Origin of the sequence: Acinetobacter sp. Colony158, assembly GCF_019264745.1 — a bacterium.
Taxonomy (GTDB): domain Bacteria; phylum Pseudomonadota; class Gammaproteobacteria; order Pseudomonadales; family Moraxellaceae; genus Acinetobacter; species Acinetobacter ursingii.
Window position 1 is genome coordinate 3,244,398 of record NZ_CP078523.1, and the last position, 57,671, is coordinate 3,302,068.

The window sequence follows — 57,671 nt, forward strand, 5'->3', positions numbered from 1 at the left end:
AAAAAAGATCTTTTTCAACCATTGGTAAAATAAAAAATCGTTATACAATATACCACTCCCCCAATATACGCTTTTATTACCATGATCATGTCACAGCTTGATGTCAATCTGTTGGTTTTACTCGTTTTACTGGCTTGTGGTATTTTCAGTCAAAATGCGGCAGTCACGATTGCTGCGGGTGTTCTAATCTTCTTTAAGCTTACACCATTAAGTCAATTTTTCCCTTATTTACAACAACATGGATTAAATATTGGCGTTATTATCTTAACCATCGGTGTGCTTACGCCTATCGCCAGCGGCAAATTAAGTGGTGATACGATTCTTAAATCATTCCTGAGTTACAAATCCATTTTAGCCATTGCAGTCGGTCTATTAGTGGCGTGGTTGGGCGGTCGCGGTGTTAAACTCATGACCAATCAGCCAGATGTTGTTGCAGGTTTATTGATTGGCACAGTGGCAGGTGTCGCTGTACTTCGAGGAGTTCCTGTCGGCCCACTGATTGCAGCAGGAATTTTGTCTTTACTGATTAGCTATCAATAATCAATTGATTAAAACCACTTAAGTCTTCAGGCTGTTTCTTTGATCGTTTTGATAAATACATTTGCTGATCTGCATATTCAAGTAATTGTTCAACGCTATCTGCATGGGTTGGATAAATTGCAACACCTGTGCTGGCTCGAATACTCAAGTTTTTATTTTCAAAGATAAATTCTTGATCACAAACAACATTGATTCGATCAACCACGTTCAAACTTAGTTTTGGATCAGCTAATTGAGTAAGAATAATGGCAAACTCATCTCCTCCAATACGAGCCAGATGATCTTGAACACGAATCACCATTTTTAATCTTTGAGCAAATTCTTTTAAAGCAGCATCACCAACCCGATGTCCATACTGATCATTAATTTGTTTCAAACCATCCATATCAATCATTAACAAAGCAAAATAATTCTGAGTAGATTGAGTTGAAGCAAGACATCTTCTGAAATGATCTAAAAACTGACTTCGATTGGAAAGCTCGGTGAGCACATCCTGAGTCGCCATACGATAGAGTTCTTGTGTACCAAATCGTGTCGCATGATACATGGCGGCCGCAATCAGTTCAGACATTAGCTCGAGTAGTCTTAAGTCTCCTTCTGCAAAAGCGGCTACTTTTTTTGAATATATTTTTAAAACGCCTAAAGGTTCTTCACAATGAATAAGTGGAACCACCGCCATTGAACGAAGTCCTACATAACGACAGGCAAATACATCCACTCTTGGATCTGTCTCAGTATCTGGACTATATAAGATTTCTCTTTTTTCAATACAAAGCCCCGAAAGAGTATTTTTAACTTTTATGCGATGACCTAGTAGATTTAAATTATGATCAGATACTGAATGAACCACCATTTCATTGGTTTCTAAGAGTTCAATAATTGCTCCATCAGCTTCAATAATATTCTTTGACTGTTGGGCAACCACGGTCATCACTGAGTCTAAATCTAGCCCCAATTTTACAATTTCAGTCTGCGTCTGGATCACAGAAAGTAATTGTTCGACTGTCGGTTGAAATTTACCTGACATTCTAAGCCCTAACCCGTATTAAAAATGATGACTTTTTGACTATTAAAATAATAAAGAAGTGATGGGAGGGAATTTTACGACTAATTATGCAAAATGCATAGAAAATAAACAGACTTATGCGCTCAAAAAGGGCATTTTTAATCAATCTGCCGAATGACCTACAATTTAAATAATGTCCAAGTGTCTTTCTTAGAAAGAATATAGACTTCTTTCATAAGTCCCTTTTATTTCTCTCTATTGAAGAAAAATAAAGAAGGTTTAAACAATGATGAAAGAAGTCTTATAATTAGGCTGAATAATAATTTATTCTTTTCTGAGAAAATTTTTCCAACTGTTTCAAGAAACCTTCAAAATAGCTTTTTTCTTTCTCATCAGTCCGATAACCCGCATATAAAGTACGGCGCAAGCCTTGTGGTGCAACACAACTCAAACGACGACTTGTCACCCAGCCTTTTTGTTCATATTCATTTACCACCCAATCAGGCAAAGCTGAAATACCACGCCCACTGGCCACCAGTTGAATGAGCATCTGAGTTAAATCGGTGGTACGGATGGCTTTAGGCTGGATATTTGCAGGAAGAAATAGATGCGCCATAATATCCAGACGATGTTTATCAACAGGATATGTGATCAACGTTTCTTCAGCTAAATTTTGTACCGTGATATTTTCGCTACGCACCAAAGGATGCGTATTGGATAAGACCAAACGTGATTCATATTCAAAAATCGGAAAATATTCAATCCCTTTAAGCGCGATCGGATCTGCGGTAATGAGTAAATCGAATTCACCTGTTTGTAAAAGTTCATGTGGATTGGCTTCAAAACCCGAAGCAAAGTCCAGATCGACATCAGGATACTGTTGGCGATATTGATTTAATAATGGCATTAACCAGTCAAAACAACTGTGGCATTCAGACGAAAAAATAATACGTCCCGTCTGCCCATGTACAATACGCGTGATATCACTTTGTGCAATTTGAATTTGTGGTAACACATCATCGGCAAGTTTTAATAAGCGTTGCCCCACATTTGAAAAGGTTACAGGTCGACTACGACGATTGACGACTTCGACCCCATACCAATGATCAAGTTCTTTCAGTTGATGTGAAATTGCTGAAGGGGTTAGACACAAATCATTTGCAGCAGCGACCAGTGAACCATGCTCACGTAAAGCCAGAAGCGTTTTAAGATGGCGAATTTCAAGCATAAAGTCGAATCAAAACAAAAGAGTGAATATTATTCATTATATCATGAAATTTATTAGCTTGTTTCAACTTAAATTTTATTTCATTATTCTTTTACTACATGAATATAGCTCAACTTATATGACTTTAAAACACAATCATCTTCTAGTTCCATTTTGTCAGATCAAATAATTTGGATGCTAAATTCTTACTAAGATATTGAAAATAAAAAATTTATAAATTTTAAAATAATAAATATAAAAAACTATAATCAAAAACTCCAGACACTCTAGGTCAACGTTGACCTAGAGCTTTTTTTATCAGAACGATTGGTCTATCAAATTCATCATGGAGTTATTGTGCAACATCATTAACTTGAGTTTGTGATTGAGCAACCATTGAAAGTAACTGATGACTTGCAACATTATCGTTTTGATCAAATATCACCTGATAAGAAAGTTTCTTTCCATCAAAATATGATTCCGCAGGCGTTCCAATAACTTCCCACAAACCAATTGAAGCGACATCTGCTAAGCCATGCCAAATCACACGACTGGTTTTATTTGCTTTAGAATAACCTTGTTGGAAAGTATAAATTTCTACACGTTGACCATCTTTATATTCACTTGCAACAGGTGCACCAAACTCAGCAATCACGTGATTACGTGAAATACCTGTATTTAAAACACTTAGATTTTTCTTACTGGGCTGATTACTTGCCATGACTACAGCACAACCACTACTGGTCAATACAGATACTAGCAACCCCACAGCCATACATTTTTTTAACATCTTCATACTCATTATTCTGATTAACTCCATCACCGCATTAAACCCCGTAATGCAGCGTGCAAATATATATTGTATATAACTTTTTTCAATCATTATTTATCGCTGTAAAGATGTTAAAAATCTTGAATTCCGAGTGAATTAGTTAACTATTACAATCTCTTTCCACTATAATTATTTCTTGATTATTCTCCCATTTCTCTCAATTTTTTATGTCAGCTAAATCAAATACATCGATTGCTTCGGGTTCACCCCGACAATATTCATTATTTTGGGTCATTTTAGCATTAGCGATTGGTGGCTTTTGTATCGGAACAACTGAATTTGTTGCAATGGGATTGATTCAGGAAATTGCCAAAGATCTACATATTAGTGTTCCAGATGCAGGTCATTTTATCAGTGCTTATGCACTTGGCGTAGTGATTGGTGCGCCAGTTATTGCTATTTTAGCTGCACGCATTCCACGCAAGTCGTTATTACTGGGTTTGATGTTGTTTTACGGCATTGCCAATGCTCTGACCGCTTTGGCTCATACACCTGAAACTGTTTTACTTTCACGTTTTATCGCGGGTTTTCCACACGGCGCTTATTTTGGTGTAAGCGCATTGGTTGCCGCAGAACTGGCTGGTCCCAAAAAACGAGCTTCCGCTGTTGCTCAAATGATGATGGGACTAACCATTGCGACAGTTTTCGGTGTTCCATTGGCAACATGGCTAGGTCAACAATTTGGTTGGCGTTCAGGCTTTGAATTTTCCTCAATTATTGCTTTTGTTACCTTAGTTGCCATTGCCATTTTTGTACCCCAAATACCAGTACATTCAACAGCCAGTGTTAAAACCGAGTTGGCAGGGCTGAAAAATATCCATATGTGGCTCACGCTTGCTGTGGGTGCAATTGGGTTTGGCGGCATGTTTTCGGTCTATAGTTATGTCTCACCTATTTTGACTGAATATACCCAAGTCAGTATCGATATTGTTCCCATTGCTTTAGCCATCTGGGGTGTTGGTATGGTGATTGGAGGATTACTGGCAGGTTGGCTGGCCGATCGGAATTTAAATAAAACCATTGTAGCCGTGCTTATTAGTTCGGCACTTGCTTTTGTTTTAGCCAGTTTCATGATGAGCCAGCTTTATACTGCGATTTTTGCCTTGTTTTTGATTGGACTCACAGTCATGGGTTTAGGCGGAACTTTACAAATGCGCTTAATGGATGTTGCTGGTGAAGCCCAAGGTTTGGCGGCATCTCTCAACCATTCAGCCTTTAATTTGGCAAATGCATTAGGTGCTTTTTTAGGTGGTTGGGTCTTGAGTCATCAGATGGGTTGGATCGCACCTATCTGGGTGGGTTTTGTTCTAAGTCTTGGCGGATTAGTGATTTTGTTGATCGCCTTTGCTGTAGAAAAATATAAGAAATAAAATCTTTGGCATGAGATCAATTTCAGTGAACTCATGCCTCTGGCAACTTTTCACCGCAATGAGGACAATATTTAAAGGCTTTCTTTTGTTGTTCCTGCTCTTCCAAATCTTTCTCACGGATCAATTGCATAATCACTTCATTGGTTTGCTCTTTGCTTAAGCCTATCCGTTTACGGATTTTTTCGATTTCCTTTGTTTCATTTAGATAGTCTATCTGATTTGAAATCAGTAAATTTCTAAACTCCTGAGCAAGTTTTTGATTACGTAAACTTAATTCATTCGCAAGACCTGTCGCCAAAATACCTGCTGGCAATGCAGCCAAACCAACACCTAAAATTGTAATCACAGCGCCCAATAATTTGCCAATATTGGTGACTGGAGTCACATCACCATAGCCGACTGTAGTCAGCGTAACAACTGCCCACCACATTGCCTCTGGAATAGAGCTAAATACTCCGGGCTGTGCTTTATTTTCAACCACATAGATACCACCCGCAGCCATAACAATCATGATGAGTAAAATAAATACAACTGCCTGAAATGAACCTTTTTCACGCTCGATAACCGCAAGTAAAATCTGGAGTGAAACGAAATAACGGGTCAACTTTAACAGACGCAGTAATCTTAAAATTCTCAAGAACCGTAAGTCAATTGGTACTATAAAGTTAAGGTATGCGGGTAAAATCGCCAATAAATCAATAATCGCACCGCCACTACTAAACCATTGCAATCGTGTTTTCCATGCAGGTTGATCTGGGTGCTCTTCTGCAACACACCATAAGCGCAATAAATATTCAATCGTAAATAGAGCGATAGAAACTGTTTCAAATAGATCGAAGAGTTTTTTGTGCGCAAAATAAATGGAATCAATCGACTCCAACATAACGGCTAAAACATTGGCAATAATCAAAAATATCAAAAAGAAATTCAGGAGACGACTTAAGTGACTTTCATAATCATGATTCTGTAAATTATTAAAAACAAAACGACGTAAATGACGTAAGGAAAATTTAGTCATCATAAATAAAAACTTATAATTATGCTCAATACTCGGCACAATTTAACATGCTCACAGTATTTGTGTCAGCTTTTAGCTTAATCCTAGTGAGAATGCAGTAACAGACAGGCAACAATTCTTCATTTGGTAATAGAGCAAGACTCTTTCATAATAAAATCATAAACTCAAATGCGTTTGCATGCAGTTTAACAATACTAACTATATAAATTATAACGTTAATCTATTCATAATAAGGCGGTTTTTATGGGCTTTAAACCAATTCCAGCTGCAATATCCTGTGCATTAACACTTATCATCTGGTTTATTATCCCAGTCCCTCAAGGAGTAACGCCTGAAGCTTGGCATTTATTGGCCATGTTTGTAGGGGTAATTGCTGCCATTATCGGGAAAGCCCTTCCGATTGGAGCAATTGCGATGATTGCCATTACGCTAGTTGCCGTTACGGGCGTCACCAACCCCAAACCCAGTGAAGCCATTAAGGACGCTTTAAGTAGTTTTGCCAATCCCCTTATCTGGCTAATTGGGGTGTCGATCATGATCTCCAAAGGGCTTCAAAAAACAGGGCTTGGAGCACGTTTAGGTTATCTATTTATTGCCGTATGGGGTAAACGAACCATTGGTATCGGTTATAGCATGGTGTTGTCGGAACTCATACTTGCTCCTGTTACGCCAAGTAATACGGCACGTGGCGGTGGAATTATCCATCCGATTGTTCGCGCTATTGCGACCAGTTATGATTCAGACCCAGCCAAAGGCACTGAAGGTCGTATGGGGAAATATCTGGCTTTGGTGAATTATCATGCCAATCCGATTACTTCTGCCATGTTTGTTACTGCGACAGCACCTAATCCACTGGTGGTAGATCTGGTCGCAAAAGCGACCAATACCCAGATTTACCTCAGTTGGACAACATGGGCAATTGCCATGATCCTTCCAGGAATCATAGCGCTCATTGTTATGCCGATTATCATCTATCTCATGTATCCACCTGAAATTAAACGAACGCCAAATTCAGCACAATTTGCAAAAGAACGCCTGAAAGAAATGGGGAAAGTGACTCTACCTGAGCTCATCATGTTAGGTGTCTTTGGCATCATGCTATTACTTTGGGCTGGTATTCCTGCCATGATCTTGGGTGATGCGTGGTCAGTGGATGCGACGACGACCGCATTTATTGGTTTAAGCCTCTTACTTTTAACAGGGGTTTTGACTTGGGAAGATATCCTGACTCAAAAAAGTGCATGGGATACCATCACATGGTTTGCTGCTTTAGTGATGATGGCAACCTACTTAAATAAGTTAGGTCTTATTACATGGTTCTCTGGAGTTCTTGAAGCCCAGATTGCACATCTTGGACTCAACTGGGTACTGGCAAGTTTATTGCTCTTACTGACGTATATGTATGCGCATTATATGTTTGCAAGTACTACAGCACACATTACCGCAATGTTTGCTGCCTTTTACACAGCAGGTATTGCACTTGGTGCTCCCCCAATGCTGTTTGCACTGATCATGGCGGCTGCATCCAGTATTATGATGACACTTACGCACTATGCAACAGGTACCTCACCGATTATCTATGGGTCTGGCTATACCACTTTGGGAGAATGGTGGAAGGCAGGCTTTGTCATGAGTGTGGTCAATATTGTGATTTTTATCCTCATTGGTGGCATCTGGTGGAAATTTCTGGGCTACTGGTAAATTTGCAGCTCTATCCCCCATTAAAAAGCCTGTCATAAAAAATCATGACAGGCTTTTTTGCAATATTATGCAGGAATGACCACCAATTTCTTTTGTACAAATTCATTAAAACCTAGCTCAGAAAGTTCATGACCATAACCTGAACGTTTTACGCCACCGAAAGGTAACTCTGGTGCAGTTTGAGTCAAACTATTAATCCAGATCATGCCTGTTTCAACACGTGACGCTAGTTTTTTTGCTCGCTCAATATCTTTAGAGTGGATTGCACCGCCTAAGCCATAATGTGATTGATTGGCAATTTTTACAATCTCATCGTCGTCTTTAGCGACATAAAGTTGAGACACTGGGCCAAAAAATTCTTCATACCAAGCAGGATTACTTTCTTCAATATTTTCTAAAATGGTTGCTTCAAAAAAGTTACCTGCTCCGTCAATAGGCTTACCACCCAATACTAATGTGGCTCCAGCATCAACAGCCTTGACTACCTGTTTATGTAAGTTTTCTGCTGCCGAAGCCGATGATAGAGGCCCCAGACTTGTCGACTCATCCAATGGATCGCCTGTTTTTAAGTTTTTAAATGCTTCGATCATGCCTTGCTTAAATTGCTCAGCAATTTTTTCATGCAAAATAAAACGCTTGGCTGCGGTACAAACTTGACCTGCATTATTAATACGTGCCTGACAACCGACCTTAATCGCACGTTGCAAATCAGCATCATCCAATACGATAAAAACGTCATTTCCACCCAATTCTAGCGTCGACTTCTTAACATATTTTCCCGCTTGTTCGGCAACACTACTTCCCGCACCTTCTGAACCGGTCAAGGCAACACCCTGTACACGCGGATCTTTAATAATCTCAGCAACCTGATCGGTTGAAATAAATAAATTGGTCCATACGCCTGCTGGTGCACCTGAATCATGAATAATCTTTTCAAAGGCTTCTGCACATTGCGGGACAATACTGGCATGTTTAGCTAGGACAGGATTACCAATCGCGCAGTTCGGCGCAAATACCCGCATGAGTTGATAAAAAGGAAAATTCCACGGTTCGACTGCCATAATCACACCCAGTGGATGATGTTCAACCCACGCTTCACCTATTTCAGTCGGATACTTTTGTGGACTTAAAAACTTCTCTGCATTTTGTGCATAATAATCTGCAATATTGGCACATAACTCCACTTCACCAAGGCTCTGTTTGATCAACTTACCCATTTCTGTAGACATAAGTTGTGCCAGTTTTTCTTTATTTGCTCTTAACTGACTTGCTACTTTTTTGAGTAACGCAAGACGTTTTTCTAGGTCTTTTTTAGACCAATCTGATTTTAATAGCTTTTCAGCATGATCCAGACTTTCATCAATTTTAGCTTGATCATGAAAGTCATAAGTTTTAAGAATTTGACCGTTAAAAGGATTTACCGACTGATAACTCATGGCTATCTCCAATCATTATGTTTATCTTAAGTGAAATTTGAATGGTTCAAACATTTCAAAATGCGTTGGTCGAGCAACATTGTGTGGCGTTATTTTGTTTGCATATCTGTTAATCAGATGAGTCACCAAAACACGGCACTATTTGTACACCCACCCACATTAAAGAGAGTTAAAGACATTGAATAGGCTTTGCAGCAAAACGCCTTCAAAGCCTCACTTATTGATACAAAATCTTGGTTTAGATAGCGTTTGAGTAAGTAAACCCATTCTTTTTGTATGTAGAAAATCATCCATAAGAAATAAAAAAACCTGATTTGATTGATCAAATCAGGTTTCTGAAAATTGCATCTAGTTTAAGTTATATGCCGCGCCAATCTACACGTGCATTACGTTCAGTTTCATAAATTCGTTGTACATATTGCCCCAAAGGTAAACTGAGCAAATAGTCTTTATATTGACGTAATTCAGGTGAACTGACTTCATTATTTTCCCGTTCCCACGGTGTTCCTGACAGCTCCAAAATCGGCGCAAGCATTGCACAAACGGCAATATCGGCGAGCCCTAAACGATCCCCAACCAAATAACGTCCAAAATTATCAATAAGGCGTTCATTCAAGACCAATACCAATTCATCCATACGCAGTTTAGATTGGGCAATCTTTTCTTCCTGAAGCTCATAGCTTTTGGTCACTAAAGTTTTCAAAATCGGTTTTGAAAATTTTTCAAATTGACGCAAATAGCCCTGCTCACCCATCATGATTTCAAGCGCTTCATCACCATGCGTCAGTGCATGCCCCAAACTCCAGCGACGTACATGAACGCCTAGTTCGTCAGCAATTTTATCGATCTCAATAGCCAGCTCACGTAAATGCGGATCTCGACGTAATAATGAATGTTCGGGGTAGTGATCATCCAGATACAACGCAATTTGAGTTGATTCAGCAATCCATCTTTTATCATCTTTTAAAATCGGAAGTTTATTTTGACCGGTTTTTAACTGGGCAAAAGCACGATGGAAACCAGGAATCAAGTTATGCGCAACATAATCCAATTCCTTATGATCAAGTAACCAGCGAGCTTTTTCACAATAATGGGACAAAGGAAACTGGTATAAAACCCGCATAAAAACTCCAATTTATTTTTTTAATCAAACAATTTTAAAAAACAATATCTTGTTTTGCTTACTTTAAAAGTAAGCCATAATGAAAACAATGTACTTTTTGTGCCAAACATTGGGCGAAATCGTCTATTGGCACAATCTGCAATCCGATTTGGATACCTATAATTTATATGTTTTTCCGCGCTAGATATCTTTAAAACAAATAAATACGATATAAAAAACCAAAATTCAAATTATCAAAAATAAATATATCATTGATTTTTATCAATTTCATGTTATTCAAAAAACAACTTAATTTAGATCAAAAATGATTAAGCACTTTTCTTCATAAACTACGCGCAATACTTCGTTTAACCATTAGGTATATTTTTTCTAAGGTACCCCTATCTATAGTAGGTATCATTATGTCTGAGTTAAATTTCTATCCTACCCGATCGGTTCAAGTCATTCAAAACGATCAACAGGCAATTAATGCAGCTTATCAAGTTGCAGATTTTGCACTGGAAGGTCGTAATCAACGTGATCTAAAGCGGATTTTGCCCTTTGAAGAAATCGATCAATTTAGTCTAAAAGGTTTAGGCGGCATTCGTATTCCTAAGCGTTATGGTGGCGCTTTCGTGTCCAATAAAACACTGGCTCAGGTGTTTAGGATCTTAAATAAGGCAGATTCAAGTGTTGGGCAAATTCCTCAAAATCAAATTAGCTTACTGAATTTAATTGATCTGATGGGAACAGAATCACAAAAACAATTTATTTTTAAAGAAATTCTGTCGGGTAAACGCCTTGCCAATGGCGGCCCTGAACGTCATACCAAAGATTCAAAAACACTACAGACCACCCTCACACTTAAAAATGGCAAATATTATCTGGATGGTGAAAAATTTTACTCCACAGGCAGTATTTTTGCGCACTGGCTTGCGATTAAAGCCATTCATCCAGAGGGTCATGTGGTTTTAGTGATTGTAGACCGACACAGTGACGGGATTGAAATCATCAATAACTGGAATGGCTTTGGACAAAGGACCACGGCAAGTGGCACGGTAAAATTGCATCAGGTCATCGTTGATCCAGACTTGATTTTTGATGAGCGTGTTTTAACTCAGGCACCCACCTATCGTGGCGCGTATTCACAATTATTACAGGTCGCCATTGATGTCGGAATCGCTGAGGCGGCTTTTGCAGATCTTATTTCAGCCGTAAAAAAAGCCCGTCCTATTCTCGATGCACAAGTGGAAAAGGCCAGTCTGGAACCTTATACCCTGCAAGAAACGGGCAAGCTGGATATTCTCCTCAATGCTGCGATTTTACTTCTGGATGAAGCAGCTGAGTATCTGGATGAACTGGATCAGCTTGATCAAGTCACAGAACAACAAGCAGCCAAAGCGTCGATTTTAGTGGCAGAAGCCAAAGTCTATGCCAATGATGCAGCCTTACAGATTTCAGAAAAATTACTGGAACTGGGCGGTAGTCGTGCCAGCTTGAGCCAATTTAATCTCGATCAACACTGGCGTAATGCACGCGTGCATACCTTGCACGATCCCGTGCGCTGGAAAATACACGCCATTGGCAACTATTACCTGAACGGTACTTTGCCTGCTCGTCATGCATGGATCTAAGGAGATAATAAAATGACCTCTTATCAAGCCATCCATCAAGCGGAAAATGATCTTGTTAATCATCCCAGTACCCAGCATTATTCTGCGGTACGTGTGATTCAAAATGATGCTGAAGCACTTGACGTCGCACAGCAACTTGCCGAGCAATTTAAAACTCAAAGTATCGAACGTGATGCACAGCGTATCTTACCTTTTGCTGAAATTGAGGCTTTTAGTCAATCTGGACTCTGGGCAATTACAGTCCCCAAACGTTATGGTGGTGCAGAAGTATCTAGCCTCACGGTTGCCAAAATTATTGCGTTATTGAGTGGCGTTGATGGATCAATTGGTCAGATTCCGCAAAACCATTTTTATGCGCTGGAAGTGTTAAGAAATACAGGAACCGAAGCACAAAAACAACGGTTATATCAGGAAGTTCTCGATGGCGCCCGTTTTGGCAATGCATTGGCAGAATTTAAACCGAAAAATGCCAGTTTAAAACAAACAGCGCTGATCCCTGTTAAAGAGGGTTATCTGATTAATGGTGAAAAATTTTACTGCACGGGGAGTTTATTTGCGCATCGTATTCCGACCTTAGTGGTGGATGCCGAAGGTCGTGAATATCTAGCTTTTGTGCAACGTCAAAGTGAAGGGCTGAGTTTAATTGATAACTGGACCGGTTTTGGTCAACGTGTCACAGGCAGTGGAAGTGTCAAGTTTCATCAAGTCTTTGTTGCTGCCGAAGATGTCATTCCATTCGATACAGCTTTTCAGCAACCGACTCTGGTGGGGCCATTTGCACAAATTATGCATGCAGCGATTGAAGTGGGGATCGCCCGCGCTGCTTTTGAGGAAACTCTAAAACGGGTACATCAGGCACGTCCGTGGATCGATTCCAATGTTGAAAGTGCCGCAGAAGATCCACTCACGATTTATGAACTTGGCCGTGTTGCCACCGATGTTCGTGCCAGTGAGGTTTTACTGAAACAGGCGGCACACTCCATTGATGCAGCAAAATTACAAACCAATGCTGAAACAATTGCCAAAGCGTCAATCGATGTGGCAAAAGTTCGCGCGCATAGTAGTAAGACAGCTCTGAAAGCTTCATCAAAGTTGATTGAACTGGCAGGCAGTCGTGGTAGTCAGGCTGAGGATGGTTTAGATCGCTTCTGGCGTAATGCGCGCGTTCATACCTTGCATGACGCCGCGCGTTGGAAATATTACTTTATTGGAAATTATATTTTAAATGGCATTCTGCCTCCACGCAGAGGCACATTGTAATGACAAAAAAATTACCAAAGAAAATTCTATTGAATGCCTTTGATATGAACAGTGTCGGTCATATCAATCATGGTTTATGGACGCATCCGCGTGATCAGTCGCATCGTTTTAACGAGTTAAGTTATTGGACTGATCTGGCAAAAACTCTGGAAGCTGGACTATTTGATGGCTTATTCATCGCGGACATTACAGGGGTCTATGATGTCTATCAAAACAATATTGATCTGACTTTACGAGAATCAATTCAACTGCCGAGTCATGATCCTAGTACCTTGGTTTCTGCAATGGCAGCGGTCACCCAGCACTTGGGTTTTGGGATTACTGTGAATTTAAGTTATGAAACGCCTTACCAATTTGCACGGCGTTTTGCCTCTCTGGATCATCTGACACAAGGTCGTATTGGCTGGAATATTGTCACGGGCTATCTGGACAGCGCAGAACGTCTCATTGGTCATTCAGGCTTAAAAGATCATGATTTGCGTTATGAACAGGCCGAAGAGTTTTTACAGCTTTGCTATCAATATTGGGAAGGTTCATGGGAAGATGATGCGATTCAAAAAGATAAAATCCATCGTATTTTCACTGATCCCAGCAAAGTTCACGAAATTCAGCATCAAGGACGTTTTTACCAAAGTCAGGGCGTGTTTCAGGTTGCACCCTCAATACAACGTACCCCTGTTTTATTTCAGGCAGGCGCTTCCCCGCGTGGATTAGCATTTGCGACAGCCCATGCCGAATGTATTTTTATTGGTGGCGATCAACCTAAAAAAATTCGTCAGCAAGTTCTTAAAATTCGAGAGCAAGCCGTACAGCAAGGTCGCCAAGCCAGTGACATTAAAATTTTTCTGGGCATTACCGTCGTAACTGGAGAAACAGAACAAATTGCTCAGGAGAAACTGGCAGAGTATCGTCAATATGCCAGCCCAGAAGCAGGACTTGCGCATTATGCCTCCTCAGTTGGCATGGATTTATCCAAATTTGCAGATGATGAAGTGATTCCTTATCAAAAAAGTAACAGTATCGCGTCTGTGAATGAAAAATTCAAAACTCAGCAAATCACGAAAAATGATCTAAAAAATCAGCATGTTTTGGGTGGACGTTATCCATTGATTGTCGGGAGTGGCAGCCATGTCGCAGAGCAACTGATTGACTTGATGGATGACACAGGCATTGACGGTTTTAATTTGACTCGTACTGTAGCACCCGAATCACATCAGGATTTTATCCGTTTCGTGGTTCCTGAATTACAACAACGCGGACGTTATAAAACGGAATATCAAGCGGGTTCTTTACGACACAAACTGCATCAACAAGGTGATCGTCTTGCTGCATCGCACCCTGCCGATGCCTTCCGATGTCGACCTTTAAAACAAGAAAAATCTTCTCACCTTTCACAACATATTAGCGCTTAAATTTTGGAGTATCAGATGACTCAATCATCTTTCACATCACGTTCATCGAACAAAAAACTGATTATATTCGGGGCAATTTTTGTCATTTTAATTATTGGTTTATTCATCTGGAATAAACAACGCCAAACGCAGAATGAAGAGTTGGTGATTGGCATTAGCCCACCCTTTGCGCATCCCTTACAGGCTGCGGCTAAAGAAGCTGAGAAACAAGGCATTCATGTTAAGCTGGTTGAATTTTCTGACTGGAATACGCCCAATATTACCTTGAATAATGGTGATATTGATGCCAATTTTTTCCAACATCAACCTTTTTTAAACAATGCCATTAAAGAAACAGGCTATAAGCTTAAAGCGTTTGGTGTAGGTGCGGCTTCGCATGTCGGACTGTATTCCAAAAAATATAAAAGTCTGGATGCTTTGCCACAAAATGCGCGTGTGGTCATTCCAAACGATCCTGTCAATCAAGGACGCGCGTTATTGCTGTTACAACAAGCCAAACTGATTCAACTGAAAGACCCAACTAATTATTTATCCAAGTTAAGCGATATCTCATCGAATCCTAAAAACTTACAATTTATTGAAGTAGAAGGCCCACAAACGGCACGTGCTATTGATGATGTCGATTTAGCCTTTGGCTATCCACATTATTTACGTTTGGCCAAAACCGCTGATCCTGAAAGTGCCTTAGTGCTGGACGATACTACCAATAAACGTTATGCGATTTTATTCGTGGTGCGTGATGATTATCAGGACAAAGGCGATAAATTGAAAAAATTTGTCGAAATTTATCAAACTTCGCCTGCGGTTAAAGCAGCGCTGAATGAAGATTTGGGGCCAAAACTTTGGTTCCCAGGTTGGGTATAACTTACATTCATGGAGTTAAGTCATGGTCAGTTTCGGCGCTCAAGTGAGTTTTGCAGTTCCACATATTCAAATTCGCTCACTCAATAAAACCTATGATACTCAAGGTCAACAGGTTGAAGCATTAAAAGAGATTAATCTGGATATTCCAGAAGGTAAAATTGTTGGGATCATTGGAAAAAGCGGTGCGGGTAAATCCTCTTTATTGCGTACCCTGAATGGACTTGAGCAACCGAGTTCAGGCTCAATCAAGATTCATCAAGATGAACTGACCACACTGGATCACTCACGTTTGATCAAGTTACGTCAACGCATTGGCATGATTTTTCAGCATTTTAATTTAATGTCGGCCAAAACGGTATGGGAAAATGTGGCACTCCCACTCAAAGTTTCTGGCTATGCCAAATCCGACATCAAAAATCGCGTCGATGAAGTTTTAGCTTTGGTAGGGCTCAGCCATAAAGCTGAGCAATACCCTTCTCAGCTTTCAGGTGGACAAAAGCAGCGTGTCGGCATTGCCCGAGCACTGGTTCATCATCCAGAAATTTTACTCTGTGATGAAGCAACCTCAGCGTTAGACCCTGAAAGCACTGCTGTCATTTTGTCTTTACTGAAAAAAATTAATCAGGAACTTGGCATTACCATTGTCTTGATTACTCATGAAATGCAAGTGATACGTGAAATTTGTGATCAAGTGGTGGTGATTGAACAAGGTCAAATCGTCGAATCAGGACAAGTGTGGTCGGTCTTTTCCAATCCTGTACAGCCGATTACTCAAGAACTGTTAAATCTGGAACAACTGGATTTACCATTTCAAGTGCATTCATACCTTCAAGCAGACTCCACCCATACGATTCTTAAACTGAAATATCAAAGCGATGCCCAACATGCGCCTGATCTGACGCAACTTCTAGCGAGCTTTGATACCCCTGTGTATTTGTACCAAAGTCATGTAGATAACATTCAACAACATTTGATTGGATCGTGGGTGGTCGGCATACCACGACTCAATCTTGATCTAAATCATTTAAAACAACAGCTTACATCGCTGATTCAACATATCGAGGTGATCGGTTATGCACGACCAACTCATTGATTTATTACTGACAGGAACGCTCGACACCTTGATCATGGTCGGGGTTTCCGCTTTATTGGCATTTCTCATCGGGTTACCACTCGCTGTAATTTTAGTCAGTGCCTCAGAAAATGGTATTTATCCTTCTCAGGCCATCAATCAACCGATTGGCTGGATTATTAATATTACCCGCTCTATTCCCTTTTTGATCCTGATGGTCGCCCTGATTCCCATCACCCGCTGGATTGTCGGAACCAGTTATGGCGTTTGGGCTGCGGTGGTTCCACTGACCCTTGCCGCGATTCCTTTTTTTGCTCGCATTGCAGAAGTTAGTTTACGTGAAGTGGATCAAGGACTGATCGAAGCCGCACAAGCGATCGGCTGTAATCGTCAGCAGATTATCTGGCATGTGCTATTGCCGGAAGCATTACCGGGCATTGTGGCAGGTTTTACCGTGACCATCGTCACCATGATTAACTCTTCCGCTATCGCAGGTGCGATTGGTGCAGGCGGTCTGGGGGATATTGCTTATCGATATGGCTATCAACGTTTTGATTTAACTGTGATGTTTGCGGTGATTGTAGTGCTGATTGTATTGGTGATGTTGATTCAAGCCACAGGAGATACGCTTTCTCAACAGTTAGACAAACGTAAAATTTAAACTTGTGATGATTTGCACTTAGCCATGACCTGACTTTGTCATGGCTTTCATGTAAAATCAGCGCCAGTTTTTAATTTATATTTTTGTGAGTCCTCTCATGGGTTTTAATTGTGGTATTGTCGGCCTGCCAAATGTTGGTAAATCAACACTTTTTAATGCACTCACCAAGGCTGCGATTGCCGCAGAAAACTTTCCGTTCTGTACCATTGAACCCAATACTGGCATCGTACCAGTACCTGATGCACGTCTTGATAAACTTGCAGCGATTGTAAAACCACAGCGCATTCTACCAACCACGATGGAATTTGTAGATATTGCAGGTCTAGTCGCAGGTGCATCTAAAGGTGAAGGTCTGGGGAATCAGTTTTTAGCCAATATTCGTGAAACCGATGCGATTGCACATGTGGTACGCTGTTTTGAAGATGAGAATGTCATTCATGTGAATGGTAAAATCGATCCACTCGATGATATTGCTACGATTAATACAGAACTAGCATTGGCCGATCTTGAAACTGTAGCTAAAGCATTATTGCGTCTGACCAAATCTGCAAAAGGCGGCGATAAAGATGCCATTGCGACCAAAGCCGTATTAGAAAAAATCCAGCCTTTACTGGATGAAGGTAAACCTGCCCGTGCGGCGGATTTAAGTGATGATGAACGTAAACTTGTTCGTGGTTTTGGTTTAATGACTTTAAAACCAACCATGTATATTGCCAATGTTGCTGAAGATGGTTTTGAAAACAACCCGCACTTGGATGCGGTTAAACAACTGGCAGCAGAAGAAAACGCCATTGTGGTGCCTTTATGCAACCAGATTGAAGCAGAAATTTCGTTGCTTGAAGATGAAGATCGCGCAGAATTTCTTGAAGCAATGGGTATGCAAGAACCAGGTCTCAATGTCGTGATCCGTGCAGGTTATGCCCTCTTGGGTTTACAAACTTACTTCACCGCAGGTGTACAGGAAGTTCGTGCATGGACAGTTAAAGTGGGTGCTACAGCGCCACAGGCGGCTGGTGTCATTCACACTGACTTTGAAAAAGGCTTTATTCGCGCAGAATGTGTCGCCTATGATGACTTTGTCCAATACAACGGCGAAGCGGGTGCCAAAGAAGCGGGTAAATGGCGCCTTGAAGGTAAAACCTATGTGGTACAGGATGGTGATGTATTGCACTTCCGTTTTAACGTGTAATCACGACTTGATTTAATCAATTATAAAAAAACCAGCACTGCTGGTTTTTTTATTGCTTATATGAATTTATAAACAATAAATACAATGATAATGATTATCAATATATTTACATAAAAACCAATATCCCCTAAACTAAATCTGATTAAAACACTTTGATTTTACGAATTGATTTAAAAAGGATCATTTTCATGGCGTACACCCTACCCGCGTTACCTTATGCATACGATGCACTTGAACCCAATATCGATGCTAAAACGATGGAAATTCATCATACCAAACATCATCAAACGTATATCAATAATATCAATGCAGCGATTGAAGGCACTGCATGGGAAAAACTAGCAGTCGAAGAACTGGTATCAAAGGTCAATGAAGTGCCTGCCGATATCAAAAATGTAGTGATTAACAATGGCGGTGGTCATGCCAACCATTCTTTGTTCTGAACAGTCATGAGTCCTCAAGGAGGTGGAAATCCAACAGGTGCAGTTGCAACAGCCATTGAACAAGAGCTTGGTGGTTTTGATGCATTTAAAGAGGCCTTTACCAAAGCAGCGATTAGCCGTTTTGGGAGTGGTTGGGCATGGCTCAGCGTCACCCCTGAGAAAAAACTCGTAGTAGAAAGTAGTGGAAATCAGGATTCTCCACTCATGAATGGCAATACTCCAATTTTAGGTCTGGATGTTTGGGAACATGCCTACTATTTGAAATATCAAAACCGTCGTCCTGAATATATTGCTGCATTTTACAATGTGGTGGACTGGAATGAAGTCAATCGTCGTTATCAAGCAGCAATCCAATAAGAGGTTCAGCTATTTTGCATACAGGTTCTTATGACATGTCCTTTCCTGCACTATTGCGTTATACGATCGGTATTTTAATTTTGTGCGGAGGATTCATGGTGTTTTTTCGCCATTTTTTTCAAATTTAAACCCCACATGATTGTATATTTGTCAAAATAGCGACCTAAGCTCTATTGTTTTGTTTACAATAGGGCTTGCTTTTATTTGCTTGCTCAATTGTCGATTAAATACATCAAACTTAAATCTGAATTAAAAATAAAATCATTACTATAAATCTTAATGTTTTTAAGTAAATACAACACAAAACTACTCTTTTTGCTCAGTATGTGATCTTCTATTTTTTAATCAGGTACTAATGCCTTATATTCATCAGAACACTATGAAAAAAATTTCTGTCATCATCTTAAGCAGCACCTTAGCATTCATGAGTGCAACTGCATTTGCATGCCCAAAAGGAACCTCACTACAAGGCGGAACTGGTCCAAATCATAAAGGCGGTAAATGTGTGGCTGTATCGGGTGCTAAAGCAAAACAAACTAAAGCTGAAGCGAAAAAAACCACGCAAACAGTAAAAACTACAGAAGTGAAAACAACCAAACCAGAAAAAGCTAAAGCCGCTTCGACTACCACGACCACCTCAACAACAACCAGTCACCAAAACCATTAATCTGCTTTTTACAAAAATTGAGTCATAAAAAAGCGAGATTCTTTTGAATCTCGCTTTTTTACATAATCATTTAATTAGCGTTTGGGATCAGTATTACCTAAAGCAGGGTTAGCAATGGCGTCCTTACATTGCGATTTATCCCGTTCGTAATCTGCTTGTTTCTGGGTCACGGTGGCACTGTTGTCTTTTGTTTCCCTTGCCCATGTATCAAGCGAAGTTAACGCCTTACGACATAAAGCATATTTACCTTCAGTGACTGAATCTGTCATTTTGACATTAATTCGCCAGTCTGTACTGAGTTGGCGTAGTGGTTTTCTGACTTGCTCATCAATTTGATCTACTTTTTTTGTATATACAATCGGATCTATTTGATTAATCAAATCCCATGCTTTGTGTGCATAGGTGGTTGCATCATTGGTTAGTGTGGGAGCAGCTTTAATTTCAACCTTGTCGGTCTGCTTCTGCTCATTTTGATTACAGCCAGAAAGCATAGCCAAAGTTAAAAATACGGGAGTAAAAATCAAAAATTTGGGTGTTGAAGTGATCATCAACGATTACCTGTCTCAACATTTCGCCACTATGCTAGTGAATTCCAAGACAATACTCAATCTTTATGAATTTGTTTTTTGAAACCTAAGAATTGTTGATGTTACATTGCTATTTTATGAGTTTGACCTAAACGTGATCATTAAATGTCTCAAATCAAAATTTACGCAAACCAAAATACCATTCAAACATCGAATGACCCTATCAAATGCAATTCACCAAGCTTTGGTAATGACTCTTCAATACCCAGAAGATAAACGTTTCCATCGATTCATTGCACTAGCTCCAGAAGACTTTATTTATCCTGTGGACAGAAGTGAAGCTTATACCATCATTGAGATTTCAATGTTTTCAAGACGGCAGGCAGAAACCAAAAAACGACTAATTCAACAGATTTTTAGCAACATTCAGGCGCAATGTGGAATCAGTCCACAAGATGTAGAAATAACAATCTTTGAAACCCCTAAAGAAAACTGGGGTATTCGTGGACAAAATGCCGATGAATTACAGCTAAATTATAAAATAAACATCTAATTTTTATTCAGATTTAAACTTTTATTCATTTTTCCTTTATTGTCGAACAAAACTATATATTTTTATGTGAATCAAGGCTTAATTCATGATCGAGTTCTGCTATGCTTAATACCCAACTTTTGCACGGATGATTCGCATGAGCGTGACTATTGGTACTCCCCTTCAATCTTCTGCCTTTAAAGTCCTGTTATTGGGTTCAGGAGAACTCGGTAAAGAAGTGGTTATTTCTTTGCAGCGTTTAGGAGTCGAAGTTCATGCCGCAGATCGCTATGATCATGCTCCCGCAATGCAAGTTGCACATTATTCTTATACGCTCAATATGGCGGATGCAAATGAGTTGCATCGACTCATTGAAAAAGTAAAACCAAATCTGATCATCCCTGAAATTGAAGCGATTGCAACTGAAGTGTTGGTTGAAATTGAAAATAAGGCCATTGCAACGGTTATTCCTTCTGCCAAAGCAGTTAATCTCACCATGAACCGCGAAGGCATTCGTCGTTTGGCGGCCGAAGAGCTAGGTTTGCCAACCTCAGCTTATCGCTTTGCAGACTCGCTAGAAAGTTTCCGTGCTGCCTGCGACGATATTGCTTATCCGAACTTTGTAAAGCCCGTGATGTCTTCATCGGGTAAAGGTCAGTCGCGTGTTAAAAGCTTTGAAGAAGTCGATGCCGCTTGGGAATATGCTCAAACAGGTGGTCGAGTAAATCAAGGCAAAGTCATTGTTGAATCTCAAATTGATTTTGACTTTGAAATTACCTTACTAACTGTTCGTGCTAAAAATCCAGAAACGGGTGAAATTGAAACGCAGTATTGTGATCCGATTGGACACCGTCAAGATTCTGGCGATTATGTTGAAAGTTGGCAACCTCAAATCATGACTGAAGCTGCCCTACAAGAATCAAAACGAATCGCGCATAAAGTCACCACTGCGCTTGGCGGATGTGGCATTTTTGGAGTTGAGCTATTCGTCAAAGGTGACCAAGTCTGGTTTAGTGAAGTTTCACCACGCCCACACGATACAGGACTTGTTACCTTGGCATCTCAATTTCAAAGTGAGTTTGAGTTACACGCTCGTGCTATTTTAGGATTACCTGTCAATACTGCACGACATAGCGTAGCAGCCAGTGCCGTGATTTATGCGGGTGTAGATGCCAATAATTTAAGCTTTAGTCATTTAAATACAGCATTAGCCCATCCCGATACTGACTTGCGCCTCTTTGGTAAGCCCGAAGGTTTTAAACGTCGTCGTATGGGCGTTGCTACCGCCCGTGCTCAAGATACCGATCAGGCACGTGAGCTTGCTGCTCAAGCAGCAAGCCTTGTTCAAGTTCAAACAAATTCATCAGTTTAAGTTAGGCCTATTTTTATGATCAATACTTCTCCGCTGCTGAGTTATGTCACCAGTCACCATGACATTCAGGCAATTAATCAATGGCGTAATGACGTTGAACAGCAGCTACAGGAGTTTTATGAAAATGGTCAACCCATACGTGATATTGTTTTAGCACGTTCTAATTTTATTGATGAAGCGCTGATTTTTCTTTGGAATCATGCAGGACTAAATCAAACTGATTTAGGACTTTTTGCGGTCGGTGGTTATGGCCGTCGTGAAATGTTGCCCTATTCAGATGTGGATATCATGATCTTGTCCGAGCATGATATTGCACCTGAACAAGAAAAACAGATTTCTACTTTTGTGTCCTCTTTATGGGATGTAGGAAATTTTAAACCCGGTATCAGTGTACGGACTATTCGCAACTGTTTTGAAGAAGCCACCAATGATTTAACGGTTGCCACCACGCTCATCGAAGCACGACTGATTACAGGAAACTCACATTTAGCCAAATGGCCGCGTCGCATCGTATCTCAAACATGGACGGATAAAACCTTTTTTGATGCCAAAATGGAAGAGCAGGAAAAACGCCATGCTCAACATAACAACACTGAAAGTAATCTTGAACCAGATATAAAAAATGCACCTGGTGGCATTCGTGACATGAATCAGATCGGCTGGATTGCCAAGCGGCATTTCCGCGTCAACCGCATTTATGATCTCGTTCATCTTGGCTTTATTTCCGAATTTGAACTGAGTGTACTAGAAGAAGCTGAAAGCTTTTTATGGGAAATTCGCCATCATTTACACCGCTTGACCAAGCGCGATGAAAACCGACTTCTATTTGATTATCAACGTGATATCGCCGCCAAATTTGGCTATGTACAAGAAGAAGGCAAACCTGCCAATTATGCGATAGAACAGTTCATGAAACGTTACTATCGTACCGCGCAGCAGGTTTCAACACTCAATGAAATGCTTTTGGCCTATTTTAATGAGTCTGTGATTACCCCACGTTTGCCTAACTATGAACGTAAGATTGAAGAAATTAATGAAAACTTCAAATTAGTCGATGGCAAACTCGCAGTACAACATCATAAGATTTTTGCTGAACACCCAAGCGCAATTTTAGAACTCTTCTATTTATTAGCCAATCGCCCTGAAATCGAAGGGATTCGTGCAAGAACTTTGCGTTTGTTGATTATGGCGGCAAAACGGATTGATCAGGAATTTCGTGATAATCCTGTGCATCAAGCCTTGTTTATGGCGATTATCCGTTCGCCTTATCGTCTATATGACACGCTCGTCGATATGAAACGCTATGGAATTTTAGGCAACTACATTCCTGCATTTGGTCAAATTATGGGGCTGATGCAGTATGATTTGTTCCATATTTATACCGTCGATGCACATACCTTATTACTGATTCGTAATTTAAATCGCTTTAAAGAACCAGAATTTGCGCAGCATTTTCCAGTGGTCAGCTCAGTGTTTCAGCGTTTGGCACGTCGCGATATTGTATATTTGGCTGCAATTTTTCATGATATTGCCAAAGGTCGTGGCGGTGATCATAGTGAATTGGGTGCTGAAGATGCCATTGAGTTTTGTCGTAAACATGGTTTTACCGAACGTGAGTGCAAATTAGTTGCATGGCTGATTCAAAACCATCTACTGATGTCACTCACTGCGCAGAAAAAAGATATTTCTGATCCAGATGTCGTCAAAGAGTTTGCGGAAAAACTAGGTGATATGGAGCATCTGGACTATCTATATAGTCTGACTGTTTCTGATATTAATGCCACCAATCCAAAACTCTGGAATACATGGCGAGCTTCTCTCATGCGTCAGCTTTATACCTATTCTAGAGACGTGATCCGTTCAGGTTTAGGTCGTCCTGTCGATTATCAAATGTTGATTGAAGACACCAAATTTACTGCGAGTGAAGCACTGGTAAATGAGTTCTCACTAGACGCTGTTGAAAAAGTCTGGCAAGAACTCGGCGACGAATACTTTCTTAAAGAATCTGCCGATGAAATTGCATGGCACACCCGTGCGATTTTGCAACATGGTGATAACCCTGCGCCTTTGGTATTATTCCGTGCACATCGTCAGTCAACACAAGCTCAGGATGCTATTCAGATCTTTATCTATACCCAAGATAAACCAAATCTGTTTGCCACCACAGTTGCAGTGCTAGATCGCATGAATCTGGATGTACAGGATGCACGGATTATCACAGCCACCAAAGCCTTTAGTCTGGATACTTATGTCGTGTTAGATCGTTTTGGTACTTTGCTGACAGATCCAGAACGCGAGACTACCGTGAAAGAGGCATTGGTTAAAGCACTTAGCCAATCTGATAAATACCCAGGACTCATGCAGCGCCGTATTCCGCGCCAACTTCGTCATTTTGATGTAGAAAATACCGTTGATATTACGCTAAACCCTGTACTGCAACAAAACATGGTTGAAATATCTACACTGGATCAACCCGGTCTACTAGCACGAGTGGGTGGAGTTTTTATGATGCAAGGGCTCGATATCCATTCAGCCAAGATTGCCACACTCGGCGAACGTGCTGAGGATATTTTCTTTGTGACTAAAAAAGATGGTCAACCCATGAATATTGAAGAAGCCAAACTTTTTGCAGATCAGCTAAAATCTGCGTTAGATGAAGCATCTAATCAAGTTATTAGTCAACATTAATTCACAGTTTTAAATCGGTAAATGTTTCATGAATTCCAGTTTGTCGTTATTACATCCTTATCCTTTTGAAAAGTTAAATGCGCTTTTTAAGGACGTCACACCCGCAGATTTACCCCTCATTCCGCTTTCTATTGGTGAACCCAAACATCCTGCCCCTGAGTTTGTAAAACAAGCTATTATTGACAACTTTCAGCATTTATCGACTTATCCCAATAGCAAAGGGCTACCTGAGTTACGTCAGAGTATTGCCAACTGGCTGACCCAGCGTTTTAAGCTCAATAGTATTAGCGTTGAAGATCATATCTTGCCAGTCACAGGTACACGTGAAGGAATTTTCTCTTTTGTACAGGCACTGATTAATCGTGAAGATGCACCTTATGTGGTGATGCCAAATCCTTTCTATCAAATTTATGAAGGTGCAGCCTTACTCGCTGGTGCAAAACCGTATTTTATCAACTGTACGCCTGAAAATGATTATTTGGGTGACTTTGATGCAGTTCCAGCCGAAGTCTGGGAAAAAACAGCATTATTATTTGTCTGTACACCGGGTAATCCTACGGGCGCTGTATTATCTAAAGAACAATTTAAAAAACTGATTCAACTATCAGATCAATACAATTTTGTGATTGCCTCTGATGAGTGCTATTCAGAACTTTGGTTTGATCAAGCACCAGTTGGTTTATTGGAAGTCTGTGCCGAAATGGGGCGTGATGATTATAAAAATTGTATCGTTTTTCATTCATTATCCAAACGTTCCAACTTACCGGGAATGCGCTCTGGTTTTGTCGCAGGTGATGCCGAACTGTTAAAACCCTATTTAAAGTTTCGTACCTATCATGGTGCAGCGATGCCTGTACAACATCAATTGGCCTCAATCGCAGCATGGAATGATGAAGAGCATGTCGAAGAAAATCGTCAACAATATCGTGCCAAATTTGACTTATTTCAATCTGAACTTGGGTCTTTGTTACCTCTACAAAAACCTGATGCGGGATTTTATTATTGGTTACAAGTGGATCATGATGAAGCTTTTGCCAAAATGTTGATGGAAAAAGCGCATATTAAAGTGCTACCGGGTCGTTATTTATCCCGTGAAACTGATCAAGGAAATCCTGGGGAAAATCATGTGCGTATGGCATTGGTCGCGGACTTGGCACAATGTGAGCAAGTGGTACAGCGTTTAAAGAAAATCTTGTAGATTTTAAAAAATTAAAATAATAAAGCCTCTATATATATTGAGGCTTTATTATTTTGACTGAGTCAAAAATTAATTAAAAATCAAAGCTGGCGCTTAGCATAAATGTTCGTGGCTGACCTGCAACAACATAACCATTATTGGTATTCCCTGTACTATTGATATTGTCATACAGTCCGACCGAACCCCAATAATCTTTATCGAATACATTATTTACAGCAAAGTTAAATGTAGTCGGTGTTTGTCCAAGATGTGTCTTATAGCTTGCACCCAAATCAAGTGTCGTCCAGTCTTTCACTTTTAGATTGTTGTCTAGACTCGCATACGTCGAACCTGTGTAAATCAATTGTGCATTTAAAGAAATATCCTGTGCAACAGGGAGTTTCCAGTCTGCACCTAAATTAGCTTGAAACTTTGGAACACCTACTTCATAGTTGCCATCATAAGTGACTGAACCTGTATCTTCCTGTTTAGCATGCATCCACGTTGCACCACCAAGTACGGTAATATCATCAGTTAATTTGCCATAAGTAGTAAGCTCAACACCACGATGTACATATTCACCACCATCACTAAAGACACCATTAGCATCTTTGATACCACGCTGCTTATTAATGTCAAATAAACTCAGTGTTGCTCCAATCACGCCATTTTCATACTTGGCACCCACTTCTTTTTGCTTAGCAACAAATGGTTTTAGTGTCGTAGTAACATTAGCTGTTGTATTACTCAAACCTTTGGCTAAAGACTCAATATAATTACCATAGACTGAAATTTCAGGTGTGATTTTATAGGTTAAACCTAATGCAGGGGTAAATTTACTTTCATCATATGAAGGGTTTTTACCTTTATTATCATATTGATAAGTATCTTGAATAATGGTCTGATAACGACCACCCAACATAACAATCAATTTATCATCAAAAGCTTTTAAATTATCGCCAATAGCAATACTTCTAAGTCTTGTTCTTGTCGTAAGCTTTGGTGAATCCATATCATTACCATGAAATAACGGATTTAGTGCTTCAGGCTGATCATATTGGACTGGCCGATAAATATTGGTAGCTAGCTGATTTGCCCAATCCATAAAATATGCATTACGGGTATTCTGTTGAAAAGCTGACGCAGACAGCACTAAGTTATGTTGAACAGAACCCGTATCCAATTTTCCTCGAATACCGACTTCCCCTGTATTCACCATATCCACACGTGCATTATCAAAACGATAGAAGGTAGAATCACCCGTATTTGCATTGGTAAGTGTCACATTACCCAAGCTATTTTGTTCTTGGCCATGACGAAAACCATAAGCTGCATAAGCCGTAATCGCATCGGTTAAATCATATTCAGCGCGGTAACTTCCAAAATAATCTTCTTCGTTGGAATAAGACCATTTTTGTGCATAATTACTTGAACTATCAACAGGTGTCGGAATTGAGGTGATACCACTACCCAAAGTTACACTTGGACGCGTTGCTGTTAAACGATTATTGCTATATCCCATATCTCCAGATAGACGCAAACGATCGCCACGATAATCTAGCCCGACTGAGACAAGTCCCAAAGATTTTTCTTCGTCATCAACTGGAGTATCACCTCCGTGATACGCGGTGTTTACTCGAACACCAAACTGTTGATCCTCTCCAAAACGGCGTGAAATATCACTTGAAATATAGCCACCATTAAAGTCAGTGCCCAAAGTTACACGGTTTAAAGGCTCATTGCCTGCACGTTTAGGTAATAAGTTAATTGCCCCGCCAATCCCCCCATTACTTGGCATCGCTCCATTTAAAAATGAAGAAGCCCCTTTCAGCACTTCAACCCGCTCAAAAAGCTCTGTTGAAATATATTGACGTGGCAAGATTGAGTACAGTCCATTATAGGCGGTATCATCTGAACCTAAATTAAAACCACGGATATAATAGTTTTCCTGAAAATTACCATAACCGCGTCCCACACGAACGCTTGGATCTGCCTTTAAAACGTCACCCACGCTTTTAGCTTGACGCTCCTGAATATATTGATTGGTATAACTGGTCAGTTAAACGGCGTATCTAAATTTTTTTGATTACCAAAAATGCCCACGCGCCCACCACTAGCCACCTGACCTCCTGCGTAGGCTTCCATAAGCCCTGTTGCAGAAGCATCTGCACTAGCAACTACACGAATAGTTTCCAAAGCAGTTGCGGGTTGACTATCAGACTCTGATTGCTGAGAAACCTGATCATCAGCATGGGTAATGATATAGCCTGATGCACAAGCCATCATCAAGACAAGCGGTTTAAGTTTGATCATCACAATTCCACGAGTACAGTTTATAAAATTGCGATGATACTAAATGAGAATAAAAATAATTTAAATAACTTTTCTCAAATACAGAATGTTTTTATTAATAGAACTTCACAATTCGATTGCAATTTTTCATGTAAAAAACTTCAATGTAATTTATTCATTATCAACATTAGACTTCTTTTCATCATTGTTTAAACCCTCTTTATTTTCTCCCATAGAGCTAAATAAAAGAGACTGATGAAAAAGTCTATGAGAAACATCATTTTTTTCTAAAGAATGTCTAAGATGGAATCAACATCAAAAGGCTTGCAAATCCCACAAAACTTAACCCAGAAAGATAGTAAAGCCATTTAGAATGTCTGCGTAAAGCGACCATCCAGCGCTCATGTGATAATAATCTCAGCAAAAATAAATTCCAAATTAAAACTACCATCACCATCCACACTGAAATGGTAATTTTTTGATAAACATTAAATTTTTCAGAAATGAGCAAGGTCAAGCTGCTATAAAAAAGGATATTTTTAGGATTAAGTAAACTGGATTGCAATCCAAGTAATAATTGCCTTAAAGCAGAAAAAGAAGAATATTGAGATGATTCAGTTTGATCAATTTCAATCTTGGCATGTGCATGGCGTAAACATAAAAAAGCCAAATAAAAAAGATAACATGCACCTCCCCATTTTAAATATTTCAAAGTCAAGTGATCTATTTTTCCAAGCAGGTACCAACTGGAAAAAACTAACCATAAAATCAAGGCATTTCCGAGAGCAATCCCTAAGCAGACCTGCTGTGCTGCTTTTTTATTTCGAGCAAGCAAAGTCGTTAAAATTAAAAAGAAATCTGGCCCAGGTGAGAGTAAAGCAACGAAATGAGTCACCGCAATCGCAAAATAGAGTTCCATAAACACTATTCGATCAAATCAAAAATCGCAGCTTAGGCAAATGCCAAATCGTGTTCTTGTATAAAATTGCGTTTAAAAGCCACTCTGATATTGTTTTGGCGTTACGCCTGTTAAGCTTTTAAACACGCGATGGAAATGACTTTGATCACTAAAGCCCAAATCATAAGCGATATCGACGACTGAGCTCCCGCTTTTCAACCTGTCTCGCGCTTGATTAATTCTCAAATTGAGTTGAAAAGCATGAGGTGTCAGACCAAAGTTTCTTTTAAATAAACGAATAATCGCGTAACGGCTAATACCACTTTGTGCGGATAATTGCTCAAGTGAAAGAAAATGCTCGTACTGAACAATAAGATCAACTAAATGTTTTAGATGTTGCTGAAGATAAAGTTTTTCCTCTACTTGCTTTAATTGTAATGATGGAAAAATAATCTGCGTAAGTGTTTCAACCAAAGATTGCTCTTTTTCTAAAATGGTTCGTCCTGGATCAAATAAAGTATCATTCAACTGACAAAAATGCTGATAAATTTCAGGCTTTTTGATAATTTCTGGCACTAACTCAGGGATCTGGTTGCAAATACACTCTGTAACGGATTCTTCTAATAATTGCTTAAGCCAATCCAGATCAAGATGCATCATCTGATAACTCCACGCCTGATCTGGCAATGGATTACACGCGTGTTCAATATATGCAGGAATACAAACAATTGAACCCGCTTCAATATTCTCTGTCGTATGTAAATAGCTACTGAAGCGGCTTTGCCCCTGATCTACAGCACCAATTGAAAAAGTCGGATGACTATGCGCTTTATAGCAAATACGACTTTGACATGCCTTACGTGTTTCCACATAAGGCATGCGAGGATCACTCCAGAATGCGATATCTGAGTGAGACATACTCAATTTCTGTATAAATATTATTGAGCCAATGCTTTTTCAATATCTTCTTCTATACTCTCAGGTTTCGTGGTGGGTGCATAACGATTCAGCACTTTACCATCCTTACTAACAAGGAATTTGGTAAAATTCCATTTAATGCTTTCGCTACCCAAAATGCCTTTGGCTTCACGCGTCAGATAGCGAAAAATGGCATGTGCTTCAGGGCCTTTGACATCCACTTTAGCAAACATAGGAAAATCAACTCCATAGTTTCGCTGACAAAAAGCTCCAATTTCATCATTCGAACCTGGATCCTGCCCCCCAAATTGATTACAAGGAAAGCCTAATACTTCAAATCCCTGATCTTTATATTTTTCGTATACTTTTTCTAAGCCCGCAAATTGTGGTGTGAAGCCACACTTACTTGCAGTATTGACAATTAAAAGCACTTTGCCCTCATAGTCAGACATCTGCTTAGTGTCACCCTCTAATAATTCAGCTTCGAACTGATAAAGACTCGTCATGGATAAGTTTCCTCATCATTTTTTTCGTTGGTTTTTAGTTGTAATGAAGCCGAATTTACGCAATAACGTAGTCCTGTCGGCTGTGGTCCATCTTCAAATACATGTCCTAAATGCGCATCGCAATTATGGCAAATAATTTCTGTACGTGTCATACCATGGGTTGAGTCTTCCTGTTCATCAATCGCGCCTGCATTGACAGGTCGATAAAAGCTAGGCCAGCCACTACCACTGTCATACTTGGTGTCCGATGTAAAAAGCTCGGTACCACAACAACGACAAACATACGTTCCTTGCTGCTTGGTGTTCCAGTATTGTCCGGTAAAAGCAGGTTCAGTGCCTTTTTGTCGCGTAATTCGGTACTCTTCTGGTGATAACTCTCTTTGCCATTCTCGTTCTGTTTTATTGAGTTTTCCCATGATCATTTCCCTATTCATCTAACTGTTTAAATAGAATAATTCTATATTTACGTGATTCATTCTAAAATTTCTAGTCTTTACTTCACAATTTACAAAACACTTATAATTCCCATAAAAGCAAAAAGTAAGCAAAATAATAAAACAAGGTGAGCATTTTATTTTCTAATATTGCTTTTTTGTGAGCATAAATATGTTAGGCTTAACGCTATTCTTGCTCAGGATTAAAAAATGTCGCAGAAAAAAAGCGTTATTTTTAAAAATCTACTGCCTGTGATCAAACAATATCAACTGGCAGGATTTACGCATGAAAAGATTGTTGCCTTACTTCGAGATCAACATGACCTTGATCTGGTAACAACCGAAACATTTAAAAGTTATTTATACCGTTATGCAAAAGTGCCCCCTACTCCTTCTGAGAGCCCCAAAATGAACACAACACATCAAACGCCACGAGAAATTAAAAAATCGTCTAAGCTTGAGCATGTTTGCTACGACATTCGTGGACCTGTGTTACGAGCGGCCAATGAGATGGAAGAACAAGGCCACAAAATTATTAAACTCAATATTGGTAACCCCGCCCCGTTTGGCTTTGAAGCGCCACAAGAAATTATTAATGATGTTGCACTAAATTTACCCAATGCCATTGGTTATACTGACTCAAAAGGGATATTTCCTGCCCGTAAAGCAATTTGCCAGTATTATCAACAAAAAGGCATTCGCGATATGCATGTCAATGACGTGTATGTTGGTAATGGTGTATCTGAACTCATTGTTATGGCTATGCAAGGTCTGCTCGATGATGGCGACGAAATGCTAGTGCCAATGCCTGACTATCCTCTTTGGACAGCAGCAGTGAACTTGTCTGGCGGCACAGCAATTCACTATAAATGTGATGAAGAAAATAGTTGGTATCCAGATATTGCGGATATGGAAAGTAAAATCACGCCAAATACGCGTGGGATTGTGGTGATTAATCCCAATAATCCAACAGGTTCGGTATACCCGCGTCATGTCTTAGAGCAAATTGTAACTTTGGCCAAAAAGCATGATCTGATTTTATTTGCCGATGAAATCTACGACAAAATTATTTATGACGGCATTGAACATGTCGCTTTGGCTGCTTTAGCAGGCGATCAATTGTGTATTTCATTTAATGGACTGTCAAAGTCATATCGTATAGCAGGTTATCGCTCGGGCTGGATGGCCATTACAGGTGATAAATCCCGCGCCAAAGATTATATCGAAGGTCTGGATATGTTGGCATCCATGCGTTTATGTGCCAATCATCAAGCTCAATATGCGATTCAGACTGCGCTTGGCGGTTATCAGTCTATTAATGACTTGATTCGCCCAAGTGGTCGCTTATATGAACAACGTAATATTGCTTGGGAAATGCTCAATGAAATTCCAGGAGTCAGTTGTGTCAAACCTGAAGGTGCGATGTATTGTTTCCCAAAACTTGATCCAAATATGTATCACATTGAAGATGATGAACAACTGATGCTGGACTTTTTACGTGCAGAGAAAGTTCTTTTGGTGCAAGGAACAGGGTTTAACTGGCCAACGCCTGATCATTTCCGTTTGGTGTTTTTACCTGCGGAAAATGAACTACGCGAAGCCATTACCCGTTTAGGTCGTTTCTTAGCCACAAAGCGTTAATTATGTCTACATCATAATTTGCCAATGACTTAGGTGTTTAAAAAATCATAAATTAAAGCAATGTCTGGCATAGACATTGCTTTTTAATGGAATTTTAACAACTAGGAAACGGTTAATGATAAGTAAAACTTTTAAATCATGTGGTCTTGCGCTGACTCTGCTCGCTGCATCAGCGTCTTTATATGCAAAAAATAACGTCGTGGTAGTTGCAACAGGTGGAACCATCGCTGGTGCAGGAGCAAGTTCAACTAATAGTGCAACCTATACTGCTGCTAAAGTTCCAGTCGATGCGTTAATCAATGCTGTTCCCCAAGTCAAAGATCTCGCCAATGTCAGTGGCGTTCAAGCTTTACAGATTGCGTCTGAAAGCATTACCGATAAAGAATTGCTTTCACTGGCGCGTCAAGTCAATGACTTAGTCAAAAAACCATCTGTGAATGGAATTGTGATTACCCACGGCACAGATACTTTAGAAGAAACTGCATTTTTCCTCAACTTGGTGATTCATACTGATAAACCGATTGTGGTGGTGGGTTCAATGCGTCCATCAACCGCGCTGTCAGCCGATGGCCCTCTTAATCTGTATAGTGCAGTGGCGCTGGCTGCTTCTGATGAAACTAAAAATAAAGGCGTCATGGTGCTGATGAATGACTCCATCTTTGCTGCACGAGATGTCACCAAAACCATTAACATTCATACCAACGCATTTGCCAGTCAATGGGGCGCTTTAGGTACACTGGTAGAAGGCAAACCCTATTGGTTCAGAAGTTCAGTCAAACGCTTTAATAACAGCTCTGAATTTAATATTGAAGATATTAAGGGAGACCAGTTGCCATTGGTGCAAATTGTCTATGGCTCAGACTCGATGCTGCCTGATGCTTATTTAGCGTATGCCAAAGCAGGTGCAAAAGCCATTATTCATGCAGGCACAGGAAATGGTTCAGTGGCGAAGTATATTGTTCCAACTTTAAAACAGTTGCATGATCAACAAGGCATTCAAATTATTCGTTCATCTCGAGTACCACAAGGTTTTGTCCTACGCAATGCAGAACAACCCGATGACAAATATGGCTGGATTGTCTCACACGATTTAAATCCACAAAAAGCACGTCTTCTTGCAGCGTTAGCTTTGACCAAAACCAATGATGCCAAAGAAATCCAGCGGATGTTCTGGCAGTACTAATCTACTGTTTTTCCGCTATGATTTGAAAAGAAGCTCAACATCCCATATTGAGCTTCTTTTTACATTGTATTTCCCATAAAAAGTGATTATGTTTTTATTGGAAAAATAATAGACAACGGCTCAACTCAGAGCATGTTAAACTACTGGCACCTTATATTCATCGACGGACTTGGTCAGGATCGTGTTATGCAGTTTGTTCATCTTGGTATTCATACAGAGTTTTCGATTACCGAATCAATTGTGCGGATACCTGATCTGATCAAAGCTGCGGTCAATGAAAGCATGCCTGCTTTAGCCTTGACAGATTTATCCAATTTACATGCTGCTGTTAAATTTTATGACAGTTGCTTGTCGAAAGGGATTAAACCGATTTTAGGCAGTGAAATTCGTCTTAATGATGCTGAACATCGCGTCACCCTGCTTGCCATGACCAATGATGGCTGGCGTAGTCTGACTGAAATTGTGTCACGTGGTTTTATCGAAGGCCAGCAACTTAGTATTCCTTGTGTACAAAAAGAATGGGTACTTGAACAACATCAAGACCTGATTGTGTTACTGGGTCAGCACAGTGACGTTGGTAAAATGCTGTGTTCTTCCAACCCACAAAAAGCTGAAGCTTTACTTGAAGCCTGGCAGGAAAAATTTGGTAATCGGGTTTATATAGCCCTCACCCGAACCGATCGTGCTGGCGAAGAAGATTATATTCAGGAAGCGGTTAAACTGGCTGCAAAATACCATGTTGGGGTCGTGGCTCATAATGACGTTCACTTTATTGAAAGTGATGACTTTGAAGCGCATGAAGCGCGTGTCTGTATCGCCGATGGTTATGTTCTGGCAGATGATCGCCGTCCACGAAACTATAGTCCAGCACAATATTTTAAAACGGCCGAAGAAATGGCTGAATTATTCTCAGACATTCCCAGCGCTTTAGACAATACCTATTATATTGCTCAGCGTTGTAACGTCAGTTTGCAACTGGGTACTTACTTCCTGCCTGATTACCCAATTCCAGAAGGCTTTACCATTGATACCTACTTTGAGCATTTGTCCAAAGTCGGTTTAGAAGAACGTCTGGAATTACTCTATCCTGTTGTCGAACGTGATGAAGACTGGAATGAGATTCGTAAACCTTACGATGAACGTATCAAATATGAAGTTGATATTATTCTAAAAATGGGTTTCCCGGGTTACTTCCTGATCGTGATGGACTTCATTCAATGGGCCAAAAATAATGGTGTTCCTGTCGGCCCAGGACGGGGTTCGGGTGCGGGCTCATTGGTAGCCTATAGTTTAAAAATTACCGATCTTGACCCGCTACGCTACGATCTACTCTTTGAGCGTTTCTTAAACCCAGAACGTGTTTCGATGCCCGACTTTGATGTCGATTTTTGTATCGCAGGTCGTGACCGCGTCATTGACTATGTATCACGTACTTATGGTCGTGAAGCAGTCTCGCAGATTGCAACCTTTGGTACTATGGCGGCCAAAGGTGCAATTCGTGACGTAGCACGAGTTTTAGGTAAATCCTATGGTTTGGCGGATCGGATCTCCAAAATGGTACCGACCAAACCTTTAGGCGTCGATCTAAAGCAAGCCATTGACATGGAACCGCAACTCAAGGACATCGTCACCAATCCGTCCAATCCAGATAATGATGATGCCAGTGAAATTTGGGAAATGGCACTCAAACTGGAAGGGATTACCCGTAATACAGGTAAACACGCAGGTGGCGTGGTGATTGCGCCGGGTAAAATCACGGATTATTCGGCGGTCATGTGTGAAGCGGATGGAACCAGCCGTGTTGCACAATTTGATAAAGATGACGTTGAAGCCGCAGGCTTGGTTAAATTCGACTTCTTGGGTTTGCGTAACCTGACCGTGATTGAAGACGCGATTCAAAATATTAATAAACGTAGCGATGTCAAAGAGCCGCTGGCAATTGAACGCGTTCCACTTGATGATGCCGATGCCTATAAAGTCTTCGCGGATGCTAATACCACAGCGGTGTTCCAGTTTGAATCCGTCGGTATGAAACGCATGCTCAAAGAAGCACGTCCGAGTAAATTTGAAGAAATTATTGCCTTTGTATCTTTGTATCGTCCTGGCCCGATGGATCTGATTCCTGACTTTATTCACCGTATGCACGGTGGTGAGTTTGAATATTTGCATCCATTACTGGAAAGTGTACTCGAGCCGACTTACGGCATTATGGTCTATCAGGAACAGGTGATGCAGGCCGCACAGTTCTGTGCAGGCTATACACTTGGTGGCGCAGACTTGCTGCGCCGTGCCATGGGTAAAAAGAAACCTGAAGAAATGGTGAAACAGCGCCAGATCTTCATTGAAGGTGCTGCCCAAAAAGATATTGATGAAGCCACAGCCAACCATATCTTTGACTATATGGAAAAGTTTGCCGGCTATGGTTTTAACAAATCGCATGCTGCGGCTTATGCGCTGGTGGCCTATCATACTGCGTGGTTAAAAGCACATTATCCTGCTGAATTTATGGCCGCGGTGATGTCATCAGAAATGCAAAACACCGACAACGTGGTGTTTTTGATTGATGACTGCCGTAGTAATGGCTTAGATGTTTTGCCGCCTTCGGTGAATATGTCGATTTATCGCTTCCATGCCAGTGACGAAAAAACCGTGGTCTATGGTTTAGGTGCGATCAAAGGCGTAGGCGAACAAGCCATGCAATCCGTGATTGACTCGCGTGAAAAAGATGGCCCTTATACCGACCTGTTTGATTTTTGCCATCGAATTGATCTGAAAAAAATTAATAAACGCACTTTGGAAGCGTTGATTCGTGCAGGTGCGCTAGACTGTTTAGGCATCGAGCGCTCCAGTTTAATGGCACAATTGCCTGAAGCCGTACAAGCCGCGGAACAAGCGCGACAAAACCGCGAAACAGGAATTATGGATTTGTTTGGTGAAGTTGAAGAAGTTCAGCGTAAACCCACCAAGCCTGTCAAACCGTGGTCAGATGAAGTTCGACTTAAAGGTGAAAAAGATACACTGGGCTTATATTTAACTGGCCATCCAATTGATGTGTATCGTTCAGAGTTAAAAGCGTTTATTCCACTCAAAATTAACGAGTTGACCCCGACGCGTCGTGGTCAAACCACCGTATTTGCAGGGTTGGTTCTGGACGTTGCCAACTTTCCGAATCGAATCATGATTACACTGGATGATGGTACAGCCCGAATTGAAGTCAGTTGTAACCATGAACGCTTTCAACGCTTTAAAGATATTGTTCAAGTTGAACAAGTGGTGGTGATTGAAGGTGAAATATACGAACGTGAAGGTTTTGACCGTCCAATGGCACGTTTAAGCAAAGCGTTTAGCCTGAATGAAATTCGGCAAAAACGCGCCAATCATATTCGGATTCAGCCGACCCAAGATTTAATGAATCCAGCATTGGCACATGATCTACAGCAAATCATTTTACCGTTTTGTAATATTGATCTGTGCCAACACATCCCCGTGCAAATCGCGATCGAGCAAAATTATGCTATAGCCGAATTACATTTAGGGCAGAACTGGAAAGTTGCGCCGCTGGATGAACTACTGGTGAAATTACGTGATTATTTTGGTAAAGAATCGGTGTATATCGAATACCAAGTGAAGTCCAAAGCCGCAAAAGCAGCCGAAACCGTACGAACCGCGCCACTTGCACCACCGCCAACCGATCTGTCTATGGATGAAGCCATGGATTTGTATCAGGCTGAAGTTTCTCAATATTCTTAAAATTTAGTCTGGATTATTTATGAATACATCTGACAATGCGTCAGTTTCACAATCTTTGTCGCATGTAAAAATTGTCATGGTGAATACCACCTTGCCTGCCAATATTGGTAGCGCACTCAGAGCCATGAAAACGATGGGACTGAGCAAACTGGTTTTGGTCAAACCCAAAACTTATCCTCATCCCGATATTGACGCATTGGCAGCAGGCGCACAGGATTTAATTGATCAGATTGAGATTGTAGACACCTTAGAGCAAGCGATTGAAGACTGTCATCTTGTGTTTGGCACCAGTGCGCGTAGCCGCACCATTCCATGGCCATTGCTGGATGTACGCCCTGCCGCTGAACTTTCTATGCAGGCAGTCGTACAAAAGCAGCAGCAAATAGCAATTGTATTTGGTCGTGAAGATCGTGGCTTGACCAACGAAGAGTTAGCATTGGCCAATTATCATCTGACCATTCCTGTCAATACTGAGTATGGTGTACTCAATGTGGCACAAGCCATTCAAGTGGTCTGTTATGAAATACGCATGGCGACTTTACAGCAGCTTGAACATGAGAGCGAATCACAAAAAAATACCAATGTTGAGCAAATGCCTGTTACCGCTGACACAGCTATGGATTGGGATGAACCTTTGGTCACGCATAAACAAATGGAAGAGTTCTATCCACATTTAGAAAAAATGCTGGTGGATATCGAGTTCCTTGATCCTCAAAATCCACGACTGCTACCTTTACGCTTGCGTCGTCTGTTTGGACGTATACAATTAGATCGTATGGAATATCATTTACTTCGTGGCATATTTAGCCGTGTCCAAGCATTGAGTCAGGGCACATGGAAAAAAACATCAATGGATAAAGAGGATCAATCCAATGCTTAAACAGCTCAAAGAAGATATTCAGGCTGTATTTGCGCGTGATCCAGCAGCTCGCAATACCTTAGAAGTCATTACCAACTACCCAGGTATTCATGCCCTGATCATGCATCGTGTCGCGCATAAACTCTGGGAAAAAGACTGTAAAAGTAGCGCGCGCTTATTATCGACTTTTAGCCGTTTCGCAACAGGGATTGAGATTCATCCCGGTGCCAAAATTGGTAAACGCTTTTTTATCGATCATGGTATGGGCGTGGTGATTGGTGAAACGGCTGAAATTGGTGATGATGTCACGCTATATCATGGAGTAACTTTGGGCGGCACGACTTGGAATAAAGGCAAACGTCATCCAACACTTGAAGATGGCGTGATTGTAGGTGCAGGTGCCAAAATTTTGGGGCCGTTTACAGTCGGCAAAGGTGCCAAAGTCGGTTCAAATGCAGTCGTGACCAAAGAAGTCCCAGCAGGCGTCACTGCGGTGGGTAATCCTGCCCGTTTTATCTATAAAGATAAAGTCACAGAGAATGAAGAAGAACAACGTCGTCGCAATTATGCTGAAAGTATTGGTTTTCAGCCTTATGCAACGACCAGTGATCAGACTGATCCTATTTTAGAAGGTATGCGTGTGTTGCTGGATCGAATCCAGAACAATGAAGCACGTATGAATACCTTGTGCCAACGATTATCACTGCTCGACCCGACCTTTAAAAAGCAAAATCAGGAAGAGCAACCATTTAGCGAAGAAGAACTCAAAATCATTGAAGAAGTTCGACGCGAATGTGAAGCTCAAAGCAGTTCGTCTAAAGCTTAAACAATTGGTTTAATACTGTAACACGTCTCTCATTGCATGTTTGTCTGGCTTTTCTTAGACTGGCTCGACAAACATCTTTTTAACTTTAAACAACAAAGAATGGACGTTTATATGATGCTTAAGCCTTTGGCATACACACTACTCGCAGCGTCGCTATTAACTGCATGTAGTCCTGTTGCTGTCAAAAAAAATAATGCACCTGAACCTTTTGTTTTTACCGAACCTGACGTTTCACCTCCATTTTATGCATTAAATCCATTCAATTATGATGCCCCCCCTCCTTTTGAAGTTGCTCTTAAAGAAGCCGCGGCTCAACCTGTAACCAAAATGGTGGTTAAAGACCCAAGCGATCCAAATAAAAGTATTACGCTTGATGTCAATAAACTGATTATTCCAACGGTCAATAGCAACACTCGCTCGATGAAATATGCAGCCCTTGCTGGTGAAAATGAGCTTGATGTCACTGATATAGACGATTTTTTACAATTAGTTGAAGGTAAAGCCCGTCATTATCCACCACGCTTCACCGATCGTCAGGAACGTAAAGGCTACGAAAGCAAATTAAAAGAAGTTTCACATCATTTAGATACGCTAGCAACCAATCCAAATGCATCATTTGACGTGCTGATTCGTGCGTTCAAAGCCAGTGTTTTAGGTCGCAATCTGGATTTAGGCTCTGCCTATACCACTAAATCGCTGACCTACGCTCAACGTTTACTCAAAATTAATCCAGAAGACCCAGAAGCGAATTTCTGGTTTGGCTTTGGTTTATCTGAAGGCGGTGGTCAAAGCGAAGCTATTCCTTATTTAAATAAAGCCATGCAAGGCGGTGTACAAGAAGCTTACTTAGCTTCTGTCAATAACTACATTGCGATGGAACAAAAGAAAAACGCGATCCAAACCCTAAAAAATTACAAAATCAAATATCCAGATGAAGCAGAAGTCGCTGACCGTTTGCTCACTGAGATTGAGAAACAAGGACGATGGAATGTCTGGCAGGTGTTAAATAATCCTGCCATAGCAGCTAAACCTGCATCTTAATATCATCCCTTTCATAATGAGGCTGTTTCTACAGCCTTTTTTGTGAATTATATTTGGGGTGAATTGAAAATTCACACAGATCACGTATGATCAAACTAAGTTTCTATCAGATTCTCTTTATAAACCATGATTAATTTTAGAAAAAAAAATAGCACTTTATTTTTGGTTTCTGCCTTTTCAATTACACTGCTGAGCGGATGTCAGGTTGTTAGTGTCAAACAACAAGCAGTGAATGTCACTATTGCCAATGAGCGTAATAGTATTTTGATGCAAGACAAATTAAGTGAAGCGAGCCTAAATGTTCTTTCCATGTCTGGACGTGAAGCCAAAATTTGTATGGATCAACCGACGTCCTGTGTCAATGAACTCAAAATGATCCCTGAAATTGTCGATGAGCAATTTCTCTCAACGGCAAGTGAACTCTATTTAGCCAAAGCCATGCAATTGGATAAATCCTCTGCATGTACCGTGAGCAGCATTACCAAGCATCGTTCAGAAGAGCATCAACGACAAACACAACAAACCTATGATGACTGTCAAACTGAACAACTCAAAATGCTGGATAAAAGTATTCGTTATAGTTATGCATACTTATTTAAGACCAAACGCAAACCGATAGATCGTATTTTTGATAACAGACAAGTTCAAATTCGCGATTTTTATAATCAGGCAATTGCCAAATTAGTCACGATTAGCGCGCAACGTTCAAGTGTAAAAAAAGCAACTGATAGCGTAAAAATTGGTAATAGCATTTACAATATCAATCTGGATCAATATCAACTGTTAAAAAATAAAGAGTTAGATCGATTTATCTCAAGCTATAATTTGAATTTCTCTGGGCTACGTACCATCAACCGTCGTGATGGTTTCGGATCAGAGTTTGTCGCGGTTTTTCCAGCATCAGAGGAAAAATCCAATAATAAATATATTCTCGATCCTCTCAATGCATCTTACCAAACAAGCATAAACCCTAATATCCACAAGGCTCGATATTTATCTGCAACCATCGTCGCACGACCAGTCAAAGCAGAGAGTGTTGATGACATTATTAATTCACCTAACATTACTGTGCAGGTCATGGATCCATATCGTACAGAAAATGTGGATATCGCAGGAAAGAGCTATCCATTGGCTGCAAACTTTTCTGCCCCATACGGTTTATGGCTTGCAGAAAATAATTTAGGCGCTGCTGCCTACTTAAGCCTGATTGACCGTCAAGAACGGTTGACCATGCCACATCTTTATATGCTTGAACCCTATAACCCAAACAAAAAAGTGATTGTTCTGGTTCATGGTTTAGCAAGTAGTCCTGAAGCTTGGATTGCATTAACCAATGACATTATGGGAGATAGTATCTTACGTGAACATTATCAGGTATGGCAGGTCTTTTATTCGACCAATATGCCGATATTGGAGAGCCGTTTCCAAATATATGCTCTGCTTAAACAAGCATTTGGTGGACTCAATCCAAACGATCCAGCCGACAAAGATGCCGTTCTGATTGGACACAGTATGGGTGGCATTATCAGTCGACTTTTGGTGAGTAATGCCGATATTTCCCAATCAGCTTTGTCGATGATGAGTCCATATCAACAAGCCAAGCTCAAAAAACACCCTATCGTATCAGAACGTTTAAAAATTCAACCGATTACCAATTTTGACCGTGCTGTTTTCATGTCATCGCCGAATCGTGGAACTGATTTCGCAGATTTATGGTTTACTCGTGCGGCCCGTAAAATTATTAAGTTACCTGGTGCTTTCCTCGGTGCAGTGACTGATACCATTACCAATCAAGATATCGATGCGAAAGATATCCTGACTCGTATTGATAAAGGTCTTATTCAAAATGGACCAAGTGATTTAAGTCATAAATCTAAATTCATGGCTTTAACTGAAGATATTAACCCGCCAAAAGGCTTTGTTTTCCATTCGATTATTGGCAACAAAACTAATAGCAAAGATCCAGATGTGATGACTGATGGTATTGTTCCTTACAAGAGCGCGCATCTGGATGGAGCAACATCAGAAGTTATCATTAAAGGTGGACATTCGATTCAAAAAACTCCTGAAGCTGTCCTTGAACTCAGACGTATTCTTCGCCAACATTTAGTAGATCACAATATCAAATAATCAAAAAAAGGCTCTGTTTAAATCGACAGAGCCTTTTTATTCACACTGTGTTAGCGATTAAGCGTGTTGTTTATAGCAATAATCCAGTGCTAACTCATAATATTCAAGCCCTTCTCGAGCTGCCTTAAAGGCTTTTGTTTGTAACTCAGGTTGATGGTCACATAAACGTTTAATCAGTTCCATCGCTTCATAAGGATGCAGATCATCATAATGTGCATGCGCACGTAGCCATGCCAGTGAACGCTTATTAATATTGACTTCAGGATGATCGATATATGCATTAATTCCTTTATAGACCTGAATTGACCAATCTCCTGTCGCCCACTCAATCGCAAGGTTGGTTGCTGCCAGACATTCAGCCAATGAACTGCGATAATTCATATTCCATAAAAAATGATTCACTGCATTCATTTCTACTGGAGGCGTGACACGATCCAACTCATCGACCGTTAGCCCAAAACCAACCGCCCAGTCTCGATACCAATTTAGATGCCTTTCTTCAATTTTAATATTCTGAATAAGCCAATCTCGACTTTCAGTAACACCCGGTTGAGTGAAATCGGTTGCTTTTGATAAAGCCAGTGCCATATAAGAAGGGAAATGTGCGACCAAAGGATAAAAATTCAATAGCGCAAGACGAAAACACGCCAACGACAATTTTCCATTGGCCATGTCAATAAATAAAGGATGATGACTCACTCGCTCTTTTACGGGAACTAAATCATCCCAAAATGCTTGAGCCCAACCAGAATGTGGTGTAATTTCAAGTACTAATCCTTGCGTAAGAGCTCCCATCGTTCTCTTCCCTTTCTATGATCAACCGTAAGTGTCATTTATTGCATGAAATTTAAAGATTTTCTTCATTTCATCGGAGTCACTTTTAGTTTCAGTATCGATGACTCATTCAAAAAATATATTACCTACTATTTGTATAAGAGAGAATATCTTTCTAAAGTTATTGATCAGTTTTTTATAGGATGACTTATACTTTGTGAATTTAATCTCAATTTCTTAAATAAAACAAAGATAATTCAAATTATTTTTTATTTTCCCTTATTATTTTAATATTTTATTTTGGTTTTAAAATTTGGCAGAATGTGACAATTTAAGTCTGTTTTTTAATTTATAATTTTAACCCCTATTTTTATTTACATTAACCAAATGATTCCAATGACTTATAAGCTTAACTAAAAACAGATAAAACTATAGTTTTATAAAGATTTATAATTTTTTAAACATTTACATAAATCATTTATTTCTATTTTTTTATGACTATAATATTATAAAAAACAGATTCTTTATTTTAAAAATAATTTTTAGCAAAAAATACATTATAAGCTCAGCTTAGCAGACTTTTATTTTTTGATAAAAAAGAGTAAAAGAAATATAGGACATGATGAAACATAACGATCTTAACAATTTCAAGGACAGTGAGATAAGCTATGAGATTACATGGCTCAAATATATTAACCCGTGAACAAATCGATCAGTTGATTGCACGTGGGTTAAATGTTGTCTGGTTTCCCAGACGGCTTGAGTCTGCTTATCGTCAACAATATCAAACTGAAGCCGCGTATGAGTTTCGCTTTCGTGCTCCCATTATCTTAGCGCTATATGCTTTTTTATGTTTCGGTATTTATCAGACATTACCCCAAGGTCAAGTCCATGAATGGTTTTCCTATTATGGCTGGGTTGGGATCATCGTATTCATTGCATGGCTTTTATCTTTTGTCAAAAAACTTAATCCCTATTTCGAGTTCTATGTTTGTTTAGGTTCTTGCGCTGCTGTCGCCATTACTTTCATTATGATCAATGTGCTTGAACGCGGTCAGAGCAGCATTTTGTATCATGCAGCCATGATGTATGCCATCGTCATTATCTATGGATTTGTAGGGATGCGTTTTTATACTGCCCTGATTGCGGGTTGGTTGGGAGGCTTTATTGGAATTGTCGTCAGCCATTCTTTAAATGGATCAATTGACTGGACTTTATTAAATCGAACTTACACATTTAGTAGCTTTCTAGGTATGGCTTTGGCCTATGCAACAGACCGACAACATCGGGAAAATTATTTACAGGATTGCATCATTGAACTCAACCGTTTGGAATTAGTGCAACAAGCTCAAAAATTATCTGCACTCTCACAACAAGACTCATTGACAGGACTTGCCAACCGACGTTATCTGGATGAGGTTTTATCTGCTGAATGGAATCGGGCGATACGTTATCAAACTCCCATTACAGTGATGATGGTCGATATTGATTTTTTCAAAAATTATAATGACACCTTAGGACACGTCCAAGGCGATGAATGCTTAAGAAAAATTGCAACATCTATTGCCTCACTTGTTTCGCGCAGTGGCGAAGTTGCAGCAAGATATGGAGGTGAAGAGTTTTTATTATTATTTCCAATGACCGATGAATCTGAAGCAATTTTGCATGTAAAACGCTTAATGGATGCAGTCAAAAACATTGAAATACTTCACCCTTCTAGCCAAGTCTCTTCCCACGTGACGATTAGCGCAGGTGTAGCAACCATGACGCCAAATCAAGACTGTGATATATCTGATTTTATAGCCAAAGCCGATCATGCTTTATATCTTGCAAAAAGTAGTGGTCGTAATCAGTTCCAGATTGCACAGACAAGTTTTAGTGTTGAAATGATTTAATTTGGCATTTGATTGTTTTTTTAAGCTTATTTTAATGATTTATGGGGTTTAAATAGCAAAAATTGATTTAACGATAATGATTATTAGTTATAATAGCTTGTTTAAATTTTTTGCTCCGATCAGGTTATTTCAATGAATCAAATAAAACTTCTTGCATGTTTAATGCTGACTACTTCTGCTTTTGCCCACGAACCATATTTAGCACCTTTAAGTTATCATACCGAAAATACACAGATTCCTTTAATTGCAGGCTACGCAGAGGAAGCTTTAAATAGTGAACATGCGCTTAAAGATGCCAAAATTACAGTCATTAACCCCAAACAAGAAAGCACTCAAATTGAAGTCACCAGTACTTTAAAATCAGTCAGTGTGGCAGATTTGGCATTACCTGTTAAAGGCACTTATTTGGTAGAGACGAAAGCCCAATTCCCTTTGACCTATGCCAAAGATCAAAAGCAATGGAAAATGTTATTTGAAGTTCCCGCAGATAAAGCAGGTGAAAAGTCTAAGCGTGAATACTTGATTCCAGATGATTTTAAAAATAAAAAATACACTTCAGAAAAAATTACGCGTGAATGGACATTGCAAAGTTATATCACTAAAGGTGAAGCAACGCCGCTTAGCACGTCAGGCACAGCACCGATTCAAGTGGTCTTTAGTCATCATCCAACCCAGCTCAAAGCCAATCAACCAGAAAACTTAAAAATCAGTAAGTCACAGCAGCCACTGAAACAGGCTGAAATTAATGTTCGTGCCAAAGGTGCATCAGACAAGCAGATCATACAGTTTAAAACCAATGAACAAGGGAATGCGGCTATCACTTTTCCACATGCAGGAGAATATCTGATTGAAGTCACAGAATCGGTTGATCCAGCACAAAAACCACAGAATCAGTACTACACCATTATTAGTGTGGCTGTAGCAGCTCAATAATACTCAAAAGACATATTCAATTGCCTCATATAAAAGAAAACCCTCAAATTTAAATTTGAGGGTTTTCTTAAACTCAGATTATTTGCTGCTTAATTAGCTAAGTGCTACAAGTAACATCCCAATAAAACTAAACACACTAAAACCACCGATCACTTTAAAAAAGCGCTGTGATTGATAAGATAATGCCCAACCCACTGTTAATGCAGCTAAAGTTAAAATACCAAACCAGTAACTCATGCCAATTGAAGCTTTAAGCATTTTGATCGCAATAATTAAAGCCATTGTAATGAGTATATAGCCCACCACTAAAGCGCATTTTGCTTTTTGACGAGATAAGACTTTTTGATAAATTTGGCTTTGGTGTTTATCTAGGTAAGAAGCTAAAGCCACAAATCCCCATAGGCATAATATATAGAGTATGAAAAAAATCATCATGCCTCCTCAACCGCTTCTGCCAAAGCTCGTTTCGGCTGAATATGCTTTTTAACTTTAACTGTACCTTTGTGTTTTTTTAACTTAAAGAAGCTAAAGATAAACAGTATTGCTAAAAATAAACAGACCAAATCAAAACTGGCGACCATCCATTGCTCATGATAGATACTACTCCATAAAGCACGCCCATCCGTCAAAGCATTGAGGACAGGAATACACAAATACATCAGCGCGGCCAATGTCAAAAGTTCAAGCCACGCCTGACGTGCAGGACGTAAAGCAGCATAAATAAGCGTAAATAACCATATCCAGAAAAAGGTTTTAATTTCCAAATCAGAACGATTTTCCAATTGCGCAGGAATAAGGCGATTTGCATAAAAATAACTGGCAATCGCGATAGGCAAACCAATAATCGCAGCAATATTTAAGTTTTCAACCAATCGAAAGCCAAAACTTTTAAATCCCTGTTTTTCTTGTTGCGGCGCACGTTTAACACACCACAAAATCAGCCCAGTCGCGACCATCAAGGTACCCACCACCCCTGAAATAAACAGCAACCACCTTAGTCCAAGATCTAGACCACGACCTTCATGTAACACGGTCACAGCATTATAGATTCCTGTGGGAACTGAAATATAAACAGGTTTCGCATCTGAAACCAACTCCCCTGTGACACCATTGAAAATCAGAGTTGGAACAACGTTACGGTGCAGTACACTTTCAGCATACAGCGCCTTAATCTCAATTTCACTGTTGGTCGTGTTCGGACGAATAATACTGATAGTACCAACTGTGTTATCTGGCCATTGCTTCTGTGCGTATAACATTAAAGGTGTGATGTCAGTCAATGCAGCAGTTTGTGTTGGTAAATCACGGCGCTCTCTGGCGCCATCTCGTGGAGCGCCGTTACGACGCTCGCCTCGTTGCTGTCCAGATTGAGAAGCCGATCCTTCGCCACGCGACATCGATTGAGATCTGTCCTGACCTGCCACCATATTGCGATTGCCCTGATTCTGACTTTGTTCGCCACGCCCTTCTCTCCCACTACCTTCCTGATTTTCTGGTGGCTTTTCACCTAACATTTCAGCACGCTGTGCCTGTAAAAATTGAATACGATCAGGATATACAGAAGAAATTCCCCAAGGCATCARCATATACATSAGTARCARTAAWCCACTAAASGTRATCATGATATGAAAAGGYAAAGCCAGTACTGCGGTCGCATTATGCGCATCTAACCATGAACGCTGACCTTTGCCTGCGCGGAAAGTAAAGAAATCTTTAAAAATTTTCTTATGCGTAATCACACCACTGATAATGGCAACGAACATCATCAATGTCGCGATGCCGACTATCCATCGTGCCCAAATTCGTGGCATACCATAAAGTTCAAAATGAAAGCGATACAAGAAACCACCACCACGGGTTTCTCGCGCTTTAATTTCTTCACCCGTACTAGAATCAATCGTAATACGCTCACCACCGCGCCGTGCTCTTGGATCTTCATTGGCACCACGAACGTTAAGTTCAGTCGTCGTTTGACGTGATGAAGGTAAATTGATATTCCATGCACCTGCGTCTGGGGCTTTATGTTGTAAAAAATTTAATGCCGTTTGAACCTGTTGGACTTGAGACTGAGGCGGTAATGAATGATGCAATTCTGGTTTCATCCAGACCGTCATTTCACTTTGGAAAAAGCTCAAAGTTCCTGTGAGAAAAATCGCATACAACAACCAGCCCAAAATCAAACTCGACCAAGTGTGTAACCATGACATTGACTGACGCGGGCCTTCGGCCTTTCCGTCTACGCGCATTAGGATGTACCTCCTAAGCCCAAATAGATAACAGTCAAAATCAGTAAAGGAATCATCACACCCATAATCGATTTAACCAATGAATGCTGCAAAAACACCCAAATAAAGACGCAAACATGACAGATAAAAGCGAGCATGGTTGCCATCATGACTGCACTGGTAGGCGTATTTTTAAAAGCTAAACTGATTACGACGGCCAATAAAGCAGATAGTGCATAACCTCCAAATAACGCAACCACAAAACGTATAAAAATTTGAATACGATATGAAATAGGTGTGGTTTTAGATGCACGTTTAGAGCGTGGCACCTGTTGAACCTGAACAGATGACTGTTGTGTTAACTCAGAACTAGACATATGCAATATCCCCTGATATGTCTGAAACAAAAAATAGAAACAATAACAAGAATCATTATTAGTTGTTATATTATAGTAAAATTATGGAGACTTTGTGGATATTTTCTGCAAGTCGAAGATAATCAAAGGAAATAAACACTTAGAGTCTAATAAACTTGAATGAAAGAAGGCCACCTATTGTTTTAACTCGATATTTAAAAAGATTAAGACCTCTTTACCGTAAGTCTTTATCATGAATTTATCTTAATTTTTTGATTTAGAAGATCTATATTTTTAAATCACGAGATAACAATGAAGATCGCTCAACTTTGCATGAATAAGTTTCAGGTTACTTCGAATGATTTGAGTTAAATTTAAAAAACTATTTTATTCTTTATTTTGTCTTCATGAGCAAATCGCGTATTAAACTCGAACTTCCAGCGCAAGCTGATAAATTATTACTACATTCATGTTGTGCACCATGCTCAGGTGAGGTCATGGAAACTCTGTTGCATTCTGAAATCGATTATTCCATCTTTTTTTATAATCCAAATATTCATCCTGTTAAGGAATATTTGATTCGCAAGGAAGAGAATATTCGTTTTGCCGAAAAGCACAACATTCCTTTTATTGATTGTGATTACGATACAGACAACTGGTTTCAACGTGCCAAAGGAATGGAAAACGAACCTGAAAAAGGTATTCGTTGTACCATGTGTTTTGATATGCGTTTTGAGCGCACGGCACTGTACGCCCATGAACACGGTTTTAAAATTTTTAGTAGTTCCTTGGGCATTTCTCGATGGAAAAATATGCAACAAATTAATGACTGTGGGATTCGTGCTGCATCACATTATCCAGATATACAATATTGGGATTATAACTGGCGTAAAAATGGCGGCGCGACTCGAATGCTGGAAATCAGTAAACGTGAAGAGTTTTATCAACAAGAATATTGCGGTTGCGTCTATTCGCTTCGTGATAGCAATCGCTGGCGTATGAGTCAGGGACGTGATCGGATTAAACTTGGCGTGAAGTTTTATTCAGCAACAGATCCTGATTAATTTATTTTTTAACGCCTCATTTCTTAACTCAAGCTTCACGAGATGATGAGAAAAACTGACTCTAACGCTTATTTCAATGTAGTTAGAGCCAAATCTTATCTATTTATGCTGCATCAATAAGCGCGTGACTCACCTTGTTCATGTAAAAAATCCTGAATAAGTTTTACGACTTGTTCAGGTTTTTCTGCATGTAACCAATGTCCTACACCCTCTATGGTTTTAATTTCAGCCAGTGGAAATTGTTCGCGAATATTTTTTTCATATTCTGTTTGAATGTATTCAGACTTCGCGCCCTGAATAAATAAACATGGTTTATTCCACGGCTCAATATCATTCCAGCCAGTCAAATTTGGATATTGCTTTTCAAGCGCATCGACATTAAATAGCCAGTGTCCCTGATTAAAAGATTTGAGTAAAAACATAATCACGCCATCTTGTGGAATGTATTGTTTCATAATCTCCGTTGCTTGCTTACGACTCAACTCATGCGGTTCTGCACGAACAGCATTAATGGCATCCAGAATATCTCGATGACGATGCCCCTGATAAGCCACGGGACTCACATCTAATACAATCAATTTATCGACACGATCAGGATATAATCCTGCGATTTTCATTGAGGTTTTTCCGCCCATTGAATGACCAATTAAGCTGAATTGTTGAATAGCAAGCTCATCTAAAGTATCGATCACATCCTGCGCCATAATTTCATAATTCATTTCATCACTGTGCGGTGATAAACCATGATTACGCAAATCAATTTGAATGATTTTATGATTGGTATTCAATGCTCGAGCAATAACACCCAAATTCGACAAACTACCAAATAAACCATGTAATAAAACCACTGGTGTGTTACTGGTTGCATGATCTGATTCGACGATATGAGTATTAAGTATCATAAGGATTTCCCTGTATTTATTGCTCTATAGCTTAGACTAGCTCGACTTGATCGTTTTTTTCAAGCGACAACTACATTTCAGTAGCAAAAAGAAAGCTCTCGATTGAGAGCTGTCTATTTCTAATACAATCCTAAGAAGCTAATGCCATTTTTTCAGCGCGCTGCTGAAGTTTTTTGACAGCTTCACGTGCCTGTGCGGCTAATTCACGCATATCCAGATTTGGAATGTGATTGTTTTCAATCACAGTCTTACCGCCAATCAGCATGTGTTTAATTTGTGCCTGCCCCCCACTGGCGACAGGCCCAATTGCCATATCGTGCAACCCCATATAGCGTGGATCATCCAGTTTATACACCACCAAGTCAGCCTGCTGACCGACTTCAAGCGTACCAATATCAGATAGACCCAAAACCTGTGCCCCGCCTTGCGTCCCCCAACGAATGACATCCTCGACGGTCGCCGCATCAGCCCCGCCTTCAAACGTCCCACCATCATATTTTGGTTGGGCAAACATACCTTTACGGGCGCGCTGTAACATCCATGTTGCATGCGTTTCTGACAGCATATCTGCGGCTTCATTGGAGGCAGCACCATCTACTCCAATTGAGATATTCATTCCCGCTTTTTCTAGAGTTACCAGATCTGCAATGCCACTGCCGAGCCGCGCATTACTTTGTGGACAATGCGCAATCCCTGTTTTAGTTTGCCCTAAAAGCTGAATTTCTTCAGGAAGAAGTTTAACCAAATGTGCAAACCAGACATCTTCACCGATCCAATCATGCTCGGCACAAAATTGAACAGGCGTCATGCCAAATTTGGCCCGCGCCACATCCAGATAATCCACCGTTTCAGACAAATGACTGTGTAAGCGAATGCCTAAACGTCGAGCAACTTGTGCCGTTTCACGTAATTGTTCTGGTGTAGTCGAATGTAATGCCGTAGTTGGCGCCATGACAATTCTTTTAAAGGCTTGCGGGCGACTGTCATGATATTTACTGACTAAACGTTCAATATCAGCAATCACATTTTCAAATTTTTCTGGACGTAATGCCTGCGGAAGTTCTGCTTCCAACCCGCGGGTTAACGTCCCGCCACCACGACACAGGATAAAACGTAAACCGAGTCGATCGGCTTCATCGAATAAAATTTCTGCCCCATCAAAAGGCATATTTGGCCAATATAAATAATGATGATCTGCGACAGTCCCACAGCCTGATCGCAACAGTTCAATCAAACCAATACGCGCTGCCAATCGAAAGCTTTCTTCATCAAAAGCCCCACGAAACCGATAGGGTGTGGAAGCCAACCACGGCGTCAAACTTTGATTCAGGCCTTGCGGCTCACCTTTCAAAAGAGACTGAAACAAATGATGATGGGTATTTACCCAAGCAGGATAAATCACGCAATCTCGTGCATCGATTACCGTTTCATTGGTCTGTAAGCTGAGTGATGAGCCAATCTCGGTAATAACGCCATTTCCAATACGTATACTGTCTGCCTGAATACGTGCTGCTTCACCAGCCAGACCTGTTAAAATTGCGTGTGCATTTTTAATTAAATAATTCATCAAGTCTGCTCACTCTCATGCCATTTGTTTAAAAACATTTGACTTAACATGGACATTGCAACAAATAAAACCAAACCTGTACAGGTAATCAAGAACAGTGCTGCAAACATTAACGGTAGATCAAGCTGAAAACCTGCCTGTAAAATCTGATACGCCAATCCTGCACTGGTTCCACCAGTTCCAGCAACAAACTCGGATACCACCGCTCCAATTAAAGCCAAACCACTGGAAATCCGTAAACCACCAAAGAAATATGGCAACGCATTTGGTACACGTAAACGCATCAACTCCTGCCAGTGACTGGCTTTATTGATACGAAATAGATTCAACAAACCTGCATTGACACTGCGTAAACCTAAGGTGGTATTGGTTAAAATGGGGAAAATAGCAACCAACATGGCACACACCACCAAAGCCAAAGTCGTGTTTTGAATCCAGATAATCACTAAAGGCGCAATTGCAACAATCGGTGTGACCTGAAATAAAATGGCATAAGGCATAAAACAGGCTTCAATCACACGGCTTTGTACAAATAAGAAAGCAATCAGAGTTCCAATCACAACGGCACAAATAAAAGCAAGCAATGTCACTTTTAAAGTTACCCACAAACTGCCAAAAAGTAAGCCTGACTGAGACACCAAAGCATGACCAATATCGGAAGGTTTTGGAATCAGATAAACAGGGACATTGAGCTGTTGCAAACTGATTTGCCAAATTAACAACAATATGATGCCTAAAGCCAATGGTGCAGCGATACGGCGAAATTTAGGATGGCTCATTAACGGTTTAACCATGATGTTCCCCTCCACTGGCTTGCTCTAATACTTCAGATAAATGCGCACATTGCTTCATGAAAATATCTGAGTTTCTAAAATGTTCATCGCGATGATCAGGGCCTTCAATTCGGATATCAGCCACTACTCGACCAGGACGCGCACCCATCACAATGACACGTGACGATAAAAAAACAGCTTCATAAATACTGTGTGTGACAAAAACAATCGTCAGATCACGCTCAGACCACAAAGTCCGAATATCACTGTCCAAACGATGGCGAGTAAATTCATCCAAAGCACCAAAAGGTTCATCCATCAACAATAAGTCTGGTTCAGTGACCAATGCACGAGCCAGTGATGCGCGCATCTGCATGCCACCAGACAGTTCTTTCGGATAAGATTCACCGAATTTACCCAAACCAACAGAGGTTAAAGCTGCGGTTACTTTTTGATTGCTGATATGTTTAGACACATGTCGTAAATCCAGAGGTAAACGCACATTATCCTGAATATTTGCCCACGGCATTAAGGTTGCTTCTTGGAACACCATTGCCATTTTGCACTGAGATTGCATATCTGTTTTGCCATTCCAGCGCACTTGCCCCGCAGATGGCTGTTCAAGATCAGCAAACATTTTGAGTAAGGTACTTTTGCCACAACCCGATGGCCCAAGCAGTGACACAATTTCACCGCGCTGGATATCCAGATCAAAGCGCTGCAAAGCATGTGTTCCATTTGGATACACTTTTTCTACGCCACGCACCATCAACATAGGGCTACTCAGGTTTGCACTAGGTTCTGTCGCAATACTGACCGAAACTGCTGAATTCATATTAGGTTCCCCCTTTGGCATTTTTACAACCTAATCGGCTGGCTTAATTTTTCTTGGCAGTGGGTTTAACAAACTGAGTGGTATAAGCCGCTTTCCAATCCACTTTGACATCCAATAATTTAGCCTGCACCATAAAATCACGCGTTTTCTTCCAGCGTGCATCGGTCATAACACCAATGCCCATCGTTTTGGCATCGCCGCCATCAATCAGACCAAGCTGCTTCATTTGACCAACAGCAAAGGCTAAAAGTGGATCATCCATATTTGGATTTTCTTTTTTAATAATGGCATTTCCCGCAGCAGGATTTTTCAGATAACTTTTCCAACCTTCCATAGAAGCTGCTACAAAACGGCGCATCACGTCTGGCTTACTCTGTAAAAGATCGTTACGGGTCACTAAGATTCCGCCATAGGCTGGATAGCCATCGTTCGCAAATAAGAAAAATTTACTGGATGGTTCTGCTTTTTTGGCTTGAAAGACTTCTGAAGTTGCATAGGCCTGTTGTACAACATTTTTACCCGCCAAGAACGGCTGCATATTAAAGGTATAAGGACGTGCCTGAGAATTGTCTAATTTATACTTGCCACGTAACCACGGCCACCAGCTTGCTTGTCCACTGGTCGAAACCAAAACGGTTTTACCTTTTAGATCAGCCAGTGATTTTACATCGCTATGTGTAATCACTCCTTGTGGATCAAACTGAAATGGCGCAGCAATGGCTTTGATTGGGAAACCACTTTCGATGCCCTTTAAGACTTGTAAATCATAATTGATAATGACATCGGCGCGTTTAGCCAAGAGCAGGGTCATGTTATTGATTTGAGGGCCACCGACTTTGATGGTGACATCTAAACCATGTTTTTTATAAATCCCTTCTGCTAATGCTTGATAGTAGCCACCTTGCTCTGCCTGCGCATACCACGTCGTTTGTAAAACCAATTTATCATTGGCTTGAGCCAAAGAAGTAAAAAGTAATGATGCGGCAACCACAGCCAGACGCGTTTTGCCTAAACAGTTATAAATTTTCATAATAAACCTCTGATGAATAGGTGAAAGCTTTTGCTATTCATTCAAAGGAGGAATTAAGTGTGCTGATCAATTTATTTATGACACACTCTCAAGGCTTTTATTATGATCAATAAAAACCCCGTCCCCCTAAGAGGAACAGCTTGCGCTGTAGAGCAATGTCCCATGCGACTGAACGCACTAACCGCTTATACTCAGTTATAGATTAGCAAGGGCTATGCCAAAATAGATTCACTCTAGTAATATAAATAAATTGATATATTTTTAGTAATTAAAATATTTTAACTTATTTATCAAATATTTAATTAATTTAATATTAAAATATATTTGATTTTATCAATCTAATTTTTATGGGTGCATCTACACTTTGTCAGATTGGTCATCGAATAAACAACCTATTGTTGCAACTAAAATACTTCTTCGATTCTGCCTATCGAGACAAGGTAGATTAAAGTGCATCTTTTTTGTGCAAAATTTCTTTTTCGCTATATAACAACTCAGCCAGTCAAATAGACTCGCAAAACAGGTCAAGCTTGCGCCAATAACTTACGTGCCTCAATCGCCTGCTTTTCACCTGCACCATATTCAAGCTGTTGAATTGGTAAATGTAAACTATAGAAAATCTGCCTCTGTTCACAAAGCTCGACTAATGCCATCATCCAACTCAGTTTCTGTTCATGTTCCTGACATGGAATATGAGCATAATCAATTTCAAACTGATGCTGATCCGATTCATCTTCAAATATTTTGACAAATAAGCCTTGCCCCCGCGCAACTTGTTTCCACGACACCGCCTGAAAAGAATCTCCTTCTCTAAAGTTACGAAGCTCACGGAGTTCTTCCAGATCATGCTGATTGAGCTGATGTTGTTGTTTATATTCAAGCTCAAGATTCAAACTTTGTGGTGCAATCCAGATCTCTTGCTGTAAATAAAGATATGTCCATGCCCGAACCAAACCAAATGGATAAATTGAATATATCTGAATCACAGGAAATTTAAATTGACCTCGTTGCTCAGGTGAAAATACAAGTTCCGCTTCCTGACTTATTTGATCAATAAGAACGGTATGCACTTGATCCTCTACCCGTATTTGAATAAAGCGAGCCGATGCACGTGTTTGCTTAAAGTGTAATTTTAGGATCAAGGAATGACCCAACTGTCCTACTTCTGGATAAATCAGTTCAACCTGTAATTGATGAAGTTGTTTAAAAGTGAGATAAAAACTAATGCATAGCACGGAACTAATCAAAAAACAAAAACCAAGAATAAGATTATTTGCATAGTTAATCCCTGCAATGAACGTAATCACAATCAAAGTCAGATACAACCATCCTTGTTGATAGATAAAAACCAAAATATCGCGTTGCTTTAGGCTTTTAAAATGATCTATACGAAAGCGTTTGGCAAACCATTTCTGAAACCCAGATGGCATGTTTGATTCTCTCACTTATAAAATATCCACGGCATCCAGACATTGACGCGCTTCATGCTCAGTCATATTCATACGATGCGCTGTGACTGCCACAAAAACAGCTTGTATATCGTCTGAAGTGACATAACTTCTTTTCTCAATCAAGGCATAAGCCTGAGCTGCCAACTTTAAAGCTAGAACACCACGTGTAGACAAACCATGTCGATGCTTGCGGGTTTGTTCTGCTAGATCTAACACATACTCCAAAACCACATCACTGAGATAAACTTGTTTTACCAGCTCTTGAAGCTCAAGAATTTCGTCTGCACTGAAGACAGGCTGAATCCGAGCAACCAAATCTTGCCTTGAGGCTTGTTGTAATAGTAATTTTTCAGCGTTTCGGGACGGAAACCCAAGTGAAAGACGCATCAAAAAACGATCCAACTGAGACTCAGGCAAGGCATATGTTCCACTCTTAAACAACGGATTTTGCGTAGCAACCACCCAAAACGGCTTCGGTAGATCATAACGTATGCTATCTACGGTCACTGAACCTTCTTCCATGGCTTCAAGTAAGGCACTTTGAGTTTTGGGACTACAGCGATTGATTTCATCAGCTAAAAGAATCTGGGTAAAAATCGGTCCCTGTTTAAACTCAAAAATATGTTCTTTTTGATTAAACATATTGATACCAATCACATCACTGGCAAGCATATCATTGGTAAATTGAATCCGCCCAAAATCCAGTCCAGCCAATCGCGCTAATGCACTCGCCAGTGTCGTTTTACCCAAACCGGGTAAATCTTCAAATAAAACATGCCCGCCAGCCAACAAACAAGTTAGTGCAAGTTGAGTTTGTTGAGATTTATCTAAAATGAGTTGATTAATTTCAGCTAAGAATTGCTCAATCTTGGGGCTATATTGCGCAATTTTCTGGTCAATTTCTGAATTTCCATGTTGGAGTTCAGTTTTTTTGAGTTTTTCCATGCCCCACATCACAAGCTTTCCTAATTAAAAAAAGGGTGTATGAATCAACATACACCTTTTTTGCTTTTTTCTAAACAAATGAAACAGATATCAACAAGGACATTTTTTTAGATTGCCACTGGATGGATAACGTGAATCCACACAGTGACGATAAAATGTCTTGGCATCCATCGGTTCCAGATCTGGATGATGTTTACGCATATGCTCAAGGTAAGTCTCATAATCTGGGACACCCACCATTAAACGAAAACTTTGCTGTAAACGCTTAAATAATGTCGCAATACGTGACCAATTCTTTGGAGAAAGTAAAAGATCCTTTTGCGACATAATGGTCATTTTAATGATTTTAACAATCACCGCACGACCATTTTGAGCA

At 40.2% G+C, this 57,671-nt stretch carries 47 protein-coding genes and 3 pseudogenes (1 of these 50 only partly in view); 26 read left to right on the forward strand and 24 right to left on the reverse strand.

Annotated elements, in window-relative coordinates:
• Positions 1-84: 84 nt before the first annotated feature.
• Complete coding sequence (locus JR005_RS13190) at positions 85-540, forward strand: DUF441 domain-containing protein (RefSeq protein WP_171494101.1); 456 nt, start codon at positions 85-87, stop codon at positions 538-540.
• Here JR005_RS13190 and JR005_RS13195 read toward each other — a convergent pair.
• The 3 genes from JR005_RS13195 to JR005_RS13205 form a co-directional block, all read right to left on the reverse strand.
• Positions 527-1,567 carry a sensor domain-containing diguanylate cyclase gene (locus JR005_RS13195; RefSeq protein ID WP_218665249.1) on the reverse strand — a complete coding sequence of 347 codons (1,041 nt, stop codon included), beginning with the start codon at positions 1,565-1,567 and terminating at the stop codon, positions 527-529. The two genes, JR005_RS13190 and JR005_RS13195, sit on opposite strands and share 14 nt — an antisense overlap.
• Positions 1,568-1,853: 286 nt before the next feature.
• Positions 1,854-2,774 carry a LysR family transcriptional regulator gene (locus JR005_RS13200; RefSeq protein ID WP_004989520.1) on the reverse strand — a complete coding sequence of 307 codons (921 nt, stop codon included), beginning with the start codon at positions 2,772-2,774 and terminating at the stop codon, positions 1,854-1,856.
• A gap of 331 nt (positions 2,775-3,105) precedes the next feature.
• A complete protein-coding gene (locus JR005_RS13205) occupies positions 3,106-3,543 on the reverse strand; it encodes a hypothetical protein (RefSeq protein WP_034697739.1) in 438 nt (145 codons plus the stop codon).
• A 209-nt stretch (positions 3,544-3,752) separates the two neighbouring features.
• Here JR005_RS13205 and JR005_RS13210 point away from each other — a divergent pair, with 209 nt between their 5' ends.
• Entirely contained in the window at positions 3,753-4,955 is a 1,203-nt protein-coding gene (locus tag JR005_RS13210) for an MFS transporter (RefSeq protein WP_049175538.1), read from the forward strand.
• 31 nt (positions 4,956-4,986) lie between these two features.
• Here JR005_RS13210 and JR005_RS13215 read toward each other — a convergent pair whose 3' ends face one another.
• Positions 4,987-5,973, reverse strand: coding sequence for an ion transporter (locus JR005_RS13215; RefSeq protein ID WP_026039907.1), 987 nt, complete (start codon positions 5,971-5,973; stop codon positions 4,987-4,989).
• Between the two features lie 243 nt (positions 5,974-6,216).
• Between JR005_RS13215 and JR005_RS13220 the strand changes: the two genes are divergently transcribed.
• Positions 6,217-7,674, forward strand: coding sequence for a DASS family sodium-coupled anion symporter (locus tag JR005_RS13220; RefSeq protein WP_044435202.1), 1,458 nt, complete (start codon positions 6,217-6,219; stop codon positions 7,672-7,674).
• 65 nt (positions 7,675-7,739) lie between these two features.
• Here JR005_RS13220 and JR005_RS13225 read toward each other — a convergent pair whose 3' ends face one another.
• A complete protein-coding gene (locus tag JR005_RS13225) occupies positions 7,740-9,110 on the reverse strand; it encodes an NAD-dependent succinate-semialdehyde dehydrogenase (RefSeq protein ID WP_151725064.1) in 1,371 nt (456 codons plus the stop codon).
• A gap of 358 nt (positions 9,111-9,468) precedes the next feature.
• Positions 9,469-10,233 carry a glutathione S-transferase family protein gene (locus tag JR005_RS13230; RefSeq protein WP_005003899.1) on the reverse strand — a complete coding sequence of 255 codons (765 nt, stop codon included), beginning with the start codon at positions 10,231-10,233 and terminating at the stop codon, positions 9,469-9,471.
• A gap of 401 nt (positions 10,234-10,634) precedes the next feature.
• On the opposite strand from JR005_RS13230, the gene JR005_RS13235 reads away from it, so the two are divergent.
• The 9 genes and pseudogenes from JR005_RS13235 to JR005_RS13275 all read left to right on the forward strand — a co-directional run bounded on the left by JR005_RS13235 (position 10,635) and on the right by JR005_RS13275 (position 19,771).
• Positions 10,635-11,846, forward strand: coding sequence for an SfnB family sulfur acquisition oxidoreductase (locus JR005_RS13235; RefSeq protein WP_218665250.1), 1,212 nt, complete (start codon positions 10,635-10,637; stop codon positions 11,844-11,846).
• A 12-nt stretch (positions 11,847-11,858) separates the two neighbouring features.
• Positions 11,859-13,106 (forward strand): SfnB family sulfur acquisition oxidoreductase, encoded by a 1,248-nt coding sequence (locus JR005_RS13240; RefSeq protein WP_228731710.1) that lies wholly within the window; start codon positions 11,859-11,861, stop codon positions 13,104-13,106.
• Positions 13,106-14,518 (forward strand): LLM class flavin-dependent oxidoreductase, encoded by a 1,413-nt coding sequence (locus JR005_RS13245; RefSeq protein ID WP_218665251.1) that lies wholly within the window; start codon positions 13,106-13,108, stop codon positions 14,516-14,518. Before JR005_RS13240 ends, JR005_RS13245 begins: the two co-directional genes overlap by 1 nt.
• Positions 14,519-14,533: 15 nt before the next feature.
• Positions 14,534-15,382, forward strand: coding sequence for a MetQ/NlpA family ABC transporter substrate-binding protein (locus JR005_RS13250; protein WP_004989549.1), 849 nt, complete (start codon positions 14,534-14,536; stop codon positions 15,380-15,382).
• Positions 15,383-15,404: 22 nt separating this feature from the next.
• Positions 15,405-16,475, forward strand: a complete 1,071-nt coding sequence (locus JR005_RS13255; RefSeq protein ID WP_126624341.1) for a methionine ABC transporter ATP-binding protein — start codon at positions 15,405-15,407, stop codon at positions 16,473-16,475.
• On the forward strand, positions 16,456-17,115 hold the full coding sequence (locus JR005_RS13260; RefSeq protein ID WP_004989555.1) for a methionine ABC transporter permease: 660 nt from the start codon (positions 16,456-16,458) through the stop codon (positions 17,113-17,115). Before JR005_RS13255 ends, JR005_RS13260 begins: the two co-directional genes overlap by 20 nt.
• 97 nt (positions 17,116-17,212) lie before the next feature.
• Positions 17,213-18,304, forward strand: coding sequence for a redox-regulated ATPase YchF (ychF, locus tag JR005_RS13265; protein ID WP_004989558.1), 1,092 nt, complete (start codon positions 17,213-17,215; stop codon positions 18,302-18,304).
• A 188-nt stretch (positions 18,305-18,492) separates the two neighbouring features.
• Positions 18,493-19,104: pseudogene (locus JR005_RS13270) on the forward strand (superoxide dismutase).
• Between the two features lie 379 nt (positions 19,105-19,483).
• A complete protein-coding gene (locus tag JR005_RS13275) occupies positions 19,484-19,771 on the forward strand; it encodes a hypothetical protein (protein WP_218665252.1) in 288 nt (95 codons plus the stop codon).
• Between the two features lie 74 nt (positions 19,772-19,845).
• Here the strand turns inward: JR005_RS13275 and JR005_RS13280 are convergent, their stop codons facing one another.
• Complete coding sequence (locus tag JR005_RS13280) at positions 19,846-20,262, reverse strand: hypothetical protein (protein ID WP_227546650.1); 417 nt, start codon at positions 20,260-20,262, stop codon at positions 19,846-19,848.
• 201 nt (positions 20,263-20,463) lie between these two features.
• Between JR005_RS13280 and JR005_RS13285 the strand changes: the two are divergent.
• From JR005_RS13285 to dapC, 4 genes and pseudogenes are all read left to right on the forward strand, one after another.
• Positions 20,464-20,851: pseudogene (locus JR005_RS13285) on the forward strand (tautomerase family protein).
• 127 nt (positions 20,852-20,978) lie between these two features.
• The gene (gene purT / locus JR005_RS13290) at positions 20,979-22,202 is read left to right on the forward strand and encodes a formate-dependent phosphoribosylglycinamide formyltransferase (protein ID WP_218665254.1); all 1,224 of its coding nucleotides are present in this window, start codon (positions 20,979-20,981) and stop codon (positions 22,200-22,202) included.
• Between the two features lie 15 nt (positions 22,203-22,217).
• On the forward strand, positions 22,218-24,890 hold the full coding sequence (glnD, locus tag JR005_RS13295) for a [protein-PII] uridylyltransferase (RefSeq protein ID WP_151722051.1): 2,673 nt from the start codon (positions 22,218-22,220) through the stop codon (positions 24,888-24,890).
• 28 nt (positions 24,891-24,918) lie between these two features.
• Complete coding sequence (gene dapC / locus JR005_RS13300; protein WP_218665255.1) at positions 24,919-26,088, forward strand: succinyldiaminopimelate transaminase; 1,170 nt, start codon at positions 24,919-24,921, stop codon at positions 26,086-26,088.
• A 73-nt stretch (positions 26,089-26,161) separates the two neighbouring features.
• Here the strand turns inward: dapC and JR005_RS13305 are convergent.
• The 5 genes and pseudogenes from JR005_RS13305 to msrB form a co-directional block, all read right to left on the reverse strand.
• Positions 26,162-28,380: pseudogene (locus JR005_RS13305) on the reverse strand (TonB-dependent receptor).
• A gap of 277 nt (positions 28,381-28,657) precedes the next feature.
• Positions 28,658-29,278: a LysE family translocator gene (locus JR005_RS13315; protein WP_218665257.1), complete on the reverse strand. Its 621-nt coding sequence runs from the start codon at positions 29,276-29,278 to the stop codon at positions 28,658-28,660.
• 72 nt (positions 29,279-29,350) lie between these two features.
• Complete coding sequence (locus tag JR005_RS13320; protein WP_179943801.1) at positions 29,351-30,175, reverse strand: AraC family transcriptional regulator; 825 nt, start codon at positions 30,173-30,175, stop codon at positions 29,351-29,353.
• 20 nt (positions 30,176-30,195) lie between these two features.
• Positions 30,196-30,681: a glutathione peroxidase gene (locus JR005_RS13325; RefSeq protein WP_004997057.1), complete on the reverse strand. Its 486-nt coding sequence runs from the start codon at positions 30,679-30,681 to the stop codon at positions 30,196-30,198.
• Complete coding sequence (gene msrB, locus JR005_RS13330; RefSeq protein ID WP_004989584.1) at positions 30,678-31,097, reverse strand: peptide-methionine (R)-S-oxide reductase MsrB; 420 nt, start codon at positions 31,095-31,097, stop codon at positions 30,678-30,680. The genes JR005_RS13325 and msrB overlap by 4 nt, the downstream gene beginning before the upstream one ends.
• A 228-nt stretch (positions 31,098-31,325) precedes the next feature.
• On the opposite strand from msrB, the gene JR005_RS13335 reads away from it, so the two are divergent.
• The 7 genes from JR005_RS13335 (at position 31,326) to JR005_RS13365 (ending at position 42,545) form a co-directional block, all read left to right on the forward strand.
• Entirely contained in the window at positions 31,326-32,756 is a 1,431-nt protein-coding gene (locus JR005_RS13335) for a pyridoxal phosphate-dependent aminotransferase (protein ID WP_151732600.1), read from the forward strand.
• Between the two features lie 115 nt (positions 32,757-32,871).
• Positions 32,872-33,939 carry an asparaginase gene (locus JR005_RS13340; protein ID WP_218665258.1) on the forward strand — a complete coding sequence of 356 codons (1,068 nt, stop codon included), beginning with the start codon at positions 32,872-32,874 and terminating at the stop codon, positions 33,937-33,939.
• A gap of 186 nt (positions 33,940-34,125) precedes the next feature.
• Positions 34,126-37,689 (forward strand): DNA polymerase III subunit alpha, encoded by a 3,564-nt coding sequence (gene dnaE, locus JR005_RS13345; RefSeq protein WP_218665259.1) that lies wholly within the window; start codon positions 34,126-34,128, stop codon positions 37,687-37,689.
• Positions 37,690-37,708: 19 nt separating this feature from the next.
• Complete coding sequence (locus JR005_RS13350; RefSeq protein ID WP_218665260.1) at positions 37,709-38,569, forward strand: RNA methyltransferase; 861 nt, start codon at positions 37,709-37,711, stop codon at positions 38,567-38,569.
• The gene (gene cysE, locus JR005_RS13355; RefSeq protein WP_119686860.1) at positions 38,562-39,374 is read left to right on the forward strand and encodes a serine O-acetyltransferase; all 813 of its coding nucleotides are present in this window, start codon (positions 38,562-38,564) and stop codon (positions 39,372-39,374) included. Before JR005_RS13350 ends, cysE begins: the two co-directional genes overlap by 8 nt.
• A 111-nt stretch (positions 39,375-39,485) precedes the next feature.
• Positions 39,486-40,415 (forward strand): ABUW_2363 family tetratricopeptide repeat lipoprotein, encoded by a 930-nt coding sequence (locus JR005_RS13360; protein ID WP_218665261.1) that lies wholly within the window; start codon positions 39,486-39,488, stop codon positions 40,413-40,415.
• 126 nt (positions 40,416-40,541) lie between these two features.
• Complete coding sequence (locus tag JR005_RS13365) at positions 40,542-42,545, forward strand: lipase family alpha/beta hydrolase (RefSeq protein ID WP_218665262.1); 2,004 nt, start codon at positions 40,542-40,544, stop codon at positions 42,543-42,545.
• A 57-nt stretch (positions 42,546-42,602) separates the two neighbouring features.
• Here JR005_RS13365 and JR005_RS13370 read toward each other — a convergent pair whose 3' ends face one another.
• Entirely contained in the window at positions 42,603-43,340 is a 738-nt protein-coding gene (locus JR005_RS13370; RefSeq protein WP_004997047.1) for a TenA family transcriptional regulator, read from the reverse strand.
• A 647-nt stretch (positions 43,341-43,987) separates the two neighbouring features.
• Here JR005_RS13370 and JR005_RS13375 point away from each other — a divergent pair.
• Both JR005_RS13375 and JR005_RS13380 read left to right on the forward strand, forming a co-directional pair.
• Positions 43,988-45,214 (forward strand): GGDEF domain-containing protein, encoded by a 1,227-nt coding sequence (locus JR005_RS13375; RefSeq protein ID WP_218665263.1) that lies wholly within the window; start codon positions 43,988-43,990, stop codon positions 45,212-45,214.
• A gap of 132 nt (positions 45,215-45,346) precedes the next feature.
• Positions 45,347-46,147: a DUF4198 domain-containing protein gene (locus tag JR005_RS13380; RefSeq protein ID WP_218665264.1), complete on the forward strand. Its 801-nt coding sequence runs from the start codon at positions 45,347-45,349 to the stop codon at positions 46,145-46,147.
• Between the two features lie 93 nt (positions 46,148-46,240).
• Here JR005_RS13380 and JR005_RS13385 read toward each other — a convergent pair whose 3' ends face one another.
• The 3 genes from JR005_RS13385 to JR005_RS13395 are packed head-to-tail and all read right to left on the reverse strand — an operon-like array spanning position 46,241 to position 48,749.
• Entirely contained in the window at positions 46,241-46,582 is a 342-nt protein-coding gene (locus JR005_RS13385) for a DUF3325 domain-containing protein (protein ID WP_416378501.1), read from the reverse strand.
• Entirely contained in the window at positions 46,579-48,393 is a 1,815-nt protein-coding gene (locus JR005_RS13390) for a PepSY-associated TM helix domain-containing protein (protein WP_218665266.1), read from the reverse strand. The genes JR005_RS13385 and JR005_RS13390 overlap by 4 nt, the downstream gene beginning before the upstream one ends.
• Complete coding sequence (locus JR005_RS13395; RefSeq protein ID WP_218665267.1) at positions 48,393-48,749, reverse strand: hypothetical protein; 357 nt, start codon at positions 48,747-48,749, stop codon at positions 48,393-48,395. The genes JR005_RS13390 and JR005_RS13395 overlap by 1 nt, the downstream gene beginning before the upstream one ends.
• Before the next feature lie 386 nt (positions 48,750-49,135).
• On the opposite strand from JR005_RS13395, the gene JR005_RS13400 reads away from it, so the two are divergent.
• On the forward strand, positions 49,136-49,792 hold the full coding sequence (locus JR005_RS13400; protein ID WP_218665268.1) for an epoxyqueuosine reductase QueH: 657 nt from the start codon (positions 49,136-49,138) through the stop codon (positions 49,790-49,792).
• A 113-nt stretch (positions 49,793-49,905) separates the two neighbouring features.
• On the opposite strand, the gene JR005_RS13405 is transcribed toward JR005_RS13400, so the two are convergent.
• The 8 genes from JR005_RS13405 to JR005_RS13440 all read right to left on the reverse strand — a co-directional run.
• Positions 49,906-50,694 (reverse strand): alpha/beta fold hydrolase, encoded by a 789-nt coding sequence (locus tag JR005_RS13405; protein WP_218665269.1) that lies wholly within the window; start codon positions 50,692-50,694, stop codon positions 49,906-49,908.
• Between the two features lie 130 nt (positions 50,695-50,824).
• Positions 50,825-52,261, reverse strand: coding sequence for an amidohydrolase family protein (locus JR005_RS13410; RefSeq protein ID WP_218665270.1), 1,437 nt, complete (start codon positions 52,259-52,261; stop codon positions 50,825-50,827).
• Positions 52,261-53,055 (reverse strand): ABC transporter permease, encoded by a 795-nt coding sequence (locus JR005_RS13415; RefSeq protein ID WP_218665271.1) that lies wholly within the window; start codon positions 53,053-53,055, stop codon positions 52,261-52,263. Before JR005_RS13415 ends, JR005_RS13410 begins: the two co-directional genes overlap by 1 nt.
• Positions 53,048-53,869, reverse strand: coding sequence for an ABC transporter ATP-binding protein (locus JR005_RS13420; protein WP_119686778.1), 822 nt, complete (start codon positions 53,867-53,869; stop codon positions 53,048-53,050). The genes JR005_RS13415 and JR005_RS13420 overlap by 8 nt, the downstream gene beginning before the upstream one ends.
• Positions 53,870-53,912: 43 nt before the next feature.
• Positions 53,913-54,899, reverse strand: coding sequence for an ABC transporter substrate-binding protein (locus JR005_RS13425; protein WP_218665272.1), 987 nt, complete (start codon positions 54,897-54,899; stop codon positions 53,913-53,915).
• A gap of 524 nt (positions 54,900-55,423) precedes the next feature.
• A complete protein-coding gene (locus JR005_RS13430) occupies positions 55,424-56,329 on the reverse strand; it encodes a DUF58 domain-containing protein (RefSeq protein ID WP_218665273.1) in 906 nt (301 codons plus the stop codon).
• Positions 56,330-56,344: 15 nt separating this feature from the next.
• Positions 56,345-57,304, reverse strand: a complete 960-nt coding sequence (locus JR005_RS13435) for an AAA family ATPase (RefSeq protein WP_218665274.1) — start codon at positions 57,302-57,304, stop codon at positions 56,345-56,347.
• 81 nt (positions 57,305-57,385) lie between these two features.
• A protein-coding gene (locus JR005_RS13440; RefSeq protein WP_171064989.1) for a YbdD/YjiX family protein crosses the window boundary here: on the reverse strand, positions 57,386-57,671 show its 3' portion. It continues 17 nt past the right edge of the window; the window shows 286 of its 303 coding nt (coding positions 18-303); its start codon lies off the right edge, out of view; it ends in the stop codon at positions 57,386-57,388.

Bases quoted from the DNA above. Each gene is read 5' to 3' on its own strand.
- JR005_RS13195 (WP_218665249.1), bottom strand. From the start codon at position 1,567: ATGTCAGGTAAATTTCAACCGACAGTCGAACAATTACTTTCTGTGATC.
- JR005_RS13200 (WP_004989520.1), bottom strand. From the start codon at position 2,774: ATGCTTGAAATTCGCCATCTTAAAACGCTTCTGGCTTTACGTGAGCAT.
- JR005_RS13205 (WP_034697739.1), bottom strand. From the start codon at position 3,543: ATGTTAAAAAAATGTATGGCTGTGGGGTTGCTAGTATCTGTATTGACC.
- JR005_RS13210 (WP_049175538.1), top strand. From the start codon at position 3,753: ATGTCAGCTAAATCAAATACATCGATTGCTTCGGGTTCACCCCGACAA.
- JR005_RS13215 (WP_026039907.1), bottom strand. From the start codon at position 5,973: ATGACTAAATTTTCCTTACGTCATTTACGTCGTTTTGTTTTTAATAAT.
- JR005_RS13220 (WP_044435202.1), top strand. From the start codon at position 6,217: ATGGGCTTTAAACCAATTCCAGCTGCAATATCCTGTGCATTAACACTT.
- JR005_RS13225 (WP_151725064.1), bottom strand. From the start codon at position 9,110: ATGAGTTATCAGTCGGTAAATCCTTTTAACGGTCAAATTCTTAAAACT.
- JR005_RS13230 (WP_005003899.1), bottom strand. From the start codon at position 10,233: ATGCGGGTTTTATACCAGTTTCCTTTGTCCCATTATTGTGAAAAAGCT.
- JR005_RS13235 (WP_218665250.1), top strand. From the start codon at position 10,635: ATGTCTGAGTTAAATTTCTATCCTACCCGATCGGTTCAAGTCATTCAA.
- JR005_RS13240 (WP_228731710.1), top strand. From the start codon at position 11,859: ATGACCTCTTATCAAGCCATCCATCAAGCGGAAAATGATCTTGTTAAT.
- JR005_RS13245 (WP_218665251.1), top strand. From the start codon at position 13,106: ATGACAAAAAAATTACCAAAGAAAATTCTATTGAATGCCTTTGATATG.
- JR005_RS13250 (WP_004989549.1), top strand. From the start codon at position 14,534: ATGACTCAATCATCTTTCACATCACGTTCATCGAACAAAAAACTGATT.
- JR005_RS13255 (WP_126624341.1), top strand. From the start codon at position 15,405: ATGGTCAGTTTCGGCGCTCAAGTGAGTTTTGCAGTTCCACATATTCAA.
- JR005_RS13260 (WP_004989555.1), top strand. From the start codon at position 16,456: ATGCACGACCAACTCATTGATTTATTACTGACAGGAACGCTCGACACC.
- ychF (WP_004989558.1), top strand. From the start codon at position 17,213: ATGGGTTTTAATTGTGGTATTGTCGGCCTGCCAAATGTTGGTAAATCA.
- JR005_RS13275 (WP_218665252.1), top strand. From the start codon at position 19,484: ATGAAAAAAATTTCTGTCATCATCTTAAGCAGCACCTTAGCATTCATG.
- JR005_RS13280 (WP_227546650.1), bottom strand. From the start codon at position 20,262: ATGCTTTCTGGCTGTAATCAAAATGAGCAGAAGCAGACCGACAAGGTT.
- purT (WP_218665254.1), top strand. From the start codon at position 20,979: ATGATTCGCATGAGCGTGACTATTGGTACTCCCCTTCAATCTTCTGCC.
- glnD (WP_151722051.1), top strand. From the start codon at position 22,218: ATGATCAATACTTCTCCGCTGCTGAGTTATGTCACCAGTCACCATGAC.
- dapC (WP_218665255.1), top strand. From the start codon at position 24,919: ATGAATTCCAGTTTGTCGTTATTACATCCTTATCCTTTTGAAAAGTTA.
- JR005_RS13315 (WP_218665257.1), bottom strand. From the start codon at position 29,278: ATGGAACTCTATTTTGCGATTGCGGTGACTCATTTCGTTGCTTTACTC.
- JR005_RS13320 (WP_179943801.1), bottom strand. From the start codon at position 30,175: ATGTCTCACTCAGATATCGCATTCTGGAGTGATCCTCGCATGCCTTAT.
- JR005_RS13325 (WP_004997057.1), bottom strand. From the start codon at position 30,681: ATGACGAGTCTTTATCAGTTCGAAGCTGAATTATTAGAGGGTGACACT.
- msrB (WP_004989584.1), bottom strand. From the start codon at position 31,097: ATGGGAAAACTCAATAAAACAGAACGAGAATGGCAAAGAGAGTTATCA.
- JR005_RS13335 (WP_151732600.1), top strand. From the start codon at position 31,326: ATGTCGCAGAAAAAAAGCGTTATTTTTAAAAATCTACTGCCTGTGATC.
- JR005_RS13340 (WP_218665258.1), top strand. From the start codon at position 32,872: ATGATAAGTAAAACTTTTAAATCATGTGGTCTTGCGCTGACTCTGCTC.
- dnaE (WP_218665259.1), top strand. From the start codon at position 34,126: ATGCAGTTTGTTCATCTTGGTATTCATACAGAGTTTTCGATTACCGAA.
- JR005_RS13350 (WP_218665260.1), top strand. From the start codon at position 37,709: ATGAATACATCTGACAATGCGTCAGTTTCACAATCTTTGTCGCATGTA.
- cysE (WP_119686860.1), top strand. From the start codon at position 38,562: ATGCTTAAACAGCTCAAAGAAGATATTCAGGCTGTATTTGCGCGTGAT.
- JR005_RS13360 (WP_218665261.1), top strand. From the start codon at position 39,486: ATGATGCTTAAGCCTTTGGCATACACACTACTCGCAGCGTCGCTATTA.
- JR005_RS13365 (WP_218665262.1), top strand. From the start codon at position 40,542: ATGATTAATTTTAGAAAAAAAAATAGCACTTTATTTTTGGTTTCTGCC.
- JR005_RS13370 (WP_004997047.1), bottom strand. From the start codon at position 43,340: ATGGGAGCTCTTACGCAAGGATTAGTACTTGAAATTACACCACATTCT.
- JR005_RS13375 (WP_218665263.1), top strand. From the start codon at position 43,988: ATGAGATTACATGGCTCAAATATATTAACCCGTGAACAAATCGATCAG.
- JR005_RS13380 (WP_218665264.1), top strand. From the start codon at position 45,347: ATGAATCAAATAAAACTTCTTGCATGTTTAATGCTGACTACTTCTGCT.
- JR005_RS13385 (WP_416378501.1), bottom strand. From the start codon at position 46,582: ATGATGATTTTTTTCATACTCTATATATTATGCCTATGGGGATTTGTG.
- JR005_RS13395 (WP_218665267.1), bottom strand. From the start codon at position 48,749: ATGTCTAGTTCTGAGTTAACACAACAGTCATCTGTTCAGGTTCAACAG.
- JR005_RS13400 (WP_218665268.1), top strand. From the start codon at position 49,136: ATGAGCAAATCGCGTATTAAACTCGAACTTCCAGCGCAAGCTGATAAA.
- JR005_RS13405 (WP_218665269.1), bottom strand. From the start codon at position 50,694: ATGATACTTAATACTCATATCGTCGAATCAGATCATGCAACCAGTAAC.
- JR005_RS13410 (WP_218665270.1), bottom strand. From the start codon at position 52,261: ATGAATTATTTAATTAAAAATGCACACGCAATTTTAACAGGTCTGGCT.
- JR005_RS13415 (WP_218665271.1), bottom strand. From the start codon at position 53,055: ATGGTTAAACCGTTAATGAGCCATCCTAAATTTCGCCGTATCGCTGCA.
- JR005_RS13420 (WP_119686778.1), bottom strand. From the start codon at position 53,869: ATGAATTCAGCAGTTTCGGTCAGTATTGCGACAGAACCTAGTGCAAAC.
- JR005_RS13425 (WP_218665272.1), bottom strand. From the start codon at position 54,899: ATGAAAATTTATAACTGTTTAGGCAAAACGCGTCTGGCTGTGGTTGCC.
- JR005_RS13430 (WP_218665273.1), bottom strand. From the start codon at position 56,329: ATGCCATCTGGGTTTCAGAAATGGTTTGCCAAACGCTTTCGTATAGAT.
- JR005_RS13435 (WP_218665274.1), bottom strand. From the start codon at position 57,304: ATGTGGGGCATGGAAAAACTCAAAAAAACTGAACTCCAACATGGAAAT.